General features: G+C 67.5%; 52 protein-coding genes (1 of these 52 cut by a window edge). 26 read left to right on the top strand and 26 right to left on the bottom strand.

Translation table 11 applies throughout. The features are described 5' to 3' along the window. The first annotated feature begins 44 nt into the window (after positions 1–44). The 5 genes from RDCOP1_RS02855 to recX all read left to right on the top strand — a co-directional run bounded on the left by RDCOP1_RS02855 (position 45) and on the right by recX (position 4,216). Entirely contained in the window at positions 45–764 is a 720-nt protein-coding gene (locus RDCOP1_RS02855; RefSeq protein WP_072698526.1) for a PIG-L deacetylase family protein, read from the top strand. A gap of 42 nt (positions 765–806) precedes the next feature. Beyond that, positions 807–1,952 carry a glycosyltransferase gene (locus tag RDCOP1_RS02850; protein ID WP_072698525.1) on the top strand — a complete coding sequence of 382 codons (1,146 nt, stop codon included), beginning with the start codon at positions 807–809 and terminating at the stop codon, positions 1,950–1,952. 80 nt (positions 1,953–2,032) lie between these two features. Beyond that, positions 2,033–2,227, top strand: a complete 195-nt coding sequence (locus RDCOP1_RS02845; RefSeq protein ID WP_072698863.1) for a DUF3046 domain-containing protein — start codon at positions 2,033–2,035, stop codon at positions 2,225–2,227. A 208-nt stretch (positions 2,228–2,435) separates the two neighbouring features. Next, a complete protein-coding gene (gene recA / locus RDCOP1_RS02840; RefSeq protein WP_072698524.1) occupies positions 2,436–3,476 on the top strand; it encodes a recombinase RecA in 1,041 nt (346 codons plus the stop codon). 116 nt (positions 3,477–3,592) lie between these two features. Continuing rightward, positions 3,593–4,216, top strand: coding sequence for a recombination regulator RecX (gene recX, locus RDCOP1_RS02835; protein WP_072698523.1), 624 nt, complete (start codon positions 3,593–3,595; stop codon positions 4,214–4,216). A gap of 5 nt (positions 4,217–4,221) precedes the next feature. On the opposite strand, the gene RDCOP1_RS02830 is transcribed toward recX, so the two are convergent. The 4 genes from RDCOP1_RS02830 to RDCOP1_RS02815 form a co-directional block, all read right to left on the bottom strand. Then, the gene (locus RDCOP1_RS02830; RefSeq protein ID WP_072698522.1) at positions 4,222–5,124 is read right to left on the bottom strand and encodes an amino acid ABC transporter permease; all 903 of its coding nucleotides are present in this window, start codon (positions 5,122–5,124) and stop codon (positions 4,222–4,224) included. Then, positions 5,121–5,801, bottom strand: a complete 681-nt coding sequence (locus RDCOP1_RS02825; protein ID WP_072698521.1) for an amino acid ABC transporter permease — start codon at positions 5,799–5,801, stop codon at positions 5,121–5,123. Before RDCOP1_RS02825 ends, RDCOP1_RS02830 begins: the two co-directional genes overlap by 4 nt. Before the next feature lie 131 nt (positions 5,802–5,932). Next, positions 5,933–6,766: a glutamate ABC transporter substrate-binding protein gene (locus RDCOP1_RS02820; RefSeq protein ID WP_072698520.1), complete on the bottom strand. Its 834-nt coding sequence runs from the start codon at positions 6,764–6,766 to the stop codon at positions 5,933–5,935. Between the two features lie 107 nt (positions 6,767–6,873). After that, complete coding sequence (locus RDCOP1_RS02815; protein WP_169848814.1) at positions 6,874–7,602, bottom strand: amino acid ABC transporter ATP-binding protein; 729 nt, start codon at positions 7,600–7,602, stop codon at positions 6,874–6,876. 221 nt (positions 7,603–7,823) lie between these two features. Here RDCOP1_RS02815 and miaB point away from each other — a divergent pair, with 221 nt between their 5' ends. Together miaB and RDCOP1_RS02805 are read left to right on the top strand one after the other, a co-directional pair. Continuing rightward, positions 7,824–9,353: a tRNA (N6-isopentenyl adenosine(37)-C2)-methylthiotransferase MiaB gene (gene miaB / locus RDCOP1_RS02810; RefSeq protein WP_072698518.1), complete on the top strand. Its 1,530-nt coding sequence runs from the start codon at positions 7,824–7,826 to the stop codon at positions 9,351–9,353. Further along, entirely contained in the window at positions 9,350–9,895 is a 546-nt protein-coding gene (locus RDCOP1_RS02805) for an Rv2732c family membrane protein (RefSeq protein WP_072698517.1), read from the top strand. Before miaB ends, RDCOP1_RS02805 begins: the two co-directional genes overlap by 4 nt. A 94-nt stretch (positions 9,896–9,989) precedes the next feature. On the opposite strand, the gene RDCOP1_RS02800 is transcribed toward RDCOP1_RS02805, so the two are convergent. Next, on the bottom strand, positions 9,990–11,405 hold the full coding sequence (locus RDCOP1_RS02800) for a DUF349 domain-containing protein (protein ID WP_072698516.1): 1,416 nt from the start codon (positions 11,403–11,405) through the stop codon (positions 9,990–9,992). A 152-nt stretch (positions 11,406–11,557) separates the two neighbouring features. Between RDCOP1_RS02800 and RDCOP1_RS02795 the strand changes: the two genes are divergently transcribed. The 5 genes from RDCOP1_RS02795 to RDCOP1_RS02775 all read left to right on the top strand — a co-directional run bounded on the left by RDCOP1_RS02795 (position 11,558) and on the right by RDCOP1_RS02775 (position 16,674). After that, positions 11,558–12,271, top strand: a complete 714-nt coding sequence (locus RDCOP1_RS02795; RefSeq protein ID WP_072698515.1) for a class III extradiol dioxygenase subunit B-like domain-containing protein — start codon at positions 11,558–11,560, stop codon at positions 12,269–12,271. After that, positions 12,268–13,209, top strand: a complete 942-nt coding sequence (gene miaA / locus RDCOP1_RS02790; protein ID WP_371836799.1) for a tRNA (adenosine(37)-N6)-dimethylallyltransferase MiaA — start codon at positions 12,268–12,270, stop codon at positions 13,207–13,209. Before RDCOP1_RS02795 ends, miaA begins: the two co-directional genes overlap by 4 nt. Before the next feature lie 10 nt (positions 13,210–13,219). Further along, entirely contained in the window at positions 13,220–14,086 is an 867-nt protein-coding gene (gene dapF / locus RDCOP1_RS02785) for a diaminopimelate epimerase (protein WP_072698862.1), read from the top strand. Positions 14,087–14,161: 75 nt separating this feature from the next. Then, entirely contained in the window at positions 14,162–15,628 is a 1,467-nt protein-coding gene (gene hflX / locus RDCOP1_RS02780; protein ID WP_072698513.1) for a GTPase HflX, read from the top strand. Then, on the top strand, positions 15,628–16,674 hold the full coding sequence (locus tag RDCOP1_RS02775) for a hypothetical protein (protein ID WP_072698512.1): 1,047 nt from the start codon (positions 15,628–15,630) through the stop codon (positions 16,672–16,674). The genes hflX and RDCOP1_RS02775 overlap by 1 nt, the downstream gene beginning before the upstream one ends. Here RDCOP1_RS02775 and RDCOP1_RS02770 read toward each other — a convergent pair. From RDCOP1_RS02770 to RDCOP1_RS02755, 4 genes are read right to left on the bottom strand one after another with little or no spacing between them, the layout of a single operon-like run. Further along, positions 16,655–16,912: an HPr family phosphocarrier protein gene (locus RDCOP1_RS02770; protein WP_072698511.1), complete on the bottom strand. Its 258-nt coding sequence runs from the start codon at positions 16,910–16,912 to the stop codon at positions 16,655–16,657. The genes RDCOP1_RS02775 and RDCOP1_RS02770 overlap by 20 nt on opposite strands. Positions 16,913–16,942: 30 nt before the next feature. Further along, positions 16,943–19,051, bottom strand: coding sequence for a PTS fructose transporter subunit IIABC (locus tag RDCOP1_RS02765; RefSeq protein ID WP_072698510.1), 2,109 nt, complete (start codon positions 19,049–19,051; stop codon positions 16,943–16,945). Between the two features lie 9 nt (positions 19,052–19,060). Beyond that, the gene (locus tag RDCOP1_RS02760; protein WP_072698509.1) at positions 19,061–20,062 is read right to left on the bottom strand and encodes a 1-phosphofructokinase family hexose kinase; all 1,002 of its coding nucleotides are present in this window, start codon (positions 20,060–20,062) and stop codon (positions 19,061–19,063) included. Beyond that, a complete protein-coding gene (locus RDCOP1_RS02755; protein WP_072698508.1) occupies positions 20,059–20,826 on the bottom strand; it encodes a DeoR/GlpR family DNA-binding transcription regulator in 768 nt (255 codons plus the stop codon). Before RDCOP1_RS02755 ends, RDCOP1_RS02760 begins: the two co-directional genes overlap by 4 nt. A 110-nt stretch (positions 20,827–20,936) precedes the next feature. Between RDCOP1_RS02755 and ptsP the strand changes: the two genes are divergently transcribed. Next, on the top strand, positions 20,937–22,604 hold the full coding sequence (gene ptsP / locus RDCOP1_RS02750; protein WP_072698507.1) for a phosphoenolpyruvate--protein phosphotransferase: 1,668 nt from the start codon (positions 20,937–20,939) through the stop codon (positions 22,602–22,604). 235 nt (positions 22,605–22,839) lie between these two features. Here the strand turns inward: ptsP and RDCOP1_RS02745 are convergent, their stop codons facing one another. Both RDCOP1_RS02745 and RDCOP1_RS02740 read right to left on the bottom strand, forming a co-directional pair. Further along, a complete protein-coding gene (locus RDCOP1_RS02745) occupies positions 22,840–23,496 on the bottom strand; it encodes a YoaK family protein (protein WP_169848804.1) in 657 nt (218 codons plus the stop codon). Positions 23,497–23,851: 355 nt separating this feature from the next. Continuing rightward, a complete protein-coding gene (locus RDCOP1_RS02740; protein WP_072698506.1) occupies positions 23,852–24,160 on the bottom strand; it encodes a cell wall metabolism sensor histidine kinase WalK in 309 nt (102 codons plus the stop codon). A 703-nt stretch (positions 24,161–24,863) separates the two neighbouring features. Between RDCOP1_RS02740 and RDCOP1_RS02735 the strand changes: the two genes are divergently transcribed. From RDCOP1_RS02735 to RDCOP1_RS02725, 3 genes are all read left to right on the top strand, one after another. Beyond that, entirely contained in the window at positions 24,864–25,934 is a 1,071-nt protein-coding gene (locus RDCOP1_RS02735; RefSeq protein WP_072698505.1) for a DUF2776 family protein, read from the top strand. Positions 25,935–26,082: 148 nt separating this feature from the next. Then, positions 26,083–27,390, top strand: a complete 1,308-nt coding sequence (locus RDCOP1_RS02730; protein ID WP_084722309.1) for a uracil-xanthine permease family protein — start codon at positions 26,083–26,085, stop codon at positions 27,388–27,390. A 103-nt stretch (positions 27,391–27,493) separates the two neighbouring features. Then, positions 27,494–28,636, top strand: coding sequence for an acyl-CoA dehydrogenase family protein (locus RDCOP1_RS02725; protein WP_072698504.1), 1,143 nt, complete (start codon positions 27,494–27,496; stop codon positions 28,634–28,636). Between the two features lie 125 nt (positions 28,637–28,761). Here the strand turns inward: RDCOP1_RS02725 and lexA are convergent, their stop codons facing one another. Next, positions 28,762–29,487: a transcriptional repressor LexA gene (gene lexA, locus RDCOP1_RS02720; RefSeq protein ID WP_072698503.1), complete on the bottom strand. Its 726-nt coding sequence runs from the start codon at positions 29,485–29,487 to the stop codon at positions 28,762–28,764. A gap of 463 nt (positions 29,488–29,950) precedes the next feature. Here lexA and RDCOP1_RS02715 point away from each other — a divergent pair, with 463 nt between their 5' ends. Continuing rightward, positions 29,951–30,247, top strand: coding sequence for a LysM peptidoglycan-binding domain-containing protein (locus RDCOP1_RS02715; protein ID WP_231922955.1), 297 nt, complete (start codon positions 29,951–29,953; stop codon positions 30,245–30,247). A gap of 197 nt (positions 30,248–30,444) precedes the next feature. Continuing rightward, positions 30,445–30,915 carry a transcriptional regulator NrdR gene (gene nrdR / locus RDCOP1_RS02710; RefSeq protein WP_072698502.1) on the top strand — a complete coding sequence of 157 codons (471 nt, stop codon included), beginning with the start codon at positions 30,445–30,447 and terminating at the stop codon, positions 30,913–30,915. Positions 30,916–30,941: 26 nt separating this feature from the next. Here the strand turns inward: nrdR and hrpA are convergent, their stop codons facing one another. Then, positions 30,942–34,835, bottom strand: a complete 3,894-nt coding sequence (gene hrpA, locus RDCOP1_RS02705; RefSeq protein WP_072698501.1) for an ATP-dependent RNA helicase HrpA — start codon at positions 34,833–34,835, stop codon at positions 30,942–30,944. Between the two features lie 132 nt (positions 34,836–34,967). Here hrpA and RDCOP1_RS02700 point away from each other — a divergent pair, with 132 nt between their 5' ends. Further along, positions 34,968–36,230, top strand: coding sequence for an aminotransferase family protein (locus RDCOP1_RS02700; protein ID WP_072698500.1), 1,263 nt, complete (start codon positions 34,968–34,970; stop codon positions 36,228–36,230). Between the two features lie 5 nt (positions 36,231–36,235). On the opposite strand, the gene RDCOP1_RS02695 is transcribed toward RDCOP1_RS02700, so the two are convergent. Next, positions 36,236–36,499 carry a hypothetical protein gene (locus tag RDCOP1_RS02695; RefSeq protein ID WP_072698499.1) on the bottom strand — a complete coding sequence of 88 codons (264 nt, stop codon included), beginning with the start codon at positions 36,497–36,499 and terminating at the stop codon, positions 36,236–36,238. A gap of 49 nt (positions 36,500–36,548) precedes the next feature. On the opposite strand from RDCOP1_RS02695, the gene RDCOP1_RS02690 reads away from it, so the two are divergent. Further along, positions 36,549–37,268 (top strand): hypothetical protein, encoded by a 720-nt coding sequence (locus RDCOP1_RS02690; protein ID WP_072698498.1) that lies wholly within the window; start codon positions 36,549–36,551, stop codon positions 37,266–37,268. A gap of 72 nt (positions 37,269–37,340) precedes the next feature. Here RDCOP1_RS02690 and ahpD read toward each other — a convergent pair whose 3' ends face one another. Further along, positions 37,341–37,874, bottom strand: coding sequence for an alkylhydroperoxidase, AhpD family (ahpD, locus tag RDCOP1_RS02685; RefSeq protein WP_072698497.1), 534 nt, complete (start codon positions 37,872–37,874; stop codon positions 37,341–37,343). After that, positions 37,871–38,461, bottom strand: a complete 591-nt coding sequence (locus tag RDCOP1_RS02680; protein ID WP_072698496.1) for a peroxiredoxin — start codon at positions 38,459–38,461, stop codon at positions 37,871–37,873. The genes ahpD and RDCOP1_RS02680 overlap by 4 nt, the downstream gene beginning before the upstream one ends. 175 nt (positions 38,462–38,636) lie before the next feature. Between RDCOP1_RS02680 and RDCOP1_RS02675 the strand changes: the two genes are divergently transcribed. Then, positions 38,637–39,566 carry a hydrogen peroxide-inducible genes activator gene (locus RDCOP1_RS02675; protein WP_072698495.1) on the top strand — a complete coding sequence of 310 codons (930 nt, stop codon included), beginning with the start codon at positions 38,637–38,639 and terminating at the stop codon, positions 39,564–39,566. Between the two features lies 1 nt (position 39,567). On the opposite strand, the gene RDCOP1_RS02670 is transcribed toward RDCOP1_RS02675, so the two are convergent. From RDCOP1_RS02670 to RDCOP1_RS02655, 4 genes are all read right to left on the bottom strand, one after another. Next, positions 39,568–40,347, bottom strand: coding sequence for a LysR family substrate-binding domain-containing protein (locus RDCOP1_RS02670; RefSeq protein WP_072698494.1), 780 nt, complete (start codon positions 40,345–40,347; stop codon positions 39,568–39,570). 38 nt (positions 40,348–40,385) lie between these two features. Continuing rightward, complete coding sequence (locus RDCOP1_RS02665; RefSeq protein ID WP_072698493.1) at positions 40,386–42,890, bottom strand: DEAD/DEAH box helicase; 2,505 nt, start codon at positions 42,888–42,890, stop codon at positions 40,386–40,388. A 61-nt stretch (positions 42,891–42,951) separates the two neighbouring features. Beyond that, positions 42,952–43,989 carry an alpha/beta fold hydrolase gene (locus RDCOP1_RS02660; RefSeq protein ID WP_072698492.1) on the bottom strand — a complete coding sequence of 346 codons (1,038 nt, stop codon included), beginning with the start codon at positions 43,987–43,989 and terminating at the stop codon, positions 42,952–42,954. A gap of 193 nt (positions 43,990–44,182) precedes the next feature. Then, complete coding sequence (locus RDCOP1_RS02655; RefSeq protein WP_072698491.1) at positions 44,183–45,127, bottom strand: proteasome assembly chaperone family protein; 945 nt, start codon at positions 45,125–45,127, stop codon at positions 44,183–44,185. A 147-nt stretch (positions 45,128–45,274) separates the two neighbouring features. Between RDCOP1_RS02655 and RDCOP1_RS02650 the strand changes: the two genes are divergently transcribed. Together RDCOP1_RS02650 and RDCOP1_RS02645 are read left to right on the top strand one after the other, a co-directional pair. Then, positions 45,275–46,072, top strand: a complete 798-nt coding sequence (locus RDCOP1_RS02650) for a sensor domain-containing protein (RefSeq protein ID WP_231922954.1) — start codon at positions 45,275–45,277, stop codon at positions 46,070–46,072. 147 nt (positions 46,073–46,219) lie between these two features. Further along, positions 46,220–47,350, top strand: coding sequence for a DUF4192 domain-containing protein (locus RDCOP1_RS02645; RefSeq protein WP_072698490.1), 1,131 nt, complete (start codon positions 46,220–46,222; stop codon positions 47,348–47,350). 25 nt (positions 47,351–47,375) lie between these two features. Here RDCOP1_RS02645 and galE read toward each other — a convergent pair whose 3' ends face one another. Both galE and RDCOP1_RS02635 read right to left on the bottom strand, forming a co-directional pair. Beyond that, positions 47,376–48,380, bottom strand: coding sequence for a UDP-glucose 4-epimerase GalE (gene galE / locus RDCOP1_RS02640; RefSeq protein ID WP_072698489.1), 1,005 nt, complete (start codon positions 48,378–48,380; stop codon positions 47,376–47,378). 52 nt (positions 48,381–48,432) lie between these two features. Beyond that, a complete protein-coding gene (locus RDCOP1_RS02635; protein WP_072698488.1) occupies positions 48,433–49,119 on the bottom strand; it encodes an iron-dependent transcriptional repressor DtxR in 687 nt (228 codons plus the stop codon). A 104-nt stretch (positions 49,120–49,223) separates the two neighbouring features. On the opposite strand from RDCOP1_RS02635, the gene RDCOP1_RS02630 reads away from it, so the two are divergent. Then, entirely contained in the window at positions 49,224–50,495 is a 1,272-nt protein-coding gene (locus RDCOP1_RS02630; protein ID WP_072698487.1) for an acetoin utilization protein AcuC, read from the top strand. Between the two features lie 85 nt (positions 50,496–50,580). Further along, positions 50,581–53,235, top strand: a complete 2,655-nt coding sequence (locus tag RDCOP1_RS02625) for a bifunctional acetate--CoA ligase family protein/GNAT family N-acetyltransferase (protein WP_072698857.1) — start codon at positions 50,581–50,583, stop codon at positions 53,233–53,235. Positions 53,236–53,336: 101 nt separating this feature from the next. Here RDCOP1_RS02625 and RDCOP1_RS02620 read toward each other — a convergent pair whose 3' ends face one another. The 3 genes from RDCOP1_RS02620 to RDCOP1_RS02610 all read right to left on the bottom strand — a co-directional run bounded on the left by RDCOP1_RS02620 (position 53,337) and on the right by RDCOP1_RS02610 (position 56,336). Then, complete coding sequence (locus RDCOP1_RS02620; RefSeq protein ID WP_072698486.1) at positions 53,337–54,299, bottom strand: sigma-70 family RNA polymerase sigma factor; 963 nt, start codon at positions 54,297–54,299, stop codon at positions 53,337–53,339. 171 nt (positions 54,300–54,470) lie between these two features. Continuing rightward, positions 54,471–55,949 (bottom strand): N5-glutamine methyltransferase family protein, encoded by a 1,479-nt coding sequence (locus RDCOP1_RS02615; protein WP_072698485.1) that lies wholly within the window; start codon positions 55,947–55,949, stop codon positions 54,471–54,473. 27 nt (positions 55,950–55,976) lie between these two features. Further along, a complete protein-coding gene (locus tag RDCOP1_RS02610; protein WP_072698484.1) occupies positions 55,977–56,336 on the bottom strand; it encodes a DUF3099 domain-containing protein in 360 nt (119 codons plus the stop codon). A 73-nt stretch (positions 56,337–56,409) separates the two neighbouring features. On the opposite strand from RDCOP1_RS02610, the gene RDCOP1_RS02605 reads away from it, so the two are divergent. Beyond that, positions 56,410–56,646 (top strand): DUF3039 domain-containing protein, encoded by a 237-nt coding sequence (locus RDCOP1_RS02605; RefSeq protein ID WP_072698483.1) that lies wholly within the window; start codon positions 56,410–56,412, stop codon positions 56,644–56,646. Here RDCOP1_RS02605 and RDCOP1_RS02600 read toward each other — a convergent pair. Next, positions 56,619–57,671 carry the 3' portion of a YihY/virulence factor BrkB family protein gene (locus RDCOP1_RS02600; protein ID WP_072698482.1) on the bottom strand. The gene runs 261 nt beyond the window's last position, so only the last 1,053 of its 1,314 coding nucleotides appear in the window; its start codon lies off the right edge, out of view; it ends in the stop codon at positions 56,619–56,621. The genes RDCOP1_RS02605 and RDCOP1_RS02600 overlap by 28 nt on opposite strands.

Raw genomic sequence — 57,671 nt, 5'->3', positions numbered from 1 at the left:
GTGAAGCGTCGCGGGAGAGCCGCCCGCGGGTGGATAGTGGACGGATGGAACCGGTACCCGAGGCCTGGCATTGCGGCGTCGTGGTGGTGGCACACCCGGACGACATCGAATACGGAACCGCGGCGGCGGTCGCGAGATGGGTCCGGCAGGGCAAGGACATCCGGTACGTCCTCGCGACGAGCGGTGAAGCGGGCATCGCCGGTCTTCAGCCGGCGCAGTCCGCACCCGTACGCGAGGACGAGGAGCGGGCGTCCGCCCGGATCGTCGGTGTGGACTCGGTCGAGTTCCTCGGGCATCCCGACGGGCGACTCGTCGCCGGACTCGAACTGCGTCGAGACATCGCCGCGGCGATCCGGCGGCACCGACCCGAAATGGTCGTGACGGCCCACTTCGGAGCGACCTGGTTCCCCGGAGTGCTCAACAGCGCCGACCATCGCGCACTCGGCATCTGCGTTCTCGACGCGGTGGCGGATGCCGCCAACGAATGGATCTTTCCGGAGTTGACGCGCGACGGGTACGAACCGTGGGCGCAGGTCCGCTGGATTGCAGTCAACACACCGACCCCGACACACGGGGTCGACGTCACCGAGACCGTCGAGATCGCCGAGCGCTCTCTCGCGGCGCACCGGCGATATCTCGAAGCATTGAGCGCGACGGACGTCGCAGAGCAGGCACGGGCGCAGGTGCAGACGGCCTCGCAGGCGCTGCCGGGGTTCCCGGCCGAGCGTGCCGTGGGGTTCGAGCTGTTCACCGTCACGGGGTAGCGCGGCGGGCCGTCCGGATCGGTGTGTGGCAGTCTGATCTGCGTGCGAGTGGCGGTGGTAGCAGGACCTGATGCAGGGCACGCGATTCCGGCGATCGAACTGTCGCGCCGATTCGCGGCCGCCGGTCACGAAGCGATCCTGTTCACCGGCAAGCGCTGGTTCGGCATCGACGTGCCGGGAGTGACGGTCGTCGAACTGAAGGGACTGGCACCGCGGGCCGACGACGACGACTCCGACGCCGGATCCAAGATCCACGCGCGTGCCGCTCATATCGCGACGGAGATGCTCCAGGACCTCAGCGCCCTGCTTCCGGATCTCGTGGTGTCCGACGTCATCACTTCCGGGGGCGGGATGGCGGCCGAGCGGCTGGGGATTCCCTGGGTCGAGTTGTCGCCGCACCCGCTCTACCGTCCCTCACGCGGGTTGCCGCCGATCGGAAGCGGGCTGGCGGTGGGCACCGGACTGGCAGGACGGGCACGTGACAGCCTCCTGCGGGCCATGACCGCACGATCGGTGCGCAAGGGTGAGCGCGACAGGGCCGCCGCTCGGGCCGGAATCGGTCTGCCCGCCAGGGATCCCGGACCGCGCGCGAGGCTCGTCGCGACGGTGCCCGCGCTGGAGGTGCCGCGGCCGGACTGGCCGGTGAACGCCCATGTCGTGGGGCCGCTGTTGTGGGAGCCCACCGACGTGGTGCTCGACCCGCCGCCGGGCACCGGGCCCCTGGTGATGGTGGCGCCGTCGACCGCCACCACCGGGGTGACGGGCATGGTCGAGGCGGTGTGCGAAGGACTCGCGGGTGCGGGGATGCGGGTCGCGGCCACCATGCTCGACCCGCCGTCCGGTTCGCTGCCGGACTGGGCCGTCGCGGGTCTCGGCCGCCAGGACGTACTGCTTCGCGTCGCCGACGTCGTGGTGTGCGGCGGGGGACACGGGATGCTCGCAAAGGCATTGAGTGCGGGTGTGCCCGCCGTGATCGTCCCCGGCGAAGGCGACCAATGGGAACTGGCGAACCGGGCCGCCCGACAGGGCTCGGCCGTGGTGGTGCGGCCACTCGATGCGGGAGCGGTACGGGCCGCGGTGGACACCGTCCTGTCGAGGCCGGAGTTCGCGGCCGCTGCCCGTGCTGCTGCGGCCACCGCGGGCAGCGTCGAAGACCCGGTCGCGGTGTGTGAAGCCGTTCTCCACTGAGATCCCCACGGAGTCGGCGGAACCGAAATGCCGTGGGTGGATGCGGCGCCGCATCCGCGGGGGCGACTACCGTGGGGCGCGTGCGCTTGACGGAATTCCACGAGATGGTCCGAGACGAATTCGGGCAGATGCACGGTGATGCCCTGCTGCGAGACCATGTGCTCCTCGAACTCGGCGGCCGTACCGCCGCCGAGGCGATCGAGGCGGGCCAGGAACCGCGGGAGGTGTGGCGTGCCCTGTGCGAGGAGTTCGATGTGCCGCCCGCGCGGCGGTGACCGGCGCGAAGCGCACCGCGTGAACGTTCGAATCAGGGTATTCGAACAAATGTTCGTCTATGATGGTGTGGCCGGGCGGTGACGATGCCGTCCACACGAAGCGAATCCATCCACAGAAGAGACGTTCTGTGCTCGCCGCAGCGAACTTGTCGGTACCGGCTTCTAACGTCGTAGACAAGCAGGACGAGATTCGATGAAGGGGACCAACATGGCAGCACAGACACACGATCGCGAAAAGGCGCTCGAACTCGCCCTCGCACAGATCGACAAGAACTTCGGCAAAGGCTCGGTCATGCGACTGGGGGAGGAATCCCACCAGCCCATCGCGGTGATCCCGACGGGCTCGATCGCCCTCGACGTCGCACTCGGCATCGGCGGTCTTCCGCGTGGCCGCGTCGTCGAGATCTACGGACCGGAATCCTCCGGTAAGACGACTGTCGCGCTGCATGCGGTCGCAAATGCTCAGGCCAACGGTGGTCTCGCCGCCTTCATCGATGCGGAGCACGCACTCGACCCGGACTACGCGCGCAAGCTCGGCGTCGACACCGATGCGCTCCTCGTCTCCCAGCCCGACACCGGTGAGCAGGCACTCGAGATCGCAGACATGCTGATCCGCTCCGGTGCCCTCGACATCATCGTGATCGACTCGGTGGCGGCTCTCGTGCCGCGAGCCGAGATCGAAGGTGAGATGGGCGACAGCCACGTCGGCCTGCAGGCGCGGCTCATGAGCCAGGCCCTGCGCAAGATGACCGGCGCCCTCAGCAACTCCGGCACCACCGCGATCTTCATCAACCAGTTGCGCGAGAAGATCGGCGTGATGTTCGGTAGCCCCGAAACCACCACCGGTGGTAAGGCGCTGAAGTTCTACGCCTCCGTCCGGCTCGACGTACGCCGGATCGAGACGCTCAAGGACGGCGGCGACGCAGTGGGCAACCGCACGCGCGTGAAGGTCGTCAAGAACAAGGTGTCGCCCCCGTTCAAGCAGGCAGAGTTCGACATCCTGTACGGCCAGGGCATCAGCAAGGAAGGTTCGCTGATCGACATGGGTGTCGAACACGGGTTCATCCGGAAGTCGGGTTCCTGGTACACGTACGAGGGCGACCAGCTCGGCCAGGGCAAGGAAAACGCCCGCAAGTTCCTGCTCGAGAACACCGATGTGCGCGACGAGATCGAGAAGAAGATCAAGGAGAAGCTCGGCATCGGAGCTGTACTGACCGCCGGAGAAGCCGAGGAGCCGGCCGACTTCTAGGACGCCAGGCGTTCACGACGACAGGGATCGACCGACACGGTCGGTCCCTTCGTCGTATCCGAGCGCCGGTCGGTGCCCACCCGGAGCGGTCGGTGCCCTCGTCTAGGGTCCGAACCATGGACGAGAGCAACCGAGGCGACAACCGGGTGAGCACCCGACGTGGGAACAGTCGCGGGCCCCGCGCCGAGCGGGGGACAGGCACGGAACCGGGTGGGGGAACCGAAGCGCAGGCGAAGGACGTGTGCCTCCGCCTGCTGACGGACCGTGCCCGCAGCCGCGCCGAACTCGCCGCGAAGCTCGAGCAGAAGGGTTTCACGCCCGAGGTCGCAGAACGTACGCTCGATCGTCTCACCGAGGTCGGGCTGATCGACGACGCAGACTTCGCCGCGCAGTGGGCGCGCTCGCGACACCTGTACTCCGGGAGGGGAAAGCGCGCGATCGCGCTCGAGTTGCGACGTAAGGGAGTCGACGCCGACGATGCCGAAGCAGCCCTCGAGCAGATCGACAGCGACGACGAACGAGAGCGTGCCGTCGAACTGGTCCGAAAGAAACTTCGTACCCAGCCGCCGCTGTCCACCGAGGGCGATCGACGCGAACAGGCGCTCGAGCGCGACAAGGTGGTGCGGCGGCTGGTGGGAATGCTGGCCCGGCGCGGCTACGCGCAGGGTATGGCCTTCGATGTGGTCCGGCAGGAACTCGCGGCTTTCGGTGCCGAAACCGAAGACCTGCCCGTCGACTGAGAGAGCTAGCGCTTGTCGGTGATGTCCATGCCCGGAACGGCCAGCACCGGGACGGTCTGCGGGCTTTCCGCGGGGACCGGGCCCTTCTTGTTGCGGCCGGATCGCAAGCGCTTCTCGAGGCGCGTCGCGAACTGCGTCAGAGCACTGTTGAGGACGATCATGATGGCCGCGACCACGAGCAGCGACGGCAGGTAATTGGAGAAGAACGCGCCGAGTTGCTGCCCGGACCGCACCACTTCGACATACCCGATGAGGTAGCCGAGGGCGGAGTCCTTCAGTGCGATCACCATCTGCGACACGATCGCCGGAAGCATCACGGTCACCGCCTGCGGAAGCAGGATCAGCCGCATGATCTGGTTCTTGCGCATCCCGATCGCGGACGCGGCCTCCGTCTGACCGCGCGGAAGCGAGTTGATCCCCGCGCGCACGATCTCGGCGATCACCGAACCGTTGTAGAGCGTCAGGCCGGTGATGACCGCCGCCAGTGCCAGATAGTCCGACTTGAAGACGCGGTACTCGGCGAAGACCTGGTAGGCGAAGATCATCAGGATCAGGACGGGGACAGCCCTGAACAGTTCGACGATCGTCCCCGAGATGATCCGGATCGAGCGGTGCTCCGACAGCCGGGCGATGCCGAGCACGGCACCGAGAACAAGTGCCAGAACGATCGAGGCGGCCGCCGCGATGAGTGTGCCCCGGATACCGGGCAGGAGATAGGTTGTCCAACTGCTCGATTCGAGGAACGGTTCCCACTTGGCAGCGGTGAGCTGGCCTTGGCTGTCGAGGGACCGGTAGATGAACCACGCGGCGAGCAGCAGCAGCGCGACCACGACCACCGACAGGATCCGGTAGATCGCCTTCGCGCGGGGGCCGGGCACGTCGTAGAGAACACTTCCTTGTGCACTCATCGTGCCACCTCGAATCGCTTGCTCAGCCAGCCGAAGAGCAGGCCGGTGGGGAGGGTCAGGATCACAAATCCGAGTGCGAAGATGGCGCCGATCGCGAAGATCGCTGCCTCGTTCTCGATCATCGTCTTCATCAGCAGCGAGGCCTCGGAGACGCCGATCACCGATGCGATGGTCGAGTTCTTCGTCAGGGCGATCAACACCGAACCGAGGGGCGCGATCACCGCGCGAAATGCCTGGGGCAAGACGATGAGCCGGAGATTCTGCCCGAAGGTGAGGCCCAGGGACCGGCCGGCCTCGGACTGGCCGAGGGACACGGTATTGATGCCCGAGCGCAGGGATTCGCAGACGAACGCGGCGGTGTACACGGTCAGACCGAGCACGGCGAGGCGAAAGTTGTTGTCGACGAGGAACGTCGGGGAGGACTCCGAGGCAAGCCTGACGCCGAGTGTCTGGGACAGCCCGAACAGGCAGAAGATGATGATCAGCGTCAGTGGGGTGTTACGGAAGATCGTTACGTACGCGGCGCCGAGGGCTCTCGCGACGGGGATGGGGGAAACCCGCATGCCGGCGAGGATCGTTCCGAGGATCAGCGCGCCGATCGCCGACACGACGGTCAACTGGATCGTGGTCCAGAACGCATCGAGCAGCTGGCTTCCGTACTTGCTCAACAGATCCACAGGTCTACTCCGGATCGAGGGGAGGGCGGTTGCCGGAGTGTTCCGGCCGGCTCGCGACTTTGTCGGCGAGCCGGCCGAGGATCACTTTCGGCGGGGACTTCCGGAACCGGATCGACCGGTGCCGGGGTAACTCAGTACTTGTCGACCGTGGGCGCCGCGGGCAACGGGTAACCCGACGCGCCGACCGTCTCCTGGAACGCAGATTCCCATGCGCCGCTGGAGATCATCTCTTCGATCGCGTTGTTGATCGCGGTGCGCGACTCGTCGTCGCCGAGGGCCAGGCCGACGCCGTAACGCTCCTCGGTGAACGGCTCACCGACGACCTTGAACTCGCCGGGGCTCTGCGCTGCGTAGCCGGCGAGGATGATGTCGTCGGTGGTCACCGCATCGACGGCACCGTTCCGGAGCGCCTCGACGCATGCGGAGTAGGTGTCGAATTCCTGCAACTGGACGTCCTGCGCGTAGGTGTCCTTGACCTTCTGCGCCGGGGTCGAACCTGCGACCGAGCAGAGGCGCTTGCCACCGTTGAGCGAATCGGGGCCGGTGATGTCGGTGTTGTCCGAGCGCACGAGCAGCGACTGGCCGGCGACGAAGTACGGGCCGGCGAAGTCGACCTTCTCCTTGCGGGAATCGGTGATCGAGTAGGTCGCGACGACGTAGTCGACCTCACCGTTCTGGATGAGGGTCTCGCGTTGTGCGGACGGGGCTTCCTTGAACTCGATGTTCTCTTCCGAGACGCCGAGCTGGCCGGCGATGTACTTCGCAACCTCGACGTCGAACCCGGTGAAGGTTCCGTCGGGGTTGCGCAGGCCGAGCCCCGGCTGATCGAACTTGATGCCGACGGTCAGGTTGCCGTTCTCGGCAGAATTCGACACGCTGCGCGTCTCGTCGCCGCCGCAGGCCGTCGCGGTGACGGCAACGGCGAGAATGCCGATGCCCAGGCGGATCGAGCGGGACAGTTTCATCGAGTACCTCCGGTTGCGGGTGTCGTGCGGCGGAAAAACGGCGCGGACTTCGCCGCACCGGCGTTGTAAGGATCTCGTGGAGGGCAGGCGCGCCTACACGGGGTCGATCAATGGCTGAGGATCTTGCCGAGGAAGTCCTTGGCGCGATCGGAACTGGGGGAGGTGAAGAACGTCTCGGGGTCGGTGTCTTCGACGATCCGGCCGTCCGCCATGAACAGCACCCGGTCGCCGGCCTTGCGGGCGAAGCCCATTTCGTGGGTCACGACGACCATCGTCATGCCCTCTTTTGCCAACGAGGTCATGACGTCGAGGACTTCCTGAACCATTTCGGGATCGAGCGCCGAGGTGGGTTCGTCGAACAGCATCACCTTCGGGTTCATGGCGAGCGCCCGCGCGATGGCGACGCGCTGCTGCTGGCCGCCCGACAACTGCGCGGGGTACTTGTCGGCCTGGTTGGCGATGCCCACGCGTTCGAGGAGCTGCAGGGCAGCCTCGCGCGCTTGGTCCTTCTTCATTTTTCGCACCTTCAGCGGCCCGAGCGTGACGTTCTCGAGGATCGTCTTGTGGGCGAAGAGGTTGAAGGACTGGAAGACCATCCCGACATCGGAGCGGAGCTTCGCGAGCGCCTTGCCCTCGGCGGGAAGCACGGTGCCGTCCACCCGGATCTCACCGGAGTCGATCGGTTCGAGCCGGTTGATCGTCCGGCACAGCGTGGATTTACCCGACCCGGACGGCCCGACCACGATCACCACCTGCCCGCGGGGGACTTCGATGTTGATGTCCTGCAGCACGTGAAGGTCGCCGAAGTGCTTCTCGACCTGGGAGAGGGAGATCATCGGGGTCGTGCTGTCCGGTTCGTCGGACGGCTTCTCCGTCCCGGCTGCCGCTGATGTCATGGGGTGACCCTATGTCGTCGGAGGGCCAATTCCTCGCATTTCGGGCCGCATAGCGACCGCTGTCACGGAAAATTTACGGCTCCTCCGTAAAAGAGACCGGCCGGTCGGGCGCCGGCGTCACCGGCAGGAGGCCGCCTCGTGCGCGTGAGCTACCCTGAGACGTGTCATTGATCGACGAGAAAGAACCCCGCGCCGCCGCCCGGACCTACGAAGTCCGTACGTACGGCTGCCAGATGAACGTGCACGATTCCGAGCGTCTGTCCGGATTGCTCGAGGACGCCGGTTTTCACCGTGCCACCCCAGGAGTCAACCCTGACCTGGTGGTTTTCAACACGTGCGCTGTGCGGGAGAACGCCGACAACAAGCTCTACGGCAACCTCAGTCATCTGCGTCCCGTCAAGGACGAGAACCCTGACATGCAGATCGCGGTCGGTGGCTGCCTCGCCCAGAAGGACCGTAGTCTCGTCGTCCAGAAGGCGCCGTGGGTCGATGTGGTCTTCGGCACGCACAACATCGGCAACCTCCCTGCCCTGCTCGAGCGGGCGCGGCACAACCGCCGCGCGGAAGTCGAAATACTGGACTCCCTCGAGGCGTTTCCGTCGACGCTTCCCGCCAAGCGCGAGTCGGCCTACGCGGGCTGGGTGTCCATCTCCGTCGGCTGCAACAACACGTGCACGTTCTGCATCGTGCCGGCGCTGCGGGGCAAGGAAGTCGACCGTCGCCCCGGCGACATCCTCGCCGAGGTCAAGGCCCTCGTCGACGAAGGCGTCCTCGAAGTGACGTTGCTGGGGCAGAACGTGAACTCCTACGGCCGCTCGTTCGCCGATCCCGAACAACCTCGCGACCGGGGTGCGTTCGCGTCCCTGCTGCGCGCGTGTGGAGACATCGAGGGCCTCGAACGGGTGCGCTTCACCTCGCCGCACCCGGCGGAGTTCACCGACGACGTCATCGAGGCGATGGCGCAGACACCGAACGTGTGCCCGCAGTTGCACATGCCGCTGCAGTCCGGCAGCGACCGGATCCTGCGAGCGATGCGCCGTTCGTACCGCAAGGAACGCTTCCTCGGCATCATCGACCGGGTCCGGGCCGCCATGCCGAACGCCGCGATCACCACCGATATCATCGTCGGCTTCCCCGGCGAGACCGAGGAGGACTTCCAGGAAACCCTCGACGTCGTCGAAAAGGCCCGTTTCACGAGCGCGTTCACCTTCCAGTACTCCAAGCGTCCCGGTACGCCCGCCGCCGACATGGACGATCAGGTCCCCAAGGCCGTCGTGCAGGAACGCTACGAGCGGCTCATCGCCCTCCAGGAGCGCATCACGCTCGAGGCGAACCGGGAACTCGTGGGCACCGAGGTGGAACTGCTCGTCGCGGCCGGGGAAGGGCGCAAGAACGCCGAGACCGCACGGATGAGCGGGCGAGCCCGCGACGGCAGGCTCGTGCATTTCCGTCCCGAGGGGAACATCGACACCGCGGTCCGTCCGGGCGACGTGATCACCGTCGTCGTGACCGGGGCGGCACCGCACCACCTCGTCGCCGACGACCCGATACTGACCCACCGCCGGACCCGTGCCGGAGACCACTTCGAGCAGGGCAAGCTTCCGAAGACACCGCCGATCGGTGTGGGACTGGGGCTGCCGACGATCGGCGCGCCCGCCGCCCTCCCGACCCAGATGGGATGTAACACATGACCGAGGAGATTCGTGCCGGCCTCGAGGCAGCCGAACGCAACGCCGCCAAAGAGATCGATCCCGGTGCACGCGCGATGTTCGTGGCGATCGCAGTACTCGTGTTGCTCGGCTCGTTCACTCTCCCGCACGCGGGTTCGGCGAACGGCTGGGAGGTGCTCGCCTTCGCCCCCGACGCGGCGGCGCAGCAGATCGCTCTCCCGTCCCGGCTGTTCGTGTGGTTCGCCCTGATCTTCGGCGCCCTCGGTTCGATCCTCGCCCTGCTCACTCGCAGGTGGGTCGCGGCATGGGTGACGCTGGCAGGTTCCTCGGTGACCCTCGTGTTCGGCATGTTGTCGATCTGGACGCGTCAGACGCTGCCGGTCGAGTCGACGGCCGGTGGCCCGGGCTTCGGCATCGTGCTGGGCTGGATCGCGATGATGGTGATCGTGTTCCACTGGGCGCGCGTGGTGTGGGCGCGGACGTCCGCGCAACTCGAAGCCGAAAGCGACCTGCGTCGCGTCGTTGCAGAGGACGACCGTCCGCGGCTGTTCCGCGACACATAGAACGCTTTCGCTCGCAGACGGATGCGACGATGCCCCTCTCCGGATCGGCCATCCGGAGAGGGGCATCGTCGCAACTGCCGTCGGGTTGTGGCTGTCAGAGTTCGCCGACCGCACCCTCGGCGGCTTCGGCCCACTCCCGCCACTGCGAAGCCTGCGCGAGGGCCTGTTCGGCTTCCTTCGTCCGGCCGTTCGCGGTGGCCTTGGCAGCCTGCTCCTCGAACTGACTCACCCGCTCCCGGAACTGTGCGGCCCGGGCGAGGGCTTCGGGATCGGTGCGACGCCACTCCGAGTCGGCTGCCTCGCGTACGCGCTTCTCGACGGCGCGCAGCCGGCTCTCGAGGTCGTGCGTGCGCTCGCGCGGAACCTTCCCGATCGCTTCCCACTTGTCCTGAAGCTCACGCAACTGCGCCCGCGCGGCCTCGACATCCACGGACGGGTCGATCGTCGCTGCCGTCTCGAGGAGAGCTTCCTTGGCGCGCGCGTTCTCCTCGAACTCGGCTTCGCGCTCCGCATTCGCATCGTTGCGCGCCGCGAAGAACACGTCCTGCGCGCCCTTGAAACGCTTCCACAGCTGGTCGTCCGCTTCGCGCGGCGCACGGCCCGCAGCCTTCCACTCGGCGAGCAGATCGCGGAAGGTGGCTGCCGTCGCACCCCAGTCCGTCGAATCCTGCAGGGACTCGGCCCGCGCGACGAGCTCTTCCTTGCGGCTCTTCGCCGACGCTCGCTCACGGTCCAGTTCGGCGAAGTGCGCACCGCGACGACGGTTGAACGCTTCGCGGGCCTTGGAATACCGGCGCCACAGGACGTCGTCGACCTTCCGGTCGACTCCGCGGATCGACTTCCACTCGTCGAGGATCTCGCGGAGACGGTCGCCCGCGGCCTTCCACTGCGTGGATTCGGCACCGATCTCTTCCGCCTCGGCGGCGAGAGCCTCCTTCCGCGCGGTCGCCTCGGCGCGCTGCTGCTCCTTCTCGTGCTTGGCGGCGGCCGCAGCATGCTCGGAGGCCGTGATGATCTCCGTCAGACGCGTGGCGAGAGCGTCGAGGTCCCCGATGACCGCGGCGGTCGGCAGGGCTTCGGCGAGCGCCTCGGCTGCGGCGCGGGTCTTCTTGATGTCCCCGGTTCCGGAAGCCAGCCGGGTCTCGAGAATCGCCACCTCCGTGGCCAGATCGTCGTACCGGCGTCCGAAGTGAGCGAGCCCCTCGGCGGCGTCACCGGCCTGCCAAGAGCCGATGCATCGTTCTCCGTCGGCGGTGACGACCCATGCGGTGCCGTCCTCGTCCACCCTTCCGAACCGGCTCGGATCGCTCGCGGGCACCGAGGGCATGTGCGGATGATTCTGGGATGTGACCGGATGCGGCTTGGGATGGGAGTCGGCGGTGTGCACGCCGGCAGACGCCGCTGCCTTCACCGGGCCCGGACGCGGGCCGCCGGGCTTGGGCGGTCCGGGCCGGGGTGCTCCACCGGACGTCTGCTCCACTGCCGATTCCTGTGCATTCGGGTCGCTCATCAGTACCTCATCTCTGCCGCGCGGCACGGCTGCCTGGTCGCATCGCTCTACCGCAGGTCGGGTCGCGGGACTCCGTGACCACACATCCGCCCCCTATTGAAACAGGTCGTGGCTGTGCAGGGCGCCGGGTCCGGTCGACTACGGTTGCCGGTGTGTTCATCGCCGGGGCGTTCGTGCCCTCCCCACCGTTGCTCGTTCCGGAGCTCAACGGTCTCGCCGTGGCCGAAACCGACGAGTTGCGGCGAGCAGTGCTCGACATCGCCCGACAACTCGCGGCGGCCACCGACTGGGTCGTTGTGGGCACCGGAGACACCTCCACCGAGGTTCTCCCCACGGCGCGCGGCACCTTTCGTGGATACGGCGCCGACGTCCCGGTCGCGCTGGGACCGGCCGCCGCGGGCGAACCCGATCCGGAACTGCCGCTCGCTGCCCTCGTCGCCGGATGGATGCGGGACCGGGTCGCTCCGCGCACCTCGGTCGAGGTGCACATCCTCGCAGACGACACCGACCCCGGCACCTGCGTCAACCTGGGCGAAAAGCTCCGGGAGCGCCTCGATGCCGATTCCGTCCCACGGGCCCTGCTCGTCGTCGCAGACGGTCCCGCGACCCTCACCGCGAAGGCTCCGGGAGCGTTCGACCCGAGGTCCGGGACCGTCGACGCAGGTCTCGCGGACGCTCTGACCGCGGGCGACCCCGACGCCCTCCTCGCGCTCGACCCCGGCCTGTGCTCGGAGGTCCGGCTCGGCGGGCGGGCGGCCTGGCAGACCTTGGCCGGGGTGTTCACCGCGCCACCGGACTCCGCGACCGTCACCTATAGCGCAGCGCCGTACGGCGTCGGCTATCACGCGGGGATGTGGTGTCCGTGAACGACTCGGTGCGCCCGATCGCCGTGGTCGGACCCACCGCGACGGGGAAGTCGGATCTCGGACTCGACCTCGCCGAAGCGCTGGGCGGCGAGATCGTCAACATCGACGCGATGCAGCAGTACCGCGGCATGGACATCGGGACCGCGAAACTCCCGGTGGAGGAGCGGCGCGGGATTCCGCACCATCAACTCGACGTGCTCGACGTCACCGAGACCGCCACGGTCGCGCGCTATCAGAGCGCCGCGACCGCCGACATCGACGCGATACGTGCCCGTGGCCGTGTGCCCGTCGTCGTCGGCGGGTCGATGATGTACGTGCAGGCTCTGCTGGACGAGTGGCAGTTCCCGGCGACCGACCCCCAGGTTCGGGCCAAGTGGGAAGCGGTGCTCGAGGACGGTGGTCCCGCGGCGGTGCACGAGGCGCTGAAGCGATCCGATCCCGTCGCGGCCGAGACGATCCTTCCCACCGACGGCAGGCGGATGGTGCGTGCGCTCGAGGTCGTCGAACTCACCGGCCTGCCGTTCGCCGCGTCGCAACCGACCATCGGGGAACCGCGGTGGGACACGGTGATTCTCGGTGTCGACCGTGAGACCGAAGAACTGGACCGGCGCATCGCCGAACGCACCGACAAGATGTTCGAGCACGGACTCGTGGACGAGGTGCGGACACTGCTCGAACACGGGTTGCGCGACGGTGTCACGGCTCGCCGCGCAATCGGGTACGCCCAAGTCATCGAGTATCTCGACGGTGAATACGACCTCGCCCACGCCCGGGAACGCACGTTCATCGGGACGCGGCGTTATGTCCGGCGCCAGCGTTCGTGGTTCCGCCGCGATCCGCGTATCCACTGGCTCGACGGCGCCGATCCGGAACTCACGGCCTCAGCGCTACGTGCCGTGACGGACGCGCAGACCGGTGGCACGCCCGGTACTCGATAAGGTGACCGGTATGGAGTTCAGCAAAGGACACGGCACCGAGAACGACTTCGTGATCCTTCCCGACCCGGACGCACGGCTCGACCTAGCACCCGAGCGGGTCGCGGCTCTGTGCGACCGCCGGCGCGGCCTCGGCGCCGACGGGGTCCTGCGCGTCGCGCGCGGCGGCGCCCTCGTCGCCGCAGGCGTGCTTCCCGGACTCCCCGAGGGCACGGGCGCCGACGACTGGTTCATGGACTACCGCAACGCCGACGGGTCGATCGCCGAGATGTGCGGCAACGGGGTGCGTGTGTTCGCGCACTACCTCACCGCTCACCGGCTCGAGACCAGGCCGGAATTCGTGGTCGGCAGCCGAGCGGGGGGAAAGCCCGTACAGGTCCACGCGGCGGGACCCGTGTTCGGTGACGTGACCGTGGACATGGGCGTCGTGCGGCAACTCGGCGACTCCACCGCGACGCTCGACGGCCGGGTCTACAGCGGCATCGGCATCGACGTGGGTAACCCGCATCTGGCGTGTGTGGATCCGAATCTGACCGAGGCGGGACTCGCGACGCTCGATCTGACCGCGCCCGGCTTCGACCCCGGCTTCTTCCCGCAGGGAGTCAACATCGAGTTCCTCACCCCGATCCTGTCCGGGTCGGTGCACATGCGAGTGCACGAGCGGGGAGTGGGGGAGACCCGGTCCTGCGGCACAGGGACCGTGGCCGCGGCGGCCGCGGCGCTGCGATACGACGGCAGCGACGAAGGGGTCGTGCAGGTCCGCATCCCCGGCGGTTCCGTCGACGTCCGCATCGAGAAGGGCCGCGCGTGGCTGCGCGGACCGTCCGTTCTCGTCGCATCGGGCGAGCTCGGTGACGAGTGGTGGTCGTCGCTCGGGTGACGCGGCGAAGCCCCAGGTGAACGCGACACAAAACCCGAATGCATCTGTTCGGGCTTCATGGGAACATGGAGATGTATGACAAACACATCGCGCACCGAGCGTGCCACCCCAGAAGACACATCCGACGTCGCCGACAGCGCACACGGAGAATGGTCCGTCGACGATCCGTCCGTCGGTGAGATGCAGTTGGACGAACGCACCGCCCTCCGGCGCGTGGCCGGTCTGTCCACCGAACTCGAAGACGTCACCGAGGTCGAATACCGCCAGCTCAGGCTCGAGCGAGTCGTGCTCGTCGGCGTCTGGACCGGTGGCACGGCAGAACAGGCGGACGCGAGTCTCGCCGAACTCGCCGCGTTGGCGGAAACCGCGGGCTCGGAGGTGCTCGACGGGCTGATCCAGCGTCGGGACAAGCCCGATGCGGCAACCTACATCGGCTCGGGCAAGGCGGAGGAACTCCGTCAGATCGTCCTGGCCACCGGGGCAGACACCGTCATCTGCGACGGTGAGCTCACCCCGGCACAGCTGACCGCGCTCGAGAAGGTCGTGAAGGTCAAGGTCATCGACCGGACCGCGCTGATTCTCGACATCTTCGCTCAGCACGCGACCTCACGCGAAGGTAAGGCGCAGGTCTCGCTCGCGCAGATGGAGTACATGCTGCCGCGGTTGCGCGGCTGGGGTGAATCGATGTCCCGCCAGGCGGGTGGTCGTGCCGGCAGCAACGGGGGAGTCGGCCTGCGTGGTCCCGGCGAGACGAAGATCGAGACGGACCGTCGCCGTATCCGTGAACGGATGGCGAAACTGCGGCGCGAGATCAAGGGTATGAAAGCTGCCCGCGACACCAAGCGGACCCGGCGGTTGCGCAACCGGATCCCTTCGGTGGCGATCGTCGGCTACACCAACGCCGGTAAGTCGAGTCTGCTCAACGCGCTCACCGGATCGGGTGTCCTGGTGCAGAATGCGCTGTTCGCGACGCTCGACCCGACGACCCGCCGAGCGGCACTGCCCGACGGCCGTGAACTGGTTTTCACCGACACGGTCGGCTTCGTTCGGCACCTTCCGACCCAGCTGGTCGAGGCGTTCCGGTCGACGCTCGAAGAGGTCGCCGATGCCGATCTGCTGCTGCACGTCGTCGACGGTTCGGATCCGATGCCCACCGAGCAGATCAAGGCCGTGCGTGAGGTCGTGACCGAGGTGCTGCGGGAAAGCGATGCCCCGCCGCCGCCCGAACTGATCGTCGTCAACAAGATCGACGCGGCCGATCCGGTGACCCTCACCCAGCTCCGTGGGCTCCTGACCGATGCGGTCTTCATCTCCGCCCGGACGGGAGAGGGGATCGACGAGCTACGCACGCGCCTAGCCGAGATCCTCGAGGATCCCGACGTGGAGGTGAAGGTCCTCGTTCCGTACACCCGGGGAGATCTGATCGCCCGTATCCATTCCGATGGGCAGATCCTGGACTCGGCACACGAAGCGGACGGCACCCGCGTGCATGCCCGGGTTCCGATGGCGCTCGCGTCGGCATTGGGCGAATACGCCGCCTGATGCGCGGTGTGCGCAGCTCGGTGGCGTGGGCGCCGCTCCTCGTCGCCGTTGTGTTCGCTGCTCCCGCCGCGGCCGACGACAGTCAGGTTCCGTCCGCGGATGTGACACCGGAGGTGTTGTGCGTTCCGAATGATCCGGCGCTGGCCGAACTGTCGGGCCTGGCGGCGGCCGGTGGCCGGCTCTTCGCGACACCCGACGCCGGTGCCGACGAGCGGATCGTCGAACTCGACTCCGATTGCGCCGTGCTGCAGCGACTCTCGGCTCCAGCCGATCCGTACGACGTGGAAGACATGTCGATCGGGCCCGACGGCCGGTTGTGGCTCGCCGACCTCGGTGACAACACCCGGAGCCGGCAGACCGTCGCGCTGATCTCGGTGGACCCCGATTCCGGTACCGGAAACCTGTATCGCCTCCGGTACCTCGACGGCCCCCAGGACGCGGAGACGCTGCTCGTCTCCCAGCAAGGGGTTCCCGTGATCGTCACGAAGTCGTTGTTCGGGCCGAGCGGAATCTACCGGCCCGCCGGCAACCGCACGACGGCGGAACTGGAGTCGCCCGGTCCTACAGACCTCGAGCGGATCGGGACTCTTGCTCTCGGCCCCACCGACACACCGGGCGGACCGATCCCCGGAGCCTCCTCCTCGATGATCACCGGGGGAGCGGTCAGCGAGGACGGAACGGTCGCCGCGGTGCGCACCTACACGGATGTCTACCTGTTCCACGCGCCCGACCGCGATATCTCTGCGGCACTGTCCTCGGGTCCCGACCTGCGGATCGCCGTCGCGGGAGAACCGCAGGGAGAGGCGATCGCCTTCACGTCGGACGGTGACCTGTTGACCGCCTCCGAAGCGGCCTCCGAGTTCGCGGTCCAGCCCCCGATTCAGATTCTGCGCGGGGTGACCGACCTCTTCGTCGCCGACGCCCCCGAGGGCGCCGGCGACGAAGAGAGGTCGACCGCGGTGTTACCGGTGGTGGGCGGCGTGGTCGTGGCGGTTGCCGCGCTCGCCGTCGCCGCGGTGGTGACGCTCAGGCGTCGAGGTCGGTAGCCACCAACTTCGTCACTTGGTCGAGCACAGCCTCGTCTTCACACGTGACGGTGACCTCGGCGCCCTGTGACGCACCGAGCGTCATGATCATCAGAGCCGACCCAGCGTCCACCGGCTCGCCTCCGTCCACCGAGAGCGTGACGGGAACTCCCGATGCCACCACGGCTTCGGCGATGATTCCGGCGGGGCGGGCGTGCAGGCCGATCGACGAGCCGACGGCGACGGTGGTGCTGGGCATGGGTTCTCCTTCGATTGCGGACGTGGCTGGTCAGGACCGGACGGCGGTGGGTTGCAGATCCGGCTCGTCGGCGATGGCGTCGGTGGTGTGGGTGACTTCCTTGGCGATGGTGACGGCGATTCCCCCCACGATCGTCCCCGCGGCCAGGGCGAGGAGGAACCACACCGCGTTGGTCATGGCGAACAGGACGAACAGTCCGCCGTGCGGCGCCGACAACGTGACGCCCGTGGCCATCACGAGACCGCCGGTGAGCGCACCGCCGAGCATCATCGACGGGATGACCCGGAACGGGTCTGCCGCGGCGAACGGGATCGCGCCCTCCGAGATGAACGATGCGCCGAGCAACCACGCCGCCTTGCCGTTCTCACGTTCGGCCTCGCTGTAGAGACGTGGCCGGATGGTCGAGGACAAAGCCATCGCGAGCGGCGGCACCATACCGGCCGCCATGACTGCGGCCATGATCTGCAGCGATGCGATGTTGCTCACGTCCAGGCCCGCGACTGCGAATGCGTATGCGGCCTTGTTGACCGGGCCACCGAGGTCGAAGCACATCATCAGGCCGAGGATGACGCCGAGGAACACCGCCGAACCGCCCGAGAGACCGTTGAGCCAGTCGGTCAGCCCGGTGGTCACGGCCGCGAGCGGCCGGCCGAGCAGCATGAACATCAGGGCACCGACGATGAGGCTCGCGAGCAGCGGAATGATGACCACAGGCATCAGGCCACGCGCCCAGGAGGGCAGCGGGATCTTGGCCACCCACAGTGCCGCGAAGCCACCGATGAGACCACCGATCAGGCCGCCGATGAAACCCGCGCCGACGAAGACGGCAACCGCACCGGCTGTGAAACCCGGTGCCAGACCGGGCCTGTCGGCGATCGCGAATGCGATGTATCCGGCGAGGGCCGGTACCAGGAACGAGAATGCCAGTGATCCGATCTGGTACAGCACCGCGCCGAGATATGCCCCGAGTCCGCCGTCGGGCAGGTTGCCGAGGCTGTTGTCCAGGACGATGTCGGCGGCGACGTCGCCGATGTTGTGCCCGCCGAGCAGGAAGCCGAGCGCGATGAGCAGGCCACCGGCAGCGACGAACGGGATCATGTAGCTCACACCGGTGAGCAGGATCTGCCGGAGGCGGGTGCCCCATCCCAATTCGGTTCCGGTGTCGCCGCCTTCCGGTGCGGCGGCCGCGGACCCGCGCTCGACGGTGTTCGCCGACGGATCGGATGCGGCCCGCAGCGCCTCGGCGATCATGGCGTCGGGTTCGTTGATCGCACGCTTGACACCGGATGCGATCACCGGCTTGCCGCCGAAGCGTTCGCGTCCCTTGACGCCGACGTCGGTCGCGAAGATCACCGCGTCCGCATCGGCGATAACCGACGCGGGAAGCGGTGTGCTTCCGCTCGAACCCTGGGTCTCGACCCGCAGCGTGACGCCGGCACGCTCGGCGGCGGCGGTCAGTGCGTCGGCGGCCATGTAGGTGTGCGCGATACCGGTCGGGCAGGCGGTCACCGCGACGAGCGTCCGCGATCCTGCGCCAGCCGATTCTCCGGCACCGTCACCGGCTCGCGTGCTCGCGACAGCACCCGCCGGCGAGTTGGTGGTGTCTCCCGCCGATGTCGCAGAGGTGCTTGTCGTCCCGGTCTCACCTCCGGTCGCGGTTGTCTCGGGTGGCAGGACACTGCGGACCAGCGCGATGACATCGTCGGCGGAGTTCGCGTCGCGCAACGACGCCACGAAGTCCGGACGCACCAGCGCCCGCGCGAGTGCGGTGAGCACCTTCATGTGATCGGCGCCGGCACCCTCGGGAGCGGCGATGAGGAACACGAGGTCGGCCGGCCCGTCGGGGGCGCCGAAATCGACCTTCGGCGACAATCGCGCGAAGGCCAGCGACGGCGTGGTGACGGAGTCTGCCCGGGCGTGCGGAATCGCGAGTCCGCCGGGAAGACCTGTGGCGGACTTGGATTCCCGATCGAGTACCGACGCGGCGAGTGCTTCGGCGTCGGAGGCGCGACCGGCGGATGCGAGGCGTCCCGCGAGTGCCGCAACGACCGACGCCTTGTCGGACCCCAGATCGACATCGAGTGCGATGAGGTCCACGTCGATGATCGCCGGGCGATCTTCAGATGCGCTGTGTGTCATGACGTGTCCTTACGGGTGGGAGGGTAGAACGTGGGCGGGTGGTTCGGGCCGGTCCTGGAACTCGGTGATGCGAACGGCGCTCGGATCGACCGATTCGGGACCGGGAAGTTCGGTGCCGGGCAATGCGACTGCGGCGCTGCCGTATGCCACCGCGTGCCGCAGGCATTCGCCGGGAAGCTCTCCGGCTTGTTCGGCGACGAGATACCCGGCCAGGGACGAGTCGCCCGCCCCAACGGTGCTTCGCACCGTCGCGCTCGTCGTCGACGCGTGCCATGCGCCTTCGCTCGTGACGAGAACGGCACCTGCTGCGCCGAGTGTCGCGAGCACCGCGCCGACGCCCCGCTGGACCAGCACCTGTCCCGCGTCGATCACGGGGCCCAGATCACCGGCTGCCGCGCCGGCTTCCAAGGCTGTGGCGTCAGCGCCCGTGAGCTGGGCGAGTTCGTCGGAGTTGGGCTTGATGAGGTCCGGAGCGGAAGTCGGCAGTTGTTCCGCGAGCGCGAGCAGCGGCGCTTCCGAGGTGTCCACGGCGACGCGGCATCCGAGGCTGCGCATGGCCGTGACCAAGTCGGCATACCAGGTGTCGGGGATGCCCGGGGGCAGTGAACCGCACAGGACCGCCCAGGTCGCGCCGCACGCGGCGTTCAGGACGGCCGTGTGGAGTTCGCCGAGGGTGCGGCCGGTGCAGGTGTGCCCCGGTTCGTTGAGCTTGGTGGTGGTGCCGTCCGGTTCGGCGATGGTGATGTTGTTGCGTGCCGGCCCGGAGGTCGCGACCGCGACGTACGGCAGCGCGCGCTCGTCGAGTGCGGTCAGCAGTGGATCCCCGTGGTCGGCGGGGAGCACAGCGAGCACGTCGAGTCCGGCGCGTCGCAGGACGCGTGCGACGTTGATGCCCTTGCCGCCGGGGTCGACAGTGGTCCCGGTGGTCCGCAGAACCGCACCACGAGCGAGCGTCCCGTTGAGTGCGACGGTGCGGTCCAGGCTGGGGTTGGCCGTCAATGTGACGATCATGCGATCACCACCTCGATTCCGAGTTCGGCGAGTTGCTTGTGGTCCGTTTCTTCGATCTCGCTGTCGGTCACGAGGACGTCGACGGCGGAGATCGGCGCAAAACGGAGGAGATTACGGCGTCCGACTTTGGACGAATCTGTCACCACCACAACGCGTTCCGCGCAGCGGACGATGGAACGCTTGACGGCGGCTTCGTCTGCATCGGGAGTGCTCAGCCCGTGCTCGACGGTGAGCGCGTTGGTTCCGACGAAAGCGACGTCGACATGGAGGGTGTCGAGGAACTGCAGTGCATCCGCCCCGACCGTGGCCTGTGTCACTCCGCGCACTCGCCCACCGATCAGGTGCAGCTGGACGGAGGGGAGTGCCGCGAGGCGGGCGGCGACGGGAACCGAATTCGTCACGATCGTCAGATCGGTATCGGTGGGCAGTGCCGAGACGATCCTGCCGGTTGTGGTTCCCGCGTCGAACACGACACTGCCACCGGACGGTGGCAGGTAGGCGGCAGCGGCGGCGGCTATCCGGTCCTTCTGGTCGGCCCGCGAGTGTTCCCGATCCGCGAGCTCCGGCTCGGTGACGGTGAGCGCAGCGAACGGAATCGCGCCGCCGTGGACCCGGCGGACGTGGCCGAGACGCTCGAGCAGCGCGAGGTCGCGCCGCACCGTTTCGGTAGTGACGCCGTACCGATCGGCAAGCGCGGCGACGGACATGCGTCCCCGGCGGCCGATCAGGTCGGCTATGGCCCGCTGGCGTTCCTCCGCGTACACCCTCACCCCAATCCGATTCTGTTGCTTTATGTTGTTTTACGCCCGTATGTGTTGACATGTCAAGGCTTTGGAGTAATCTCGATCACATTGGTCCCTGCGAGGAGGTATCCATGGACAACACGGCACGCGTCCTGTCCGGCACGCCGGTTGTGCCGGGCATCGGCTTCGGTCCGGTGATTCGCCCTGCACCGCGGCCGGTCGTGCCTCCGGAGCCCGTGTCGATTCCCGATACGGCCCGCGAAGCAGAGGTCGCTCGCTTCGAAAGTGCGGTCGCCGACGTCGCGGAACGCCTCCGAGTCAGGTCGTCCCGCGCGACAGGAGCGGCCGCCGAGGTGCTCGCGGCCACCGCGATGCTCGCGGAGGACCGGGCATGGCGAGGTGCGGCGACGACCCGCATCCGGTCCGGATCCGATGCCGTCTCGGCTGCTACCGCGGCCACGGAACAGTTCGCCGGGATCTTCGAGAAAATGGGCGGGCTGCAGGCCGAACGTGTCACCGATCTGTTCGATGTGCGCGACCGTGTGATCTCCGAACTCGAGGGTCTGCCCGAGCCCGGCCTCGAGCTTCCGGAGGTGCCGTCGGTCCTGTTCTCCGACGACCTGGCACCCGCAGACACCGCGGGTCTGGACCCCACGCTCGTCGTGGCGATCGCGACGACCCTCGGTGGTCCGACCAGCCACACCGCGATCATCGCCCGCCAGCTCGGGATCCCGTGCGTGGTCGCGGCCGGGGGGCTCGACGCAGTGCCCGCCGGGACGTCCGTCCTGCTCGACGGTTCGACGGGCCGGATCGTTATCGAACCGGACAAGGACGAAGCCGACGCGGCGGTCCGCAACGACCGCGCCGAGCGTGAACGCACCGCCGCATGGACAGGGCCGGGTGCCACGGCGGACGGTTACCCCGTCGACATCCTTGCCAACGTCCAGGACGGAGCGGGCGCCCGCGCCGCGCGCGAAACTCCCGCGCAGGGCGTCGGCCTGTTCCGGACCGAATTGTGTTTCCTGGAACGGGAAACCGAGCCGACGGTGGCAGAGCAGGCCGACATCTACGCGGAGGTGTTCGACGCGTATGCCGGACGGAAGGTCGTCGTCCGCACCCTCGACGCCGGATCCGACAAACCGTTGCGCTTCGCCAATCATCCCGAGGAGCCGAACCCCGCGCTCGGCGTGCGAGGTATCAGGATCACCTCTGCCGCACCGGGCATCCTCGAACGCCAACTCGACGCCGTCGCCGAAGCCGCTCGCCGCACCGGCGCGTCCCCGTGGGTGATGGCTCCGATGATCGCGACGATCGGCGAAGCCGCGGAGTTCGCCGCGCTCGTCCGGGAACGCGATCTCTCCCCGGGCGTCATGGTCGAGATACCGGCGGCCGCCCTGATGGCCGACCGGTTGCTCGAGCACGTCGACTTTCTCTCGATCGGCACCAACGATCTCGCCCAGTACACGCTCGCGGCAGACCGGATGTCCCCGCAGCTTGCCGCCCTCACCACATCGTGGCAACCTGCCGTTCTGATGCTGGTCGCGCAGACGGCGCGCGCGGGAGCAGTCGTGGGTAAACCGGTGGGGGTGTGCGGCGAGGCGGGGGCGGACCCGCTCCTCGCGTGCGTCCTGGCCGGTATGGGCGTGACGTCGCTGTCGTGCGCGGCGTCCGCTGTCGCACCCGTGGGGGCGCGGTTGTCGACGGTGACGATGGACCGCTGCCGTGAGGCCGCCGAGGCGGTGCTCAATGCCGTCGACGCAGCAGAGGCACGGTCGGTGGCGAACCGCATCCTCGAGTGACTGGACGGCGGAACTCACTACCGCCCCAACCATGACGCCACCGCGAGCATGTCACCGTCCATGCAGAAGTCGGCTACCCGCCGGCGATCCGGGTGTTGCGGTGCACAATCCCAGCTCGTGGCGAGGAACAATCCTGCACTCGAGCCGCGTCCGATCCCCGAAGTCTCGAGGACGTTGTGGGGGTTCGGTCGTCGTCGACGGGGCCCGATGGTGCGGCGGGGGCTCTCGCGCGGATCTACGCTTCGGTGATCTCGGCTCGGGAGGGTAGGACGCAGGCAACCGCAGCCAAGCCGACCGCGACCCAGAGTGCTGCCGGTCCGAGCCGGTGGAAGGTGAGGCCGCCGAGGGTCGCGCCGACGGCGAAGGCGAACCAGTAGCCGATGGTAGCGAGCCAACTCCACGGGTGCGTGGTGCGGATGCCGGCTACCAGTTGGTGCGCGGCCTTGACGAGGGTGCCGGTCACGTAGGTCAGGCCGACATGCACGTCGGAGTTCGTTGCCAGTGCCGAGTTGGTCAACCCACCGACGACCGCGAGCAACAGCGTTCCCGACCACGTCGATGTCGTGTTCGCCACGATCGCACCGGCCAGGGTCATGAGCGTGACCGAGGTCATCAGCACCCGGTGGGCGGCTGACCCGCCCCACCGCACGATGGCGGCGCCGGTCAGGCATCCAGCGAAAAACAGGCAGATCAGCAGGGCGGACAGGCCCGCAAGGGACCAGTGGCCGGTCGCGGTCGACGAGGCGAGGATGGTTGTATTGCCGGACATGAAGGCCACGAAGTTGCCTTGCAACACTACGAAGGCGACCGCGTCCACGAAACCACCCAGGCTCAGGAGCCAGACGCCGAGCAGAACGTCCGATGAGCGCAGATGAGCGATTGCCTTGATCACGCGCCCAAACCCTTCGGTCGAGTCGCCAGATGCTTCCGCATGCCCGACAACATCGCTGCAGGCTGGGGGAACACTGGGCGAGCTGCGCTCATCGGGCCCTAGCCGGTACAGGGCTCAGCCATGCGCAGACGACGCGGAAGGGTCCGGGTCCGGTGTCGTGTGTGGTGAGCCGATCGTCTTCGGGGGATCGGACATTCGTATCGAAGGTCGCCGCGTCGATGTTCCGTGTTCGTTCGACGGGGCGGTATTCGAACACTGCGCTGCGGGTCGGAGCCGTCTTCCGACTTCGAACAGAAGCGCAGCGGCACTCGGCCGCGCAGGCGAAGCGCGCGGTTGGGGACAGGGACCGGTCCGCCTACTGATCGCGGAAACAGGCGATGTGGAAGGGCCGGGCAGCAGGCTTACCGGTCGCGTCGTAGGTGTGGACCCTCATACGATTCGGATCTTCGTCCAGTGACACGGTGATGAGGCCCGGTTCGACGGGCTCGGTCAGTGCGCTGCCGATGGTCCCTGCGAAGTTGGTTTTGGCCTCCCCCTGCAGTGGGACTTTCCAGGTCAGGATGTATTCGTTCTCCCCGGCCAACTCGCAATCCGCTATCAGGTAGCCGCGTGCGATGGTGCCGTCTGCAGCGATCACGCAGGCGAGGCGGTTCTCGAAAGTCATCGGTCCTCCGTCGATTCGGTTGGGCGGTGCGTTCCGGATATGTTTGCGGATCAGCCTTTACGAAAAGCCCAGCTACGTATGGCGCTTATGTCGGCAGGCCCGGGATGCGTGGGCGCTGCGGTCGTACATCGGCGAAACGTCGCCAAACGGGCGTAATACGCCAAATGTCAAAAGCATCCGACTTTTCCGCGGATTCCGAATGGTCCCTCACCGTAAACCGGGTGACGGGGTCACACTCTTTCCGATCCGGGTCTTGTTCCAATCCCGGTCTACGCAACGATACTCGGGTCGAATCCTCTTCGGTGAAGTAATCGTAAGTGCGCAGATTTATCGAGTAGTTGCCTGATCGTGCGCTCGGCGCGTCGGAGGGTGCGAGCGTCTCACCACGCCCGACCCGCCCTGGTCAGGTGCGCCACACGGTCCACGCGCTCGTGTCCGCGGTATCCGGCTCGCCGCGTCGGCACCGACGAACCGGCCCAGTACCGATGGCCGCCGACCGGATGTCGCCGCAGCCCGGCCGCGCTCACCGATCCTCGGCGGCCGGCTGTCCTCGGGCTCGTGGCCCGCGCCGCACGTGCAGGCGCGGAAGTGGGGAAGTCGGTTGCGCAACGGCTGAATCCGACGGAGTGGTCTGTCGCGGCGTGCTGTACTGATCTCACCCGAGTGATCCCACGCCATGCACTGCCTCGAAGGAGTAATTCGTGTGAACTATTGGGTGAGCGTCATTTTCAGGGCGATCCCGCTCGCCATGATGGCGGTGTGCCTCGGCTACGGCGTCGATATCTGGACCACCACGGCCGACGCGTCGCATTCGGTGGCCGGCCCAATCGTCACTTTCCTCGCATCGATCTGCCTGTGCCTGTACTGCACTGCGGCGACCATCATCCGCCAGCTGATCGGCCGGTTCACAGCGGCAGACCGGGTTCTCTTTCCGGTACTCGGTTACTCGGTGGCGGTCGGAACCGCGGCGTTCGGCATCTCACTCTTCCTCGGAGCATCGAGTGCGGGGGAGAGCCCGGACTATGTGGCGGGTCACGTGGTGTTCGGACTCGGACTGATCAGTGGGTGTGTCGCGACCGTTGCGACCGCGTCGACGAAGTTCTCGCTCATCCCGCAGAATTCACGGCTGCCGAAGCCGGAGGGGGACAGAGAGCCACCGGATTCGGCCTTCTCTCCGACCACTGCGCTGGTGCTGTGCCTGATTCCCGTGTTCCTTGCGATCGTGGCCTGGGCCTTCGCGATCACCAACCTGGCACTCGGAACGACGCCGGCGCGTTTCACCGTGGGGCACGTCGTGGCAGGACTGGCTCTGATCTGTACGGCGTTGATCGGGCTGGTCGTGAGCATCGTGCGGCAGATCCAGGACACCTACCGCCCTCGGGCCCGGGTCACGTGGCCCTGGCTCGTGATCGCGGCGGGGACCATCGCTTTCGTCTGGGGCATCGTTCTGCTCGCGTGGAACGGGCCGGACTACTATCAGACGCCGGGTTTTGTGATGGTGGGGCTAGGGCTCGTCTGCTTCAGCATTCTCAGCAAGGTCGGCCTGCTCGCCCTCGTCTGGCGCCGAACGTTCGACCTCGCCAACAGGGTTCCGCTGGTGCCGGTCGTGACGGCGCTGACGTGTCTCTTCCTGGCCGCATTCGTCTTCCAGGCAGCCGTCGACGACGAGAGTGTGTTCGTCGCCGCCCGGGTGCTGGTGGGACTCGGAGCGATATGCTTCTCGCTCTACTCCATCGTCAGCATCTTGGAGAGCGGCACGTCATCCGGGGATTGATTCGCCTCATGCCTCCCGCTTCGATCACGCCGGGTGGGGCGACCTGCGCGGCCGGCGGCGCTGAGCCTTACCATTGCGTTTCGTGAACGTACAAGAGGACGGGACCGGGCGAGAGAGCGGGACCGAGCGAGAGAGCGGGACCGAGCGAGTGGACGGGGCCGAGCGAGACCGCGAGAGCGGCACCGAGCGCCGACGCTTCGGCGGTCTGGGATGGTCGCTGCACGGCGACGGGCGCCACATCAGCGAGGGTGCGGTCGTCGCGCCGCACGAGCGGTTGTCGTGGCCGCGGACCATCGGCATCGGGATGCAGCACGTCATCGCGATGTTCGGCGCGACGTTGCTGGTACCGACCATCACCGGATTCCCGGTCACCACGACGCTGCTCTTCTCTGGCATCGGCACAGCACTGTTCCTTGTGCTCACCCGTGGGCGGGTACCGAGCTATCTCGGGTCGTCCTTCGCATTCATCGCCCCGCTCAGCGCATCCGCGGGCTCCGGACCGGCTGCGCAGCTCGGTGCGATCCTGGTTGCCGGCGTCGTCCTGGCACTTGTCGGCCTACTCGTGAAGGCGCTCGGCGCCCACGTCATCGATGCGGTCATGCCGCCGGTGGTCACCGGCGCCGTGGTGGCGCTGATCGGTCTCAATCTGGCACCAACAGCGGCAAGTTCGTTCGAAGCGCAGCCGCTGGTCGCATTCGTGACGCTCGTGGTGATCCTCCTCGTCACGGTGGTCGGACCCGGCATGCTCGGGCGACTCGGCATCCTCGTCGGCGTCGTCGTCGGCTGGGTTTTCGCCGCGCTCACCGGGTCGCTGGCGTCCGAACGCGTCGATGCCATGCGCGACGCCGCATGGTTCGGGCTGCCCGAGTTCCGGGGCCCGACCTTCGAGCTGTCCGTGATTCTGCTGACGCTGCCCGTGGTCATCGTCCTGGTCGCCGAGAACGTCGGACACGTCAAGGCGGTCGCGGCGATGACCGGCAAGAGCCTCGACGACGTGGCAGGCAACGCTCTGTTCGCCGACGGACTTGCCACCACGCTCGCCGGTGCCGGCGGTGGTTCCGGAACCACGACGTACGCGGAGAACATCGGGGTCATGGCGGCCACGCGCGTCTACTCGACGGCGGCCTACTGGGTGGCTGCGGTGACCGCGGTGGTTCTGGCGTTCTCGCCGAAGTTCGGCGCGCTCGTCTTCACGGTGCCCGACGGTGTCCTCGGCGGTGCGACACTCGTGCTCTACGGCCTGATCGGTCTTCTCGGTGTGCGCATCTGGATGGAGGCGAAGGTCGACTTCACCGATCCGGTGAACCTGACCGTCGCTGCGGCGGCGCTGGTCGCGGGCATCGGCGACCTCACGCTTTCCGTCGGTTCGGTGGAACTCGGCGGCATCGCGTGGGGATCGATCGGCATCCTCGTCGCGTACCCGATCCTGCGCCGATTGAGCACTCTTCGCCGCTGAGGGGTGCGTGCGCGGTCACAAAACTCGCTCGCTCCTGTCAGCGTCACAACACTTTCCTGTGCATACGGTTGAGACGTCGAAGCCGTCACACACAGGAGCGCAGATGCAACGCACCCTTTTCGAGCCCGAGCACGAACTCTTCCGGGAGTCGTACCGGAAGTTCCTCGAACAGGAGGTGGCCCCCTTCCACGAGCAGTGGGAGAAGGACAAGATCGTCGACCGTGAGGTGTGGAAGAAGGCCGGCGAGCAGGGCTTCCTCGGCATGGCCGTGCCGGAGGAGTTCGGTGGCGGCGGAGTGGACGACTTCCGGTACAACACGGTTCTCACCGAGGAGACCACTCGGGGCGGCTACAGCGGCGTCGGCTTCATGCTGCACAACGACGTGGTTGCGCCCTACCTCCTCGCGCTCACCAACGAGGAGCAGAAGAAGCGCTGGCTGCCGGGATTCTGTTCCGGTGAGCTCATCACCGCCATCGCGATGACCGAGCCGGGCACCGGTAGCGACCTCCAGGGCATCAAGACCCGCGCGGTACGCGACGGGGACGACTGGGTGCTCAACGGTTCGAAGACGTTCATCACCAACGGAATCAACGCCGACTTGGTGATCGTCGTGGCCTGCACCGACCCGGAGAAGGGCGCGCAGGGCTTCTCGCTGCTCGTCGTCGAGCGCGGCATGCCCGGCTTCGAGCGGGGTCGCAACCTCGACAAGATCGGCCTCGACGCACAGGACACCGCAGAGCTGCACTTCACCGACGTGCGGGTGCCCGCCGCCAACCTCCTCGGTGAGGAGGGGCTGGGCTTCATCTACCTGATGCAGAACCTGCCGCAGGAACGCCTGTCGATCGCAGTGGTCGCCGCCGCGGCCATGGAGAAGGTCCTCGAGGACACGATCCAGTACTGCCGCGACCGCAAGGCCTTCGGCAAGCCGATCGGCAAGTTCCAGAACACCCGCTTCGAACTCGCCGAACTGGCAACGGAGACGAAGCTCGCGCGCGTGTTTGTCGACAAGTGCATCGAAGAGCTCAATGCCGGGACGCTGACGGTGCAGGAAGCCGCGATGGCGAAGTACTGGACGACCGACAAGCAGGTCGAGCTCATCGACCGCTGCCTGCAGCTGCACGGTGGCTACGGCTACATGCGCGAGTACCCCGTGGCGCGCGCCTACCTGGACGCGCGCGTGCAGAAGATCTACGGCGGAACGAACGAGATCATGAAGGAAGTCATCGGGCGCGGACTCGAGATCTGACCCGATTGCCGACGGCCCGTCCGGGAGCCGAGACGCAGAAGGGGCCGGGGTGCACCGCATATGCGGCGGGCACCCCGGCCTCTGTCGTGCCGGGCGATCCTGTGATGCCGGGCGCTACCGGGAATTCAGATCTTGCGGATGACCGTGACGACCTTGCCGAGAATGACGGCGTCGTTACCCGGAATGGGCTCGAACACCGGGTTGTGGGGCATGAGCCACACGTCGTTCTTCACCCGCTTGAAAGTCTTGACGGTGGCCTCACCGTCGAGCATGGCCGCAACGATGTCACCGTTGTCGGCGACGTTCTGCTGACGCACCACCACCCAGTCTCCGTCGCAGATCGCCGCGTCGACCATCGATTGACCGACGACCTTGAGCAGGAACAGTGAACCCTGCCCGACGAGTTCACGGGGGAGCGGGAAGACATCTTCGACCGACTCCTCTGCGAGGATCGGTCCGCCCGCGGCGATCCGGCCGACCACCGGAACCATCGCGGCCGAGGCCATGAGATCCGGGTCGGAGGTCGCGGCGATGGTCGTGGTGGCGGCGGTGTCGGCAGAGTGCGTTGCCGACCCGTTGTCGTCGAGTCCGCGGATGTCGACGGCCCGGGGGCGGTTGGCGTCGCGCCGCAGGAAGCCTTTGCGCTCGAGCGTGCGTAGCTGGTGTGCCACCGAGGAGGTGGAGTTCAGTCCGACCGCGTCACCGATCTCCCGGATGCTCGGGGGATAGCCCCGGACCGTGAGCGAATCCCGGATCACCTCGAGAACGCGGCGCTGGCGCTCGGTGAGGCCGGGTGTCGTGTCGTCGGCCGCCTTCCGGCTCCGGCCTTCCGCGGAGTTGCCGTCCGCCATGGTCGTGACCTCCGTGGGTCGAGTGTCGGATGCGATTGGTGTTGTCTACGAATCTATCGAGATCGTGCGCGTATATCAAACACCTGTTCGAGATTCTTCCCGTGAACCCGGGGCGCGCGACACGCGGTCGTGATAGAAATCGAACATACTTTCGTTCGAACGGGTGATCGAATACGCTGGTGACTCGAACGCATGATCGACGAAGCGACTCCACACGGAGGTTCCGATGGGTGCAACAACGATTCGGCGGGGTACGGCACAACTGCGACAGGCCGGTGAGGTCCGGTCGGCGAGTCCACGTCCGCGAAAGCGTTCGCCACAGGCGCCCGCCTCCGCACCGGTCGGTGCCGGCGGGACGAGCAGGGGAACACACGATCAGCGGGTCCGACCACGCCGTGCCCTCCAGACCGAGCCGATCTACCGCCGCACCGCGGTTGTGCCGAAGCGCCCGGTGCAGGAGGCGATGTCCGACGGTGTCGGGTGGCGTCAGATGGCCGCCGCAGTGGTGTTCACCGCGCTCGCAACTGCCGGACTGCTGACGGTGGCGCACATCCGCACCACTCAGGTCGCCGCCGGTGCCGGCGCGTCCGTCGTGACTGTGGTGCGGGAAGGGGAGACACCTGCTGCGCTGGCCGTCCGGGTCGATCCGGATGCGCCTGTGGATGTCACACTCGCGCGGATCGCGGAGATGAACGACGCCGGACTGGGGGGACTGACAGCAGGGCACCGGCTTCTGGTGCCCGCACCCGGCCGGGGATGACTGCCGTGACGACGGGGCCCGGCAACCCGCCTCACTCGAGCGAATCGGACATGCGGGTATTGTCGTGCATTGTCAGTCATACCACCCCGTGTGGTCGCGTCGGCATCGCTACACCCGAGGGTGGCAACGATTCCGGGAAGACGGCATCGGTTCGAAGCCGGCGTCGCGGCCCTCACGGCCGCGACGAAGGAACCTACATGCACTGCCCGTATTGCCGCCATCCCGATTCTCGGGTGGTCGATTCGCGCGAGGCAGACGAGGGTGCCGCGATCCGTCGTCGCCGAGCGTGCCCCGAATGCGGTCGTCGTTTCACCACGGTCGAGACCGCCGTACTGTCGGTGGTCAAGCGCAGCGGCGTCACCGAACCCTTCAGTCGCGAAAAGGTCGTCCGGGGTGTCGCGAGGGCCTGCCAGGGACGCGATGTCGACAACGACGCGCTCAACAAGCTCGCCCAGCAAGTCGAAGACACGATCCGCGCCAAAGGCTCACCCGAGGTGCCCAGCCACGAGGTCGGTCTCGCGATCCTCGGCCCGCTGCGCGATCTGGACGAGGTCGCGTACCTGCGCTTCGCGTCGGTGTACCGATCTTTCAGCTCCGCAGAGGATTTCGAGCGGGAGATCAGCGAGCTTCGTCAGCACCAGAGCCGGCGCGTACCCGACGCCGACTGAGGTCCGGCGACTCGTCGTAGCCGAAGCTACCGAACCGCCTCGATCGCCTTGAGTACTCGTTTCTCCGATACCGGGATGCGGGTCCCCAGCCCCTGTGCGAACAGGCTCACCCGCAACTCTTCGATCATCCAGTAGATGTCGACGACATCACTTGCGGTACGGCGTTCCTCGGGAAGCCGCGCGAGCAACCGGTCGTAGGCGGCGTACACGCGGTCGAGTACGTCCATTCCCTGGGCGTCGCGTTGTGCGCCTGCGGGAAGCGCATCGAGGCGTTGTGCGGCTGCAGCGAGGTAGCGCGGCAAATCGGCGAGGCGCCGTGAACCCAGATCGGTCACGAATCCGGGGAAGATCAGCGACGACAACTGCTCTCGTACGTCGTCGGCAGCCTCACCCTGGGTTCGCTCGAGCGCCACGGCCACCTCGTGGGCACGCGACAGGATCGGGACGACCGCCCCGAGCAGGCGCGCGACGGCGCCGGGAAGCCGGCTACGGACCGACTTCGCGAGTTCTTCGAACTCTGCCGGGGTGCGTACCGGTTTGCCGTGCGTGGCGATCATTTCGTCCACCGCACATGCGCGGCAGTCCTCGACGAGCGCGTCGAACGAACCGTCGGGGTTGCGGCCCAGGGCGAGGCGCTCGGAGTTGGTCAGCCCGGAGGTCACCGCCTTGGCCTTGGTCGGGGCGGTGGCGAGGAGCAGGGTTCGCAGGCCGAGCCGGTTCGCGGCCGCCTGGGCGGGGGCCGTGCTCAGGACGCGCACTGCCACTCCGGAGCCCTCTGCGACGAGGGCAGGGTAGCCGGTGACCTGCTGGCCGCCGACTTTGCGGGTGACCGTGGGTTGCAGCGTGCCGAGCGTCTCTGCCGTCCACGCCACCGCAGGCGCACGTTCGGTGCCCGACGCGGCGCGCGACACCTCGGCGTCGACCCTCGAGGACAATCGGGTACGGAGTTCGGTCAGGCTCTTGCTGCGCGCGAGGACCTTTCCGTTCTCGTCCACCGCGGCGAACGTCATGCGGAGATGGTCGGGCAGTGCGGCGGGGTCGAAATCTCCCGGTTCGATCCGGCAGTTGCCGAGCCGGGAGCATTCCCGAGCGACCGCGTTGACGAGAGGCTCGGAACGGGGAGTGACGGACGCCAGCAGCGCGGCCGCATAGTCGGGTGCCGGAACGACTTGTCGCCGAAGATGTTTCGGCAGCGTCTTGATCAGCGCCGTGACCAGGTCCTGTCGCATCCCCGGAACGAGCCAGTCGAACCCGACGGGGCGCACGTTCGCAAGCAGCGCGACCGGGATCCGTGCGGTTACGCCGTCGTCGTCGGTACCCGGTTCGAACTGGTACGTGAGCGGGAACTGCATCTCGCCCTGCCGCCAGGCATCGGGATAGTCGCCTTCGAGAACCGCTGCGGCATCCTGGTTGACGACCGTTTCCGGGGTGAACGTCAGCAGGTCGGGCTGCGACTGCCGAACCTTCTTCCACCACGTGTCGAAGTGACGGGCCGACACGACATCCCGCCCGACCCGCTCGTCGTAGAACTCGTAGAGAGTTTCGTCGTCGACGACGATGTCGCGCCGGCGCGCGCGGTGTTCGAGTTCCTCCACGTCGTCGAGCAGTGCTCGGTTCGCGTGGAAGAACTTGTGCCGGGTTCGCCACTCACCCTGGACGAGGGCGTGCCGGATGAACAACTCGCGCGAGACCTCGGGGTCGATGCGCCCGTACTGGACGGGCCGCTGGGCCACCAGGGGGATGCCGTAGAGGGTGACCCGCTCGTACGCCATCGCCGACTCGTGCTTGATGGACCAGTGCGGTTCGGAGTACGTGCGCTTGACCAGGTGGGGAGCGAGTTTCTCGACCCATTCGGGTTCGATACGCGCCACCATCCGCGCCCACAGGCGCGAGGTCTCCACGAGTTCGGCGGCCATCACCCACCGTGGCGGCTTCTTGAACAGGGACGAACCCGGGAAGATCGCGAAGTGGGCACCCCGGGCTCCGAGGAAATCGCGCTTGTCGCCTTCCCTGAGACCGACGTGCGACAACAGGCCGGCGAGGAGCGAGCGGTGGATCGCATCCTCGCTCACCGCACGATGGTGCGTCTCCCAGCCGAGAGTGACGGTGATCTGGCGTAACTGCCCCTGAAGATCCTGCCACTCCCGGATGCGAAGCCAGTGCAGGAACTCGTCCCGGCACATCCTGCGGAAACGATTGGAGGACAGCTCTTTCCGCTGTTCCTTCAGGTAATCCCAGAGCCGCAGGAATGCGAGGAAATCCGATCCGTCCACCGCGAAGCGGGCGTGTTTCTCGTCGGCGGCCTGCTGGAACTCTGCCGGCCGCTCCCGCACGTCCTGGATCGACAGTGCCGCGACGATGATGAGCACCTCGCGCAGGCACCCGTTGCGGTGACCCTCGACGATCATCCTGGCCATGCGCGGATCGACCGGCAGCCGCGCGATCTCGCGCCCGGTAGCGGTCAGACGCGGAGCCTGCCCACTCTTCGCCGGTTCGAGCGCGCCCAGTTCCTCGAGCAGTGCGATACCGTCGCGGATCGCCCGCGCGTCGGGCGGTTCGACGAAGGGGAAGGATTCGATCTCACCGAGACCCAGTGCCGTCATCTGCAACACGACGGACGCCAGGTTCGTGCGGAGGATCTCCGGTTCGGTGAACTCCGGGCGGCTGTCGAAGTCCTCTTCGGAATAGAGCCGAATGCAGATGCCGTCGGCGACACGTCCGCATCGGCCCGCCCGCTGGCGAGCGGAGGCCTGGGAGATCTCCTCGATCGGAAGACGCTGCACCTTGGTGCGCACGGAATAGCGGGAGATGCGTGCCGTACCCGGATCCACGACGTAACGGATCCCCGGCACCGTCAGCGACGTCTCCGCGACGTTGGTCGACAGGACGACCCGGCGTCCGGTGTGCGGGGCGAACACCCGATGTTGCTCGGCGGCCGAGAGCCTGCCGTACAGCGGCAGGATCTCGGTGTTGCGAAGCTTGCGGTCGTTCAGCGCGTCGGCGGTGTCCCGGATTTCCCGCTCACCGGAGAGGAAGACCAGAATGTCCCCGTCCCCGGCCGATTGGAGTTCCTCGACGGCCTCGCACACCGCGTCGACGGGATCGCGGTCGACGAGTTGATCGCCCACCTCCACGGTGAGCGGCCGGTACCGTACCTCCACCGGATACGTCCGTCCCGATACTTCCACGATCGGTGCCGGTGTCCCGTCCGCGTCCGCGAAGTGGCGGGCGAACCGCTCGGGATCGATGGTCGCCGAGGTGATGATCACCTTCAGATCGGGACGTCGCGGCAGCAACTGACGCAGGTAACCCAGGAGGAAGTCGATGTTGAGGCTTCGTTCGTGCGCCTCGTCGATGATCAGGGTGTCGTACTGCCGAAGCATGCGGTCGCGCTGGATCTCGGCGAGCAGGATGCCGTCGGTCATGAGTTTGACGAGCGTCGAGCCGGACACCTCATCGGTGAAGCGCACCGTGTACCCGACGGTGTCACCCACTTCCGAACCGAGTTCCTCGGCGAGGCGTTCGGCCACCGCGCGGGCCGCGATCCGGCGCGGCTGGGTGTGGCCGATCAGCCCGCGCACTCCGCGGCCCAATTCGAGACAGATCTTCGGGATCTGGGTGGTCTTACCCGAACCCGTCTCACCGGCGACGACGACGACCTGGTGGTCGCGGATCGCCGCAGCGATGTCGTCCTTCCGCTGGGAGACGGGCAGATCCTCGGGATAGGTGATCGGCGGAACTTCCGCTGCCCGTTCGGTGAGACGCGCCCGGGCGCGCTCGACCTCGACGGCGATCGCGGCGAGTGCGTCGTCGCCGCGTGCGCGATCGAGGCGGCGGCGGAGGCGATGTTCGTCGCGGAGCGACACTTCGGCGAGTGCCGATTTCAGGTCGCGGCGGTTCGGGGCAGGGGAAATGGACATGCTGAGTACACAGCCTAGCGAAACGCCTGACCCCGAGCCTCGCGCAGGCCCGCGACGACTCGCGAGAACCCCGACAGGGGATCGCTCCCGCGAGGTGGGCCGTCTGCGGCGCAGTGGTCGCCTCCGCATACGATGACCGGCGTCAATCTTGGTCGTGGACAGGAGCTGGTCGTGGGCGCGTTGTGGCACGGATTTGCCGATATGGGCGTGGTCGAGCGTGACGGCGCCTTCGTCGTCGCTCGGGGCGAGGGCGCCTATATCTGGGACGACGCGGGGACCCGCTACCTGGACGCCACCGCGGGCCTGTGGTTCACCAACGTCGGGCACGGACGTACCGAGATCGCGGATGCCGTCGCGGAACAGATCGGAAAGATCGCCCACTATTCGAACTTCGGCGATCTCACCGCCGAACCCACCGTCGCACTCGCCGAACGTCTCGCGGCGATCGCTCCGGTCCCCGGCAGCAAGATCTTCTTCACCTCCGGCGGGTCCGACTCGGTGGACACCGCCGCGAAACTCGCGCGACGCTACTGGCAGGAGGCGGGCAAGCCCACCAAGACTCTGCTCGTCGGACGCGAAAAGGCCTACCACGGAATGCACGTCGGCGGCACCTCGTTGGCGGGCATCCCTGTCAACGGTGACGGGTACGGCGAGTTGTGGGACGACACCCGCACGGTGGCGTGGGACGACGCGAAGGCGTTTCTCTCACTGATCGAGAGCGTCGGTGCGGACCGGATCGCAGCGTTCTTCTGCGAGCCGATCGTCGGCGCAGGCGGGGTGTACCTTCCGCCGGACGGCTACCTGGCCGAGATCCGCGACATCTGCCGGGACCACGACATCCTGTTCGTCGTCGACGAGGTCGTCACCGGCTTCGGCCGGATAGGCGGCGAGTGGTTCGCGTCCTCCCGGTTCGATCTGCAGCCGGACATGATCACCACCGCGAAGGGGCTGACCTCCGGCTACCTCCCGATGGGTGCGGTGTTCATCGCGCCCCGCGTCGCGGAGCCCTTCTTCGCGGGCGGCGTCTGGTGGCGACACGGGTACACGTACGGAGGGCACGCCGCCGCAGCGGCTGCCGCTCTGGCGAACCTCGACATCATCGAACGCGAGAATCTGCTCGCCGAGTCGGCGCGCCTCGAGAAGACCCTGCACGAGGCACTCGCACCGCTCGCCGGCCATCCGCGCGTCGCGGAGGTCCGCAGCGGTCTCGGCGCCGTCGCCGCCGTGCAGCTCGCCGACCCCGCAGCCGCGCCCGGATTCGTCAAAGATCTCCGTGCACACGGAATCTCGGGCAGGGCAGCAGGACAGGGCGCGTTGCAGATCTCACCGTCGTTCGTCATGACCGACGAGCAGGTCCACGAGCTTGCAGACGGGTTCGCCGCCGCCCTCGGCTGATTCGTTCAGCCCCGAGCCCGGATCCTCCGCAGCGCGCGACGGATCCGGGCCGGAACGCCGGTCGGGACCTGCGTGAGCGGTAGGTCGCCACGTCCGTCCTGTTCGGCGACAGCCCGCGCATACCGCTCGTGCAGGCGCGAGCGCACTTCGTCGGGGGTGTAACTGCGGCGCTTGCGTTCCGCGCGCAGAGTCACCGCTCCCGTCGCAGCCACGCCGACGACGCCGGCCAGGCCGAGAAGCTTCCACCACTGTCTGCCGCGAAGTGCCATGACTCGACCCTAGCGGCGTGCGCTTCCCCGGCGTGGAAGGCTGTCCGGTATGCACCGGTACCCGGCTCGTTCGCAGATCACCCTCGATGATGCGGTGTCGATCGCCCGCACCGGCGATCTCTGGATCTTCCGCGGCAACAGCGGCGCGGATCGCGCGATCCAGGCACTGACCAACGCCCCGGTCAATCACGTCGGGATGGCTGTGGTGCTGGACGACCTGCCCCCGCTGATGTGGCACGCGGAGCTCGGAAAGAGCCTGCCCGACATGTGGACCGGACGGCACCAGCGTGGTGTCCAGTTGCACGATCTTCGCAGCGCCGTGCAGGTGTGGAGCGCCCGTTACGGCCAGCGCGCATGGCTACGGCAGATCTCGGTGCCGGTCAGCGGCGAGCAGGAAGACCAGTTGCTCAAGGTCGTCGCGCGTCTCGACGGCACTCCGTTCCCGTCGACGGCCAGGCTCACCGGACGCTGGTTCGCCGGACGCCTACCGCTGAGCCGGAAGACGGCACGCGAGCGGGTGCCGGGCGGAGCGGGGCTCGAAAGCGCGTACTGCGCCGAGGTGGTGGCGGTGACGATGGAAGAAATGGGGTTGCTCGAGCAGCGCCGGCGCGGCAGCAACTGGTACGACCCGGGCCGGTTCTGGAGCGGTGACCGTCTTCCCCTCGCGCCCGGGGTCGACTTCGGCGGCGAGATCGAGGTACTGCTCACAGACGAGGACCTCGCTGCCGGTCGTGCGCTCGGCGGCGGTGCCGCGACCCCTGCCGAGTGACCGGCGGAAGGCTTCGATGCGAAAAGGGACCCCTCCGAAGAGGGGTCCCTTTTGTTCGAACAGTGAAGCGGATCAGACGCCGGCGAGAAGCTCGGAGGCGACGATCGCCTGGGCGACCCCCTGCAGGGTTGCCGCGATCTTGACGGCCTCCCAGACCTGCTCCTTGGAGAGGCCCTCCTTGCGGACGACGTTGTCGTGCGCAGCGGTGCAGTCGTGGCAGCCGTTGATCGTGGAGACCGCGAGCGACCACAGTTCGAAGTCGGACTTCTCGACGCCGGGGTTGCCGATGATGTTCATCCGCAGACCCATTCGCACCTGGGCGTAGTCGTCACCGAGGAAACCCTTGGCGCGGTAGGCGACATTGTTCATGCCCATGATGGATGCGGCACCGAGAGCGGCGTTGTACGCCTCGGCCGACAGCACGTCGGCAGCTTCCTCGGAGATCTCCTTGAGCACGGTCGCCGACTTGGTGGCGGCCGCGGCGGCGAGGAACGTGCCCCACAGCTGCTGCTCGTTGAGTTCGGTCGAGCGCGCAAGGGAACCGAGGTTGAGCTTGAGGTCCTTGGCGTACTCGGGCAGAGCGTTCTTCAGGTTTTCGACACTCACTTCAGGGCCGCCTTGACGAGCTCACCCGCATTGAGGGTCGGGTCGTTCTTCTTCCAGTTGCATGCGCACAGCTCGTCCGACTGCAGTGCGTCGAGGACGCGGAGGACCTCGTCGACGTTGCGGCCCACGGAACCGGCGGTGACCGAGACGAACTGGATCTCGTTGTTCGGGTCGACGATGAAGGTCGCGCGATCGGCGACGCCGTCCTTGTTCAGAACGCCGGTGGCCGAGACGAGTTCACGGTTGAGGTCCGAGAGCATCGGGAAGGGGAGGGTCTTGAGGTCCTCGTGCTGTGCGCGCCACTGGAAGTGGACGAACTCGTTGTCGACGGAGGCGCCCAGCACCTGCGCGTCACGATCGGCGAACTCGTCGTTCAGCTTGCCGAAGGCGGCGATCTCGGTGGGGCAGACGAAGGTGAAGTCCTTCGGCCAGAAGAAGACGATCTTCCACTTACCGGCGTAGTCGTCGCTGGTGATGGTGGTGAAGTAGTCGTCGGGCTGGGTGGCGTCGACCTGGGTCAGATCTCCGCCGACGAGGGCCTTCAGGTTGAAAGCGGGGAACTGATCGCCAATGGTCAGCAGTGCCATTCTCGGTCCTCTCGATAAGTCGTGAACAAGCGAGTCGATCACGCGCTTCCGCGCCGGGACGGCGCGAAATCATGCGTTACCGGACGATCCTGTCGGACCGTTCTCCGGTATGAAAACCATCTTGCCGGAAACCATTCAAAAGGTAAAGGTGATCGGTGGCACTAGACTGATAGGCGTGTCCGATCAGAGTTATCAGCCCACCCTGTCGCAGCTGCGTGCCTTCGTCGCAGTCGCAAAGTATCGCCACTTCGGTACTGCCGCTACCAGATTGAATGTGAGCCAACCCACTTTGTCGCAGGGGCTGGCGGCGCTCGAGAACGGCCTCGGAGTCCACCTGATCGAACGCAGTACCCGTCGCGTCCTCGTGACCCCCGCCGGGGCGCGGCTCCTCCCGCAAGCCCAGGCGATCCTCGACGCGGCAGACGGATTCGTCGCCGCGGCTGCCGGCGCCTCCGACGGACTGTCCGGCCCCCTCCGCCTCGGCTTCATTCCCACCGTGGCGCCCTACGTGCTGCCCGACCTGCTTCCCGCGCTGGGCGTGACGATGCCGAACCTTGTGCTCCACGTCGTCGAGGACCAGACCGCGCGTCTGCTCGGCGCGCTGCGCGCCGGAACCCTCGACGCAGCGGTGGTCGCCCTGCCCTCCGAGATCTCCGGTGTGGTCGAGATGCCGTTGTACTCGGAGGATTTCGTGCTTGTCGTGCCCCCGGGTCACGAATTGGCGGGTCGGATGGACGTGCCCGTCTCCGCGCTCGACAACGCGCCCTTGTTACTGCTCGACGAGGGGCACTGCCTGCGCGACCAGACGCTCGATCTGTGCCGGTCGGTCGATGCCCGTCCGATGGCGGGCGACACCCGCGCGACCTCACTCGCGACCGTGGTGCGGTGCGTGGCCGGGGGACTGGGCATCACGCTCGTCCCCGCGTCGTCGATACCTGTGGAGACCGCGCGCGGGGATCTTGCGATGGCACATTTCGTCTCGCCCGCGCCGAGCCGGACCATCGGGCTCGTCGTCCGTTCCTCCACGGCCCGCGCAGCCGACTACCGTGCGCTCGCCGACCTCATCAGGATGCAACTTCCCGCGCAGGTGCGACCCGTCGGGTAAGTCAGCCCCTGCCCTTGCGGGGCCTGCCGGAACCCTTGGGGCGGCTCGTGTTTCCACGTCGCGCCTTGGGCTTTTTGTCTCCGACCACGCGCTTGGGCTGGGAACCTTGACGTTCTCCGCGGCGCGGACCCTTGCGATCCTTGGCGTCCTCCGCGGGGGTCTCCGAATCCTGTCGGCGTCCCCTCGAACTGTTGGCGGTGCGGCCGCGGACGATGCCGACGAAGGTGTCGACGAGGTCGGTGGTGCGGTCGGTCACCCACACGAGCCCCACCTGCGACGCGGGTGCGTCGGTGACCGGTCGGTAGGTGAGGTCCTTGCGATGGTGCAGACGGGCGAGTGACTGAGGGGTGACGAGCACACCCACCTCGGACGCGACATGGGAGACCGCGGTCTCCGTGTCGGCGGGACGCTCGAACGCCTCCTCGCCCGGGAGGGTGGCCCAGTCCAGGACATCGTCGAGCGGGTGCAGCACGGTCTCTTCCGCGAGGTCGGCTACCGAGATCCGGTCGACGGCGGCGATCGCATGCTCCTTCGGCACCACCACCACCGAGGCCTCCGTGTAGAGGTTGATCACCGACAACCCGTCCCGCTCGAGCGGTAGCCGCAACAGGGCGATGTCGGCCGTCCCGTTGCGAAGCGGTTCCGCACCCGACGTGGGCTCGACGGGCATGAGTTCGATCGGTACGTCCGGCATACGTTCCGTCCACACCCGGACCCACTTGGTGGGGGTGACCCCGGGGACATAGGCCAGCCGGAACGCCTGCGCGGACTCTTCGTTCACCCGGTCAGGCTACCGGTACGGCATACAGCCGGATCGATTCAGCCCTCCGCCACCTCGAACTCGTCGAACACCACCTCGCCCGCCGCATCCGACTCGGCCAGGTTGACCTCGCCGAGCAAAGCCCACCCGTGATCGCCCTGAGGGTCGTGCAGCGTCTGGCGCACCCGCCACACCTCGGTGTCCATCACCACCGAGAACAGCTGCGGTCCGCGGGCGTCGGGGCCGGTCCCGATCTCGGAGTACTCGTCGAAGTACAGCTCGAGCAGATCCTCCCAGTCGTCCGCGTCGAGCCCGTCACCGAGCTCTGCAAGATCGTTCCAGCGGCGCCGTGCCGCGAGTTCCACACGCTTGAACATCGCGTTGCGCACCATGACCTTGAAGGCGCGCGTGTTCGCGGACAGCGGCCGGGGGACATCCGCGCCGAACGCGACCTGCTGGTCGTCGGATTCGACGCCCGGATTCGTGAGCGACTCCCACTCGTCGAGCAGGGACGAGTCCACCTGGCGGATGAGCTCACCGAGCCACTCGATGATGTCCTCGAGGTCCTCCGTGCGCGCCACGTCCGGCACGGTCTGCCGCAGTGCACGGTAGGCGTCGGCGAGATACCGCAGGACGAGCCCTTCCGACCGCGCAAGCCCGTAATGGCTCACCAGTTCCGAGAAGGTCATCGCGCGCTCGATCATGTCGCGCACCACCGATTTCGGGGACAACGGTGTCTCCGCGACCCACGGGTGGCCACCGCGATACGTCTCGAAAGCCGGATCGAGGAGGTCGGCGAGCGGCTTCGGCCAGGTGATCTCTTCGAGCAGTTCCATGCGCTCGTCGTATTCGATCCCGTCCGCCTTCATCTGCGCGACGGCTTCACCCCGTGCCGCGTGCTGCTGGGCCATGAGAATCTGACGGGGATCGTCGAGCGTCGACTCGATCACCGACACGACGTCGAGCGCGTAGTCCGGAGCCTCGATGTCGAGCAGTTCGATGGCGGCGAGCGCGAACGGCGACAACGGCTGATTCAGCGCGAAGTCGCGCTGGAGATCGACGGTCAGTCGCGCCATGCGACCGTATTCGTCGGGCTCGTCGAGTTGCTGAACGACGCCGGCCTGCAGCAGACCGCGGTAGAGCGACACGGCCTTGAGGATGTGCTTGCGCTGGGCCGGCCGGGGTTCGTGGTTGTCCTCGAGCAGATGCCGCATCGCCTGGAAGCAGTTGCCCGGGCGGGCGATGACGTTGAGCAGCATCGAGTTGCTCACCGCGAATCGCGACTGCATCGGTTCCGGGGACGCGACGATGAGCTTCTCGAAGGTGCCCTCGCCCCACGAGACGAACCCTTCGGGCGCCTTCTTCCGCTGCACCTTGCGCCGCTTCTTCGGGTCCTCCCCGGCCTTGGCCAGTGCCCGGACGTTCTCGATCTCGTGCTCGGGCGCCTGCACGACGACCGTGCCCATGGTGTCGTATCCGGCGCGACCGGCGCGACCCGCGATCTGGTGGAATTCACGCGCCTTGAGTTGCCTGGTGCGGGTGCCGTCGTACTTGGTCAGTCCCGTCAGCAGCACCGTGCGGATCGGCACATTGATGCCGACGCCGAGTGTGTCCGTACCGCAGATGACCTTCAAAAGCCCGTCCTGCGCCAGCTTTTCGATCAAGCGCCGGTACTTCGGCAGCATTCCCGCGTGGTGGACGCCGATGCCGTGCCGCACCAGGCGCGAGAGCGTCTTGCCGAAGCCCGTCGAGAACCGGAAGTCGCCGATCGCGGCGGCGATCGCCTCCTTCTCGGTTTTCGAACACAGATTGACACTGGTCAGTGCCTGAGCACGCTCGAGTGCGGCCGCCTGGGTGAAGTGGACGACGTACACCGGCGCCTGATGGGTGGTGACCAGTTCTTCGATGGCCTCACCGATGGGCGCCTGGGAGTACGAGAAGGTCAGGGGCACAGGACGCTCGGACCCGGCGACCTCGACTGTCGGGCGTCCGGTGCGGCGGGTGAGATCCTTCTGGAGGAACGACACGTCGCCGAGCGTCGCCGACATGAGCAGGAACTGTGCGTCCGGCAGTTCGATGAGGGGCACCTGCCAGGCCCAGCCCCGGCCGGGCTCGGAGTAGAAGTGGAACTCGTCCATCACCACCTGGCCGATGTCGGAGTCTGCGCCTTCACGCAGGGCGAGGTTCGCGACGATCTCGGCGGTGGCACAAACGATCGGAGCGGTCGGGTTCACGGACGCGTCGCCCGTCATCATTCCGACTCGGTCGGCACCGAACACCTCGCACAGCGCGAAGAACTTCTCGCTGACGAGTGCCTTGATCGGCGCCGTGTAGAACGTGCGCTTGCCGGCGGCAAGGGCGAAGAAGTGCGCGCCGATCGCCACCATCGACTTACCCGACCCCGTCGGCGTGGCGAGGATCACGTGGGACCCGCTCACGAGCTCCAGGAGCGCTTCCTCCTGCGCCGGGTAGAGCGTCAGTCCCCGATCCGTCGTCCAGGAGGCGAATGCGTCGAAGAGAGCGTCGTCGTCGACGGGGTCGGGTATCAGATCGGGAAGCAGCACTGTTCCAGGCTAGTCGCCCCCGCTGCGGACGCTCTCCACGCACGCCTGCGCTGCGGACCCCCTAGGTGGCGCTGCGCTCGTCCGACTCCATGACGTCGAGCACGGCCATTCGGGTGGCGGGACCGCCGGTGATGCCGGATTCGCTCACACCAGAGATGAGGAGGCGACGCCAGGTCTCCTCGTCGAACTGGAGGGGCGCGGTGTTCTCGAGGAAGTTCTCCACGACCTTCAGGAAGCGCAACGGGTCGTCGCGGAAGGGAAAGTGGCCTGCGCCGCGGAACACTTCGAGGCGTGACCCGGGCATCGCGGAATGGGCGAGGTAGGCGTGCCCCACCGGGATGACGGTGTCGCGGTCACCCCAGATCAGCTGCACCGGAAGATCTTCGGTGAGATAACTGCGGTCGAGCATCGTCACCACTTGACCTCGCCAGTCCACTACCGCACGAAGTGTCCGCAGATACGCCTCGCATGCCGTGGGATCCGGAAGCCCGCCGAGAATGCGTACCAGGTCCGAGGCGTCGTGGAAGACCCCACCGGGGCGCAGCGGTGAGCTGTTGAGCTGACCCAGTGCGGAACCAGCCAACCGCATCGCGGGCATCGCGCCCGGCAGGCGAAGGAGCTTGAGGACTTCGCTGACGACGGGCACGGACACCATTCGCAGCACGGGGTGGACGTCCTTGGTCACTCCGCCGGAGGACACGAGCACGAGACGCTCGACCTTGCCGGGGAACTGGTACGCGAATTGCATCGCGACGCCACCGCCGAGGGAGTGTCCGACCACCGTGACCTTTTCGATGCCGAGCACCGACAACAGGTCGCGCATGCCGTTGGCGTAGGCGGCGACCGAATAGTCGGCCCGCGGCTTGTCGGAGCGCCCGTGCCCGAGGAGGTCGGGGGCGATGACGGTGTACTTCTCGGCGAGGTGCGGGATCACCTCCTGCCACGTCGAGGAGTCGTCACCGATCCCGTGGATGAGCAACAGTGCAGGTCCGCTGCCGGCCATCCGGAAGGCGCGGCGGTAGCCGTGGATGGTCCGGAAGACCATGCGCGGTTCCTTGTCGGGAACCGGCCGGAGTTTCCTCGAGCGTCCTGTGGCCATGACCGCCTCCTACAGACATGGGAATGGACCTACGCGCGGCCGTTGGCTCGGCCGTGGCGATGATCGTCACCCGGAGTCACTCTCGCATGCCGAGAGAGCGTACGGAGTGTATGTGACTCGCAGGGACACGATCGTAACGGTCATGAAACGTCCCATCGTGTCCCTGCCCGGTCGTGACATACCCCGGTGGGGGTCAGTCCGGCTGATCGGTTTCGTCGTCGCCGCGCTGGTCGTACTCCGCGAGAAAGCGTTCGAACTCCGCCCCGAGTTCCTCCCCGGTCGGCAGATTCTCGTCGGTCGGCAGGGGAGAAGTCTGCTGCTCCTGCGCGGCAACGTAGCTGTCGTACTGCCGCTCGAGCGCCTGCACGACCGCCTGTACTTCCTCGTTGCCCTCGATGTGCTCGTCGATCTGCTCGCGGACCCGCGCCGCGGCCTCGTCAAGAGCGTGCAGCGGAATGTCCAGGTTCCCGATTTCTGCGACCTGGGTGAGCAGCGTCTCCGCGGCGGCCGGGTAGTCCGTCTGTGCCAGGTAGTGGGGGACGTGCACGGAAAAACCGACCGATTCGTGTCCGTGCTGCGCCATGCGGAGTTCGAGCAACGACGAGGCCCCCGCCGGGATCTGCAACTCACCGGACCAGCGATGGTGGCCCGCGATCAGATCCTTGTTGGTGGAATGGGCGGTCACCGAGAGGGGTCGCGTATGGGGGGTCGCCATCGGGATCGAATTGAGCCCGATGGTGCGGCGCACGTTGAACTGCTCGGCCAGAAGCCGGACCGCCGTGATGAACCGCTCCCACTTGAGATCCGGTTCGCTGCCGGCAAGCAGCAGAAACGGTGTTCCGGCATTGTCGATCAGGGCGTACAGGTTCAGTTCGGGTGCCGCATAGTCGGAGAAATGATCCGCCTTGAACGTCATCAGGGGGCGCCGGGACCGGTAGTCGATGAGTTCGTCCACCGCGAAGGACGCCACGAGTTCGGTCTCGAGCGTCTCCCTCAGGTGCGTGGTGGCAAGCCGCACGGAGTGTCCGGCGTCCGCGAACCCCTCTAGGCCGTGAACGAGAACCGGACCCTGCCCGTCGGCGGTCATGAGTTGTGGAGCGGGAAACTCCAGCTCGTACATCCGGGACTGCTCGTCCATTTGGGAACCACTCCGATCACACTGCGCCGTCGTAGCCTTCCCGCCGGTGCAGCACCGGCGTGGCATGGTGGTGTCCGAGTCTAATTGAAGCGGCGGTGGCGATTTCCCGGGTCCGGACCCGCTCGGCTGTGGACGACGGAGGTTCAGGTGGCGAAGAGCGGCGCTCCACGACGGAAGAGGATCGACGGCGCCCGCCCCGCGCCCTCGACCACGCGGCGCCCGATCGCAGCCGCACCGCTCGTCGCGACCGTATTGGTGCTGGTCGCCGCGTGTACGAGCAGCATTTCCGGGGTCGCTCTGCCCGAAGCGTCGGCGCCGTACGGGGGTCCGCCCGCGACCGCGCCCACTCCGGTACCGGGCGGCGGTCCCCTCCCTGCGGCCCTGCTGTTGCCGATCGATCGCTTTCCGGTGACGTACAGCGCCGTCGTCCTGTCCCCGCAGGCCGTGGCGCAGGCCGCGCCCGACCTCGAGGGCATCCCACCGGACGCCCGGGTGGACCCGGCGGGCTGCCTGCCGCCGTCTCAGGACTACGGACCGGCGGGGACCGCGATGGCGGTCGGCACCGATACCGCCGGCCGAGCCACCCTCAGTGTGGAGATCGTGACGTTCGCGGAGCCCCTGTCCGAGTACCGCACCTTCGTCGAGGAGTGCGGACGGGTCGAAGCCACCCGCCGGGGTGCCACCGCGACCGTCACCACCGTGCTCGAGCCCGACCCCGCGATCGTCGTCCCCGGATCCGAGACACTGGGCCTGTCGCGAACGGTCCGATCCGGGCACGGCGGGGACATCCTCGTCCAATCGATGTCCACCCGTGCGGCGCAACTCGGTAGCGTGCGCGTGCTCGTGACCTTCATGTCGTTCGAATCGGATGTCCCGGACACCGAGAATCTCGACCGCGCCTACGCGGACGCGGTGCGCTACGCCTTCGAAGAGCAGCCACGGTAGAGACGACCGCCGACGCACGGGCCTCCGGATCGGGCACGCAGCGCCCCGTCGCGCGGGTTGTCCACATCGCGCCCGTCGATCCCCAGAAGTGTCGCTCGAGCCCCGCGCGGGCCGGGTCCGGTCACCGCCCCGGGGGACCGTTCGGACATGACCACACCCACTTCGTCCTCGCGTCCGCTCCGCCTCACCGACATCGGAGAACTGATCGCAGCGGTGCCCGCGCTGCTCGGATTCCGTCCCACGCGTTCCCTGGTCGTCTTGACCCTGTCTCCCGCAACAGCGGGGCCAGGTTCGGGCGGATCCGCCACGATCGGGGCGGTGATGCGACACGACCTGCTGCTCGACGGGCCGCGCCACACCGCACCGGACCGCATGCACGACGCGTTCCGTCGCTTTCGTGCCGTCTGTGCGCGCGAAGGAGCGGAGTCCGTCATCGCGATCCTGGTCGACGACAGGCTTTCCGACCCGCACGGACCGGACGCCGAACGTGCTCACACGATCGTGGAGGAGTTCGCCGCCTCGCTCGCGGGCGCCGACATCACGCTCGGCGGCGCACTCGCCGTCCCCGCCATAGATGCCGGCGCGACCTGGTTCGTTCCCGGGCGCGGGGAATGCGGGACGGTGCCCGACCCTGACGCCTCCGTCGTCGCCGCCGCGCGGGTGTTCGACGGCAACCCGATCCGGCGGGCCCGCAGCGAACTGACTGCTCTCCTCGAGCCCTACCCGACGGGGTTTCGTGAGGAGGTGGCCGACAGCCTCGACGAGGCCGCCCGTACTCGCGATCTCACCTACGAACGTGCCGAGCGGGCCGGGGGAGCGGGTTACGCCGACCGGGCCGAACTGCAGACGCTGCTGTCCCACGTCGCCCGAGCGGGCGACGGCGCCGACCGGTTGCTCCCGGGTGAGTACGCGGAACTGGCCGTGATCCTTGCCAACCGGACGGTGCGCGACGCGGTGCTGGCACTCGCATCCGGACCGTGGGCCGACGCAGCAGAACGACTGTGGCTGGATCTCGCTCGCGCCCTGCCCGATCCCGAGCGCGCCGATGCGGCCGCTCTGGTGGCGTTCGGTGCGTACGTGCGCGGCGACGGGCCGTTCGCCGGTGTCGCGCTGAAGGCCGCGCTCGAATCCGATCCCCGGCACAGGCTTTCGGATCTGCTCGACCAGGCGTTGCAAGCAGGCTTGCGCCCCGAGGCCATCCGGGGTCTCGCGGCGACCGGATACGAGCTCGCCGCGAGACTGGGTGTCGAGCTACCGCAGGATGGGACTGCTCGGTGACTCGGCTCTGCTCACCTGGGAGCGATCACGACGCGGCGCGGCGCGCGGCATGTGAGCGCTCGCCCAGGTTCTTCATGAAATCCCAAGCATCCGAGACTATTTCGTCCAGATCGGTGTGCTTCGGTGTCCATCCGAGTTCCGTCATGGCGCGGTCGCTCGACGCGATCAGCACCGCAGGGTCGCCGGCACGCCGGGGTGCGTCGACCGTCGCGATGGACAGTCCGGTGACGCGTTCGCATGCGGCGATCACCTCCCGGACGCTGAATCCTTCGCCGCTGCCGAGGTTGTAGATGCGATGGGTTCCCGGCTCCGCTCGGGTGAGGGCCAGCACGTGCGCGTCGGCCAGGTCCTTCACATGGATGTAGTCGCGCACCGCGGTCCCGTCCTTCGTGGGCCAGTCGGTGCCGAAGACGGAGATGCGGTCGCGCTGCCCGAGCGCGACCTGCAGAACCAGTGGAATCAGGTGGGTCTCGACGGTCCTGTTCTCACCCGCGCCGCCGTACGCACCGGCGACGTTGAAGTACCGCAGGCTCGTCGCCGCCAGTCCGTGGGCGTGGGTGTACGACGAAATCGCGTGGTCGATAGCGAGCTTCGAAGCGCCGTACGGGTTGGTGGGCCGGGTCGGAGCATCCTCGACGATCGGTACCTCGTCGGGCTCGCCGTAGGTCGCGGCGGTCGAGGAGAAGACCAGACGGGGGGTGCGCGAACGCCGGATCGCCTCGAGCAGCGTCAAGGTGGTGACGACATTGCCCTGCCAGTACTTCTCCGGGTATTCGACGGATTCGCCGACGAGCGACTGTGCCCCGAAGTGCAGTACGCCGTCGAAGCGCGGACCGTCCTCGCCGGTGCCGAGTACGTCGGCCGCGACCGTCGCGATGTCGCCTTCGACGAAGTCGGCGCCCGCGGGAACGGCGTCAGCATTTCCCGTGGACAGGTCGTCGACGACAACTACCTCGTGGCCTTGTTCGAGCAGCACTGTGCTGCACACGCTGCCCACGTACCCGGCACCACCGGTCACCAGAAGTCTCACGCTGGGAATCCCCTCTTCACAGGCCCGCACGGGGCCTGTGAAGAGATCTGCCTCAGACCTGCTTCACCTGCACTGCGTGGGCCATCTCATCGGAAAGCTCGAAGCTGTTGTGCCCGGCCACCGTGATGGTCACCGAGCCCGGACGCGTCTCGACTGTAACGCGTGCGTCCGGAACCACTCCGGCCTCGCGCAGGCGGGCGATGACGTCCGGGTCGGACTGGACGTATTCGGCCAGTCGCCGCACCACCACGGCTGTCGGCTTTCCGTTGGCGATCTCCGTCAACCGGACCAGTTTCTCGTCGGGTGCCGAATCCTTGTCCAGACCGAGTTGCGCCAGGCCCGGAATCGGGTTTCCGTACGGGGACGTGGTCGGGTTGTTGAGCACCTCGACGAGGCGCCGCTCGACCTCCTCGCTCATCACGTGCTCCCAGCGGCACGCCTCGGCGTGCACGTTCTCCCAGTCGAGGCCGATGACGTCGACCAGGAGACGTTCCGCGAGACGGTGTTTGCGCATGACCGACACCGCGAGATCGCGACCTTTCTCGGTCAGCTGCAGATGGCGGTCGCCGGCGACACGCAGCAGGCCGTCCCGCTCCATGCGGGCGACCGTTTGGCTGACGGTGGGTCCACTCTGCTCGAGGCGTTCGGCGATGCGCGCACGCAACGGCACGACGCCTTCCTCTTCCAGATCGTAGATCGTCCGGAGATACATCTCCGTGGTATCGACCAGGTCCTTCACTCTCACACCCCTTCGTCTGGGCCAATTCTAACCGTGCGAATAGGGCAGTGGGGTCGCCGTCGGTTGCTCGCGCGTCCCGGCCCCGACCAGTAGCGTCTGTGTCCATGACCACTAGCTCCACCGCCGAGGGCGGTACGACACAACTGGGCGGCGATCGAGTGGTGGTGTGGAGCCCCGATTACCTCGATTACCGGTGGGGGCCGACGCACCCCATGAACCCCACCCGACTCGATCTCACCATGGCTCTGTCGAAGAGCCTAGGTCTGCTCGAGGGCGTCGAGACGGTCCATCCGTCTCCCGCAGACGATGCCGATCTCCTGCGGATCCACACGCCCGCCTACGTCGACGCCGTCAAACGGGCCGGTGCGGTCGAACCCGGCGCCGATCCTGTCACCGACACCCCGCACGGTCTCGGTACCGACGACAACCCCATCTTCCCGCGCATGCACGAAGCGAGTGCGACTCTCGCCGGTGGCACCCTGGCCGCCGCCCGGGAGATTGCATCGGGCCGCACCCGGCGCGCGGTGAGCATCGGCGGTGGTATGCACCATGCGATGGCCGACTGGGCTGCCGGATTCTGCGTCTACAACGACGCGGCCATCGCTATCTCGTGGCTGCTCGACAACGGTTACGACCGCATCGCCTATGTGGACGTCGACGCACACCACGGGGACGGTGTCCAGCACGCTTTCCTCGGCGACCCGCGAGTGCTGACCATCTCCCTTCATCAGCATCCGGCGACGTTGTGGCCCAACACCGGTTGGTCGAGTGAGGTCGGTGCCGGCGACGCCGAGGGCACCTCGATCAATATGCCTGTACTTCCCGGAACCGTGGATTCGTTGTGGCTGAGGGCATTTCATGCGATCGTGCCCGGCGCGCTCGCCTCGTTCCGCCCCCAGATCCTCATCAGCCAGTGCGGAGCCGACAGCCATCGCGAAGACCCCCTCGCCGATCTGGCTCTGACGGTGGACGGTCAGCGGGCGTCCTATCTCGCGATGCGGGACCTCGCGGACCGTCACTGCGAAGGTCGCTGGCTCGCCGTCGGCGGCGGCGGTTACGGGTTGGTCAGGGTCGTGCCGCGGGCCTGGACCCATCTGATCGCCGCGGCACTCGACCGGGAGGTCGACCTCACCACGGCGGTACCGGCGGACTGGCGCGCACGCGTCGGCGCACTCGCGCCCGGGATCGATCTGCCGACCGCCATGGGGGACGACTCGGACGTGTCCTACCTTCCGTGGGACGGGCCCGGAGGTACTCCGGAAACCGGGGTCGCGTCGCTCGACCGAGCGCTCACCCGCATCGACTCGGCGATCATCGCCACGCGCCGATCGGCGTTCCCCCTGCTCGGCCTGGACCCGGAGGACCCGCGTGACTGACTCCCAGCAAGTACCGGCGGACTCGGGCGTCGAGCCCGCGAAGAGCGAAGCGGAAACCGCCGCCGACGCAGCACGCGAGCACGCGCTGGCCGTCGCTCGCGACTATCCACGTCACTGGGTGGCCGACGTCCTCGCCTCCGACGGCGGGGTCGTGCATCTGCGGCCGATCGTGCCCGAGGACGCCGACCGCATCATCGAATTCCACGGCAAGTTGTCGGAGCGAACCCGCTACCTGCGCTATTTCGGGCCGTACCCGACGATCTCGAAGAAGGACCTCTTCCGGTTCACCGTCGTCGATCACCACACGCGCGTCGCATTCGTCGCGCTGCTCGGCGACGAGATCATCGCGGTCGGCCGGTACGAGGGATTGCCCGGCGAGGGGGACGGCCTTTCTGCCGAAGTGGCCTTCACCGTCGCCGACGCCCACCAGGGGCGTGGCCTCGGACCGATTCTCCTCGAGCATCTCGCCGGTGCGGCCGCCGAGAACGGCCTCCACACCTTCGTGGCGGAGGTTCTCGCCGAGAACCGCCACATGATCACCGTGTTCCGCGAAGCCGGATACCAGGTCAGTCGCAGTTTCGAGGGCGGCGTGGTCCGGCTCGAGTTCGCGATCGACCCCACCGAAGCGCTCGTCTCGGTGCGCAACGCCCGCGAACGCGCCGCCGAGGCACGCAGCGTCCGCAACATCCTCGGTCCCGGCAGCGTCGCGGTGATCGGTGCGTCCACAGACAGCCGCAAGGTCGGCAACGCAGTCCTCGTGAACATGCTGCGCAGCGGATTCACCGGACCGGTGTACCCGGTCAATGCGGAACACCGCTCGGTGCGCGGCGTCCGCGCCTACCCGACGGTGCGCGACATCCCGGACGAAGTCGACCTCGCGATCGCCGCGGTGCCCGCCGAGTCCATCGACGCGGTCCTCGACGACTGCCTCGCCAAAGGTGTCAAAGCCCTGCTCGTCGTCTCGTCCGGATTCGGCGAAACCGGACCGGAGGGCCGCGATGCGGAACGCAGGCTCGCGCTGGCCGCCCGCTCCCACGGCATGCGCCTGATCGGCCCCAATGCTCTCGGGGTGGCCAACAACGATCCGGCGATCATGCTCAACGCGACCCTGGCGCCGGTGCTTCCGGCGGCGGGCAACGTCGGGTTCTTCTGCCAGTCGGGTGCCCTGGGTATCGCCATCCTCGACGAGGCCGCGAAGACCGGTGTGGGCCTGTCGTCGTTCGTCTCGGCCGGCAACCGCGCCGACCTGTCCGGCAACGATCTGTTGCAGTACTGGGATACGGATCCCGCCACCGAAGTTGTGCTGCTGTACCTCGAGAGCTTCGGCAATCCGAGGAAGTTCTCGCGCATCGCCCGGCGGGTAGCACGGAGCAAACCGATCGTGGCAGTCAAGAGCGGACGCCACGCCGTACCGCCCGCCCTCGCGGCACGCACCGGCGAGATGGACGACACCATGGTGCGCAGTCTGTTCGAGCAGGCCGGTGTGGTGCAGGTCGAATCGATTGCGCAACTGTTCGACTCGGCCCTGCTCTTCGGGTATCAACCGCTTCCCGCCGGACCGCGGGTGGCCGTGATCGGCAACTCCACCGCTCTCGGCGTGCTCGCGGTCGACGCCGCACGGGGAGAAGGGCTGGTGGCGCCGGAATCGGTGGACCTCGGGCCGCAGGCGAGCCCGGACGAGTTCGCGGAAGCCGTGGCACACGCACTGGATTCGGAGAACATCGACGCGGTGATCGCGGTGTTCGTGCCGCCGGTCGCCGTCGACGTCCAGCCTTTCGCGCAGGCGCTGCGCGACGCCGTATCCGGTTCGGACAAGCCCGTCGTGACCACCTTCCTCGCCACCGAAGGCATCCCCGACGTTCTCGCCGTGCGGGATGCCGCGGGCAACCCCACCAAAGGGTCGGTGCCGTCGTACCCGGGGCCGGAACGCGCGGCCAAGGCACTCGCGCGGGCGTGGAGTTATGCGAAGTGGCGTAGCCGGCCGCCGTCGCAGGTCGTGCGTCCGGCCGGGATCGATCCCGAACGAGCCCGCGCACTCGTCCACGGATGGCTCGAGACCTCTCCCGAGGGCAGGTACCTGTCCGACACGGAGGCGGCGTTGCTGTTGTCGTGCTACGGCGTGCAGATCGCCGATTTCCGGGCCGTCACCACCGAATCCGAAGCAGTCGCCGCCGCGACGGAGATCGGGTTTCCGGTCGCGGTCAAGGCCACCGGCGCTCAGTGGCGTCACCGTCCCGACCTGAGCGGGGTGCGGCTCGATCTCGTAGACGCGGAATCGGTACGGATCGCCTACCGGGACCTCGCGCTGATGTCCGGCGAGCCCCTTCTGCACGTGCAGAAGATGGCCGTCAAGGGCATCGGATGTGCGATCCGCGTGCAGGACGACCCGTCGTTCGGAGCGCTGATCTCGTTCGGCCTCGCCGGCGTGATCTCCGATCTTCTCGGCGACCGTGCATACCGCGTGCTGCCTCTCACCGAGGACGAAGCGATGGAACTGATCGACGCTCCCAAGGCCGCGCCGCTGCTCTCCGGGTACCGCAACGCGGCACCGGTGAACAAGGCCGCGCTGGTGGATTTCGTGCAGCGGATCTCGGCTTTCGCCGACGATCTGCCCGAGGTTCGCGATCTCGTGTGCGAGCCACTCCTGGCGTCCCCGGTGGGGGTGGAACTGACCGACGCCCACCTGCGGATCGGTCCGGAACCGCACCCGCTCGACCTCGGTCCCCGCCGCTTGCGCTGAAGCGGCAGTCTGCGGCGCACCGAGCGTGCACCGCCCCGGAAAAGGACGATCCCCGAGGACCCAGCCCGGTCCTCGGGGATCTTTACCGCTGACGCGCCCGGTCAGCTGGCATATGCGCGAAGGCGATCTGCGCGGTCGCCCTCGCGAAGCTTGCCCATCACTTCGCGTTCGATCTGCCGAACCCGCTCGCGCGACAACCCGAACAGCTTGCCGATCTGATCGAGGGTGCGCGGCTGCCCGTCGTCGAGTCCGTACCGCAGGCGGATTACCTGCTGCTCGCGCTCGTCGAGCGTGCCCAGCACCGTCCGGACATCACTGTGCAGCAGTCCCGCGATGACGGCGTTCTCCGCCGAGGTGGCTTCGGCGTCCTCGATGAAGTCACCGAGCGGAGCTTCCTCGTCGTTGCCGACCGGCATGTCGAGGCTCACCGGGTCGCGGCTGTGATCGAGCAGATCGGCGATCTTCTCGACCGCGATGCCCGATTCGCTCGACAGTTCCGCATCGGTGGCTTCCCGCCCGAGCTGCTGGTGCAGTTCGCGCTTGATCCGGGCGAGCTTGTTGACCTGCTCGACGAGGTGGACGGGGAGACGGATGGTGCGGCTCTGATCGGCCATGCCGCGGGTGATGGCCTGGCGGATCCACCAGGTCGCGTAGGTCGAGAACTTGAAGCCCTTGGCGTAGTCGAACTTCTCCATGGCGCGGATCAGGCCGAGGTTGCCTTCCTGGATCAGATCCAGCAGGGGCATCCCGCGCCCGGTGTACCGCTTCGCCAGAGAAACCACGAGGCGAAGATTGGCCTCGAGAAGATGGCTACGGGCTGCCTGGCCTTCGCGCACGACGATCGACAGATCGCGCTTCTTCGCGGCGGTGAGACGCTTCTTGGTCTCGAGCACGTGCTTGGCATACAGGCCGGCCTCGATCCGCTTGGCCAGTTCCACCTCGTCGGCTGCCGTCAGCAGGGCTGTCTTGCCGATGCCGTTCAGGTAGACGCGGACAAGATCAGCGGCGGGGCTCTGGCTGTCGATGTCCGAATCGACGCGAGCGGTTGTTGCGGGGCGTGCCATGACGTGCCTCCTCATCGGTGGTGTCTTACAGGGTTCAACGCCCGGAAGCCCTGCGATAGTTCCCTGAGGAGTGTGAGCGCCACCGCACTGACCTGCGGAAACCCGCCGCCTGTCCTGAGAAGTTGCTGAGAGATCGTCCCTGTGCCGCTCCGACGGAACGGCAGACGTGGATCAGGCCGGTTCGATGAGGCCGTGCCGGACCAGGCCCTGCACGAGTGTCACAGCGTGCGCTGCCAACTCCTCTTCGTCCTCTCCGTGCGCTGCGGCGAGCAGCGACACCAGATCCTCCAACGGCAATCCGTCTGCACGCATTCCGCCGAGCAACGCCACGGCGAGGTCGTCGACCTCGTGTTGCCACGCCGGGCCGCTACCGCGATGTATCCGCGTGACGGTTTCCTGCCAGCCGTCCTCGCCCGGGAGATACACCCGCTCGAGTGCGGTGTCGGACCGCAGGGCGAACCGCGCGTCGAGCACGTCGTGGTTCCGGAGCCACTCCACGCGACGGAAGTAGTCGATCGCCTCGTCTCCGAGGGCGTCGGTGAAGGCGTGCCGGAGATCTTCGGCGAGCACGTCGGAGGGGGTGTCGGTCCGCCGTAGGTAGACGAACCCGAAGCCGACTCCGTCGACGTGATTGCGTTCGAAATGGTCGAGCCATCGCTCCGCCGTCGCCGCACCCTCGGGGTCACGTTCGTCGGCGTCCCCGTCGCGCAGCCACGTGCCCACGTAGAGGGCAGGGTCGGCGACGTCCCGCTGCACGATCCACGCGTCGACGCCGTGTGCCGGGAGCCAGGACGCGACGCGGGCGCGCCAGTCCTCACCGTCGACGTGCACCCACGACGCGAGCATCGCAGCCGTTCCGCCGGGATTCAGATACCGTGCGGCCTCCGAGATCATCAGTTTGCTCGCGCCGTCGAGGTCGAGTCCGGAGTCACGGTAGCTGTGCTCGACACCGCCGGTACTGACCACGAACGGAGGGTTCGCAACGATGCGATCGAACGTGCGGCCCGCTACCGGGTCGAACCACGAGCCCTTGAGCAGTTCGACGTCGACGTCGTTGAGCAGCGCACCTGCGGCGGTGAGGGTCAGACACCGCGGGGTGATGTCGGTGGCCGTCACGGCGTCGGCGTAGTCGGTCGCGCGGATCGCCTGGACGCCGCAGCCCGTGCCCAGGTCGAGCACGGAGCCGACAGGATCGGTGGGGGTCGCGTGCAGCAGTGACAAAGAAGCCTGCCCGACCCCGAGGACATGGTCGGGGCGGGTGACCGTCGGCCGGAGCGAGCCGTCGAGGTCCGAGAGCAGCCACCGGTTGCCGGTTCCCGCGTCGAGCGGACGCAGGTCGAGGGCGGCGCGGACTCCGTCGCCGTCGCGCTCGAGAAGTCCCGCGCGGATCGCGTCATCCGCCGACACCGGTGCCAGGGCACGCGCTACGTCCTCTTCGGGGCAGGTGTCCTGGAGCAGGAACAGGCGCACGAGCAACCCGAGATCGCCCGCGCCGCGGGCAGCGCGTCGCGCCGGCACGGGTTCGCCACGGCCGTACGCGGCATGCGCCTCCGGGCCGAGAAGCTCGCGCACGGAGTCGAGGTCGTAGTGGCATCGGCGCAGCGCGGTGCGCAGCGAGGGGCAGATCGACAGAAGCAGGTCGCGGTCCACCCGTGCATTCTCGCAGGGCGTCGCGCCCTAACCGTCGATGACCCGGTGGTCGCGCGCCTCGATCGCGGGGTTCGTGTCGTAGCGGCCGTCCCAGCGGCTCGGTTCGTCCTTGCGGCGCGGTGGCCGGTCGTTGGCGACCAGGACGGCGACCCACGGAAGCGGGATCGACAGCCCGATGATCGCCATCGAAATCCAGGGATTCTGGAAGACGCCGTACGCGACGGCCGCCAGGATGAGCGCGGGGATACGGAACGACATCAGCGTGAGGTACTTGCGGACCCGCGCTCGGTGCTGGTCCTCGAGAGACGTCGACGCCTCCGTGATCAGAACCGGGTTTTCGGGCGATCCGCTGTCGGGAGATCCGCCGAAACCTGAAGTTCTTGCCATAGCCTCCACCTTCCCACGCCCGCTCCTCATATGCACACGCGCATCTCCGGTCTTCGTGCGGCATCATGGATACGTGAGCACGGATACCAAGGAACGGCCGGATACCACCACCGACGAGACGACCGAAGACGATACTCCTAAGTTCTTCCACTACGTGAAGAAGGACAAGATCGCCGAAAGCGCGGTCATGGGAACCCACGTCGTGGCGCTGTGCGGTGAGGTTTTCCCGGTCACTCGATCGCCGAAGCCGGGTTCGCCGGTGTGCCCCGAGTGCAAGAAGGTCTACGAAGGCCTGCGCAAGGGCGAGTGAGGTTCGGGCACGGTCCCGGCACCCGGATCCAGCGGCAGTAGATCGGCATCGTCGGCCGGGGGAGAGGTATCTCCCCCGGCCTCTTCTGCATGCCCGGATTCTGCTTCGCTCCGGGAATCGGTGTCCGAGCCGTCCCGGTCGGGAGGCGTGCGCCCGTTCCGGTCGGTGACCGGTACGTCGGTGACGTGCAGATCGGGCTGGGCGTTGCTGTCGAGGGGCCATGCCTCGGGCGTCTGATCGCCCGGTCGTAGCAGGTCGGAGATCCGGATAGGGCTCGCTGCGGTGATCCGGCGCGTCAGGTTCGTGACCGCACCGAGTTCGGGCGACGGCTGCTGGTCGGCCTGCGCGCTCAGCCACTCCTTCCACTGCTCCATCCGGGTCGCGCGCGCCGGCCAGAACTCCTGAACGGTGGCGTTGAACTCCGCGCCCAGCACGATGGCGAAGCCGAGGAAGAACGTGAAGAGCAGGAACGCGATGGGCGCCGCCAGTGCGCCGTAGGTGTATCCCGTCGACGTGATGACCGTCAGGTACCAGCGCAACCCCACGCTCGATGCCATGAAGAACGCACCCGCGACCAGCGCACCCCCGAGTAACCGGTGCCAGGGCAGCGACTTGGGCAACGCGACCTTGTACAGCGTGGTGAGACCGAGCAGCAGCAGAAGCCCCACCCCGGGGTAGTAGAACGTGTCGACGAGGGACGATCCGAGGGTGTACCAGGAATCGGGCAGCAACCGGCCGATTATCGTCGGTCCGAGGGCGACGAGCGGCAGCGTGAACACCGCGAGGATGAGGAACATCACGTAGAGCAGCAACCCGAAGATCCGCTGCCAGATCGGGTTGCGGTGATTCTGCTGATGGTGGGCTTCGACGATCGAATCGACGAAGGTCGAGATCGCCGAGGAACCCGCCCACAACGAGAGCACGAACCCGACCGACATCACGTCGGCGCGGCCACGGTTGAGGACGTCCTCCACCGTGGGCTGGATGATCTGGTCCACCACGCTGTCGCTGAACGCCGTGCGGGT

Source organism: Rhodococcus coprophilus NBRC 100603 (assembly GCF_001895045.1).
GTDB lineage: Bacteria > Actinomycetota > Actinomycetes > Mycobacteriales > Mycobacteriaceae > Rhodococcus > Rhodococcus coprophilus.
This window is presented reverse-complemented; position numbering and strand designations above follow the sequence as displayed.

Excerpts from the sequence above, each read along its gene's own strand:
- RDCOP1_RS02855 (WP_072698526.1), top strand. The coding sequence starts at position 45 with ATGGAACCGGTACCCGAGGCCTGGCATTGCGGCGTCGTGGTGGTGGCA.
- recA (WP_072698524.1), top strand. The coding sequence starts at position 2,436 with ATGGCAGCACAGACACACGATCGCGAAAAGGCGCTCGAACTCGCCCTC.
- recX (WP_072698523.1), top strand. The coding sequence starts at position 3,593 with ATGGACGAGAGCAACCGAGGCGACAACCGGGTGAGCACCCGACGTGGG.
- RDCOP1_RS02830 (WP_072698522.1), bottom strand. The coding sequence starts at position 5,124 with ATGAGTGCACAAGGAAGTGTTCTCTACGACGTGCCCGGCCCCCGCGCG.
- RDCOP1_RS02820 (WP_072698520.1), bottom strand. The coding sequence starts at position 6,766 with ATGAAACTGTCCCGCTCGATCCGCCTGGGCATCGGCATTCTCGCCGTT.
- RDCOP1_RS02815 (WP_169848814.1), bottom strand. The coding sequence starts at position 7,602 with ATGATCTCCCTCTCCCAGGTCGAGAAGCACTTCGGCGACCTTCACGTG.
- RDCOP1_RS02805 (WP_072698517.1), top strand. The coding sequence starts at position 9,350 with ATGACCGAGGAGATTCGTGCCGGCCTCGAGGCAGCCGAACGCAACGCC.
- RDCOP1_RS02800 (WP_072698516.1), bottom strand. The coding sequence starts at position 11,405 with ATGAGCGACCCGAATGCACAGGAATCGGCAGTGGAGCAGACGTCCGGT.
- dapF (WP_072698862.1), top strand. The coding sequence starts at position 13,220 with ATGGAGTTCAGCAAAGGACACGGCACCGAGAACGACTTCGTGATCCTT.
- hflX (WP_072698513.1), top strand. The coding sequence starts at position 14,162 with ATGACAAACACATCGCGCACCGAGCGTGCCACCCCAGAAGACACATCC.
- RDCOP1_RS02775 (WP_072698512.1), top strand. The coding sequence starts at position 15,628 with ATGCGCGGTGTGCGCAGCTCGGTGGCGTGGGCGCCGCTCCTCGTCGCC.
- RDCOP1_RS02770 (WP_072698511.1), bottom strand. The coding sequence starts at position 16,912 with ATGCCCAGCACCACCGTCGCCGTCGGCTCGTCGATCGGCCTGCACGCC.
- RDCOP1_RS02765 (WP_072698510.1), bottom strand. The coding sequence starts at position 19,051 with ATGACACACAGCGCATCTGAAGATCGCCCGGCGATCATCGACGTGGAC.
- RDCOP1_RS02760 (WP_072698509.1), bottom strand. The coding sequence starts at position 20,062 with ATGATCGTCACATTGACGGCCAACCCCAGCCTGGACCGCACCGTCGCA.
- ptsP (WP_072698507.1), top strand. The coding sequence starts at position 20,937 with ATGGACAACACGGCACGCGTCCTGTCCGGCACGCCGGTTGTGCCGGGC.
- RDCOP1_RS02740 (WP_072698506.1), bottom strand. The coding sequence starts at position 24,160 with ATGACTTTCGAGAACCGCCTCGCCTGCGTGATCGCTGCAGACGGCACC.
- RDCOP1_RS02725 (WP_072698504.1), top strand. The coding sequence starts at position 27,494 with ATGCAACGCACCCTTTTCGAGCCCGAGCACGAACTCTTCCGGGAGTCG.
- lexA (WP_072698503.1), bottom strand. The coding sequence starts at position 29,487 with ATGGCGGACGGCAACTCCGCGGAAGGCCGGAGCCGGAAGGCGGCCGAC.
- RDCOP1_RS02715 (WP_231922955.1), top strand. The coding sequence starts at position 29,951 with ATGTCCGACGGTGTCGGGTGGCGTCAGATGGCCGCCGCAGTGGTGTTC.
- nrdR (WP_072698502.1), top strand. The coding sequence starts at position 30,445 with ATGCACTGCCCGTATTGCCGCCATCCCGATTCTCGGGTGGTCGATTCG.
- hrpA (WP_072698501.1), bottom strand. The coding sequence starts at position 34,835 with ATGTCCATTTCCCCTGCCCCGAACCGCCGCGACCTGAAATCGGCACTC.
- RDCOP1_RS02700 (WP_072698500.1), top strand. The coding sequence starts at position 34,968 with ATGACCGGCGTCAATCTTGGTCGTGGACAGGAGCTGGTCGTGGGCGCG.
- RDCOP1_RS02695 (WP_072698499.1), bottom strand. The coding sequence starts at position 36,499 with ATGGCACTTCGCGGCAGACAGTGGTGGAAGCTTCTCGGCCTGGCCGGC.
- RDCOP1_RS02690 (WP_072698498.1), top strand. The coding sequence starts at position 36,549 with ATGCACCGGTACCCGGCTCGTTCGCAGATCACCCTCGATGATGCGGTG.
- RDCOP1_RS02680 (WP_072698496.1), bottom strand. The coding sequence starts at position 38,461 with ATGGCACTGCTGACCATTGGCGATCAGTTCCCCGCTTTCAACCTGAAG.
- RDCOP1_RS02660 (WP_072698492.1), bottom strand. The coding sequence starts at position 43,989 with ATGGCCACAGGACGCTCGAGGAAACTCCGGCCGGTTCCCGACAAGGAA.
- RDCOP1_RS02655 (WP_072698491.1), bottom strand. The coding sequence starts at position 45,127 with ATGGACGAGCAGTCCCGGATGTACGAGCTGGAGTTTCCCGCTCCACAA.
- RDCOP1_RS02645 (WP_072698490.1), top strand. The coding sequence starts at position 46,220 with ATGACCACACCCACTTCGTCCTCGCGTCCGCTCCGCCTCACCGACATC.
- RDCOP1_RS02630 (WP_072698487.1), top strand. The coding sequence starts at position 49,224 with ATGACCACTAGCTCCACCGCCGAGGGCGGTACGACACAACTGGGCGGC.
- RDCOP1_RS02620 (WP_072698486.1), bottom strand. The coding sequence starts at position 54,299 with ATGGCACGCCCCGCAACAACCGCTCGCGTCGATTCGGACATCGACAGC.
- RDCOP1_RS02610 (WP_072698484.1), bottom strand. The coding sequence starts at position 56,336 with ATGGCAAGAACTTCAGGTTTCGGCGGATCTCCCGACAGCGGATCGCCC.